Source organism: Arthrobacter sp. TmT3-37 (assembly GCF_054510835.1).
In genome coordinates, this window is the sequence record NZ_JBTNDU010000013.1 from 57,041 (window position 1) to 110,959 (window position 53,919).

Below are 53,919 nucleotides of genomic sequence, written 5' to 3' on the forward strand. Positions count from 1 at the left end.
GGCGGCGATGGCCGACGGCGTCCGGGTGGCCCTCGCCGCGGATATCGGCATCTCCACCACCGGTGTCGCGGGCCCCGCACCGCACGAGGGGAAGCCCGTCGGTACCGTGTTCACGGCGATCTCCACGCCCACCGGCACCGAGGCGTTCGGTCATTCCTTCTCCGGGGACCGCGCGAGCATCAGGAGTGCCTCCTGCGACGCGGTGCTCCGCGAGCTCCTCGAAGAACTGTCCAGGGGAACAAACGGGGGTCGGGGGTAGTTATAAACACTGCCGGCCGTTGATAGGGTTGGCGACTCAGGCTCAAGCAGATCGGGCAGGTCATCATCACGCGGCATCCGCGATTCCGGCGGTGCCGCATTCATGAGGGAGCAAGCGATACAGATGGTAAAGCAGCCCGTATCCGTAAACGGCGTCGTCCGTTGGCGCGATGTGGGGTTGGCAGAGGATGCACAACGCAAGCCCAAGGAGCGCAAGATGGTAGTTCTCCGCCATGAAATCGGCGACGTCCTCCGTGACGTCCGCCAGCGCCAGGGCCGCACCCTGCGCGAGGTGTCGCACAGTGCGAGGGTCTCCCTCGGATACCTCAGCGAGGTCGAGCGTGGACAGAAGGAAGCATCCTCCGAACTCCTCTCATCAATCTGCAGTGCACTCGAGGTGCCGCTCTCCTCGATGCTGCGGGAAGTCAGCGACCGCCTGGCAGAAGCAGAAGGCGTCTCGATCCCGGACACCATCCCCCAGGAGTTCTCCCGGGAGTTCGGCGAGGACCTGTCCGACGAACTGAACGACGATTTCCGTCGGGGACTCGCGGCGACGAACCGTTAGGACCCCCACGACAAGGAAGGCCCGTCCCTGCAGGGACGGGCCTTCCTGCCGTCTGCTACCAGTTGTCCTTGGTGTACGTATTGTTCAGCTGTGCGATCAGGGTCCCGAGCCGGGTGAGGTCCTCGACGTCCCAGTCCTCCATCAGCTGGTGGAATGCCTGCTTGCGAGCGGTCTGGGCCGCGACGAGCTGGCTCGTCCCCGCGTCCGTCAGCGAGATCGCCTGGGCCCGCCCATCGAGGGGGTCGGCTTCCTTCTGGACCAGTCCGAGCTGTTCCAGCATGGCGATCTGGCGGCTGACGGAGGGCTTGCCCACCCCGACGCTCGCTGCGATGTCCGTGAGGCGCATGGAGCCTTCGCGCTGGAGGATCACCAGCAGTCCGTACGCCGCGGGCTCCATGTCGGGGTGCACGCGGCGGGCGACCTTGTAGGAATTCGACCGCGCGCGGCGCCACAGCATGCTGAGCTGTTGTTCGAGGGCCTCGATGGCCGCGTCGGTGTCGGCATCTTCCCCGGGGTAGGCTGCAAGGCCCGGGCCGGGATCGGTGGTGCTCGGCTTCGCGTTCATGGGCCCATTGTAGGGTTCCGCCGTGGCGGAGACACCTCCACAGGACGGTCCGTACTGCACGGGTACACGAGAGCGAGGCACTGCAGATGCGATTGAGTGATTTCTGGCGGTTGATGGACGACGAGTTCGGCGAGCGGTATTCGAGGACCCTCGCCCGGGACCTGGTGGTCGACCGGCTGGGCGACAGGACCGCCGCGGAGGCACTGGGCGCCGGGGTGGATCCCAAAGTGGTCTGGGAGGCCGTGTGCCGGGCGCAGGACGTACCGCGCGAGCGGTGGCTGGGGCGCGACATCAAGCCGCGATGACCCTCGGAGGCCGGAGGGACAACACGCTCGCGGTCCCGCGGATAATCGAATATCTGTTCGGACCGGACTATGATGGTGGAGGAGGCGGCGCGCTCCTGTGCACATAGCGGCGGCCCACCTCAAACTGTCGGCGCAGGCCAATACAGTCGAGAAGAACACGTAAACAGGCCAGTTGGCCATGAACAACCGAGGTGAAGAATGGCCGCTCCAGACCGCGAGAAAGCCCTAGAAGCTGCTCTCGCCCAGATCGACAAGCAGTACGGCAAGGGTTCCATCATGCGTCTCGGTGACGAGACCAGGGCGCCCATCGAGACCATCTCCACGAGTTCCATCGCGCTGGATGCAGCACTCGGCATCGGCGGCCTCCCGCGTGGTCGGGTCGTCGAGATCTATGGTCCCGAATCCTCCGGCAAGACCACCGTGGCGCTGCACGCCGTTGCCAGCGCACAGCGCAACGGGGGCATCGCGGCATTCATCGATGCCGAGCACGCGTTGGATCCCGAGTACGCCAAGAAGCTCGGCGTGGACACCGACGCCCTGCTCGTGTCGCAGCCGGACACCGGTGAGCAGGCCCTCGAGATCATGGACATGCTGGTGGGCTCCGGCTCCATCGACATCGTCGTGATCGACTCCGTCGCCGCACTCGTGCCGCGCGCCGAGATCGAGGGTGAGATGGGCGACAGCCACGTCGGCCTGCAGGCCCGTCTGATGAGCCAGGCGCTCCGGAAGATCACGGGCCGCCTGAGCCAGACCAAGACCACGGCGATTTTCATCAACCAGCTGCGCGAGAAGATCGGTGTCTTCTTCGGAAGCCCGGAGACCACCACGGGTGGAAAGGCGCTGAAGTTCTACGCGTCGGTCCGCATCGACGTGCGTCGTATCGAGACGCTGAAGGAAGGCGTCAACCCGGTGGGTAACCGGACGCGCGCCAAGATCGTCAAGAACAAGATGGCCCCGCCCTTCAAGCAGGCGGAGTTCGACATCCTGTACGGCCACGGCATCTCCCGTGAGGGCGGCCTGATCGACGTCGGCGTGGAGAACGGACTGGTCAAGAAGTCCGGTGCCTGGTTCACGTACGACGGAGACCAGTTGGGGCAGGGCAAGGAGAACGCCCGGAAGTTCCTCATCGACAATCCTGATCTGGCGGACGAGCTGGAGCAGAAGATCAGGGTCAAGCTCGGAATCGGAGTGCAGCCGGAGGAGCCCGATGCTCCGAAGCTGAAGGCCGTCAGCGGCGAGTAGGCACGTGTCCTCGGAGGAAGGATCCGAGCCGGTCGGATGGGGTGTCTCGTTCGACCGGTTCGGTTCTGACAGCTCCGTCGATGCTGTCGACGGCGACGCGCTCCCGCGACGGTCGCCGTCCAGGGGACAGGGCCTGACCCGGACCACGTCGTCCTCGTTCGGCGCGCGGGCGGCAGGCGGAGCCGGACGGGGTGCGCCCCGATCAGGGGTCCGCGGAAGAACGTCCCCCCGGTCCTCCGCCGATGATCCGTTCGGTCCTGTGGTCGGGTCCTCCGCCGACGGCGATGCTCCCGCGGACGGTTCCGCTGACCGCGCGGGACGAAGCCAGGGTCGCTCCCGTCGGAGGAACACGGCGCGCGGGTCGGGTGCCGCTGCCGCCCCCACCCCGGACACCGGGGGCGAGGGTGGATCTCCGCCGCCCAGGACCGACGAGGAGTGGACGTCGCAGGCTCGCTCGATCCTGCTGCGCCAGCTCGCACTCGGACCGCGGAGCCGGCACCAGCTCCAGCAGAAGCTCGCCGAACGCGTGGTGCCGCCCGCGATCGCCACCGCACTCCTCGACCGCTTCGAGGAGGTGCAGCTGATCGACGACGCCGAGTTCGCGCGGATGTGGGTGCGGACCCGCACCGCGGCCAAGGCGTTGTCCCGCTATTCGCTCCGGCGCGAACTCGCGGACAAGGGCATCGAGCCCGACCTGGCGGAGGAAGCGCTGCAGCAGGTCACCGACGAGGACGAGCACCTGCAGGCCCGGGACGTCGTCCGCCGCAAGCTCCGGAGTAGCGCCGACCTCTCGGACCGTGCCGTGCGGGACAAGGAGGTACGCCGTCTCGTCGGTGTTCTCGCGCGCAAGGGATACAACCCCGGTGCCGCGTTCTCCATCGTCAAGGAGGTCCTGGCGGACGCCGGCACGCCGGACTGAGCCCGCGCGGACGATTGTCGGGGCCCCCGCGGGCAGCCGTACGCTTAAGGGCGTGAGCATGACACTTCCCGTCCCCCTCGGCGACACCGATCCCCAGTCCGGCGACCAGCCGGACCGCCCCGCGGCCGACCCGCGCACCTACGAAGTGCGCACCTTCGGTTGCCAGATGAACGTGCACGACTCGGAGCGTATCTCGGGACTCCTCGAGGACGCCGGGCTCGCCCGGGTCGAGGGCGGGCAGGCGGACGTCGTCGTCTTCAACACCTGCGCCGTCCGTGAGAACGCGGACAACAAGCTGTACGGCAACCTGGGCATCCTGAAGGCCGTCAAGGAATCCCGCCCCGGGATGCAGATCGCCGTCGGCGGGTGTCTCGCCCAGAAGGACAGGGACACCATCCTGAAGAAGGCCCCCTGGGTCGACGCCGTGTTCGGGACCCACAACATCGGCGCCCTGCCCGCCCTGCTGCAGCGCGCACGGCACAACCAGGACGCGCAGCTGGAGATCCTCGAGTCGCTCGACGTCTTCCCGTCCACCCTGCCCACCCGGCGGGAATCGGTCTACGCCGGGTGGGTGTCCATCTCGGTCGGGTGCAACAACACCTGCACCTTCTGCATCGTCCCCTCGCTGCGCGGCAAGGAACGTGACCGCCGACCCGGTGAGATCCTCGCCGAGATCGAGGCCCTCGTCGCCGACGGCGCCGTCGAGGTCACGCTGCTCGGCCAGAACGTCAATTCGTACGGCGTCGAGTTCGGGGACCGAGGCGCCTTCGCCAAGCTGCTCCGCGCCTGCGGCTCCATCGAGGGCCTCGAGCGCGTCCGCTTCACGAGTCCCCATCCAGCGGCGTTCACCGACGACGTGATCGACGCGATGGCCGAGACGCCCAACGTGATGCCGCAACTGCACATGCCCCTGCAGTCCGGGTCCGACCGCGTCCTGAAGGCCATGCGCCGTTCCTACCGCTCCACCCGCTTCCTGGGCATCCTCGACCGCGTGCGCGAGCGCATGCCGCAGGCGGCCATCTCCACGGACATCATCGTCGGATTCCCCGGCGAGACGGAGGAGGACTTCCAGGCCACCCTCGATGTCGTCGAGCAGTCGCGCTTCGCCACCGCCTTCACCTTCCAGTACTCGAAGCGCCCGGGGACCCCCGCCGCGGACCTGCCGGAGCAGCTTCCCAAGGCGGTGGTGCAGGAGCGCTTCGAGCGCCTCACCGCCCTCCAGGACCGTATCGCGCGCGAGGAGAACGCGCGCCAGGTCGGCACGCTCGTCGAGGTGCTCGTCACCGACCAGCAGGGGCGCAAGGGCGGCGAGACCCACCGGCTCACCGGTCGGGCGCGCGACCAGCGCCTCGTCCACTTCTCGGTCCCCGAGGGCGCCGCCGCGCCACGGCCGGGCGACTTCGTCACGCTGCCCGTCACCGAGGCGGCGTCGTTCCACCTGCTGTCCGACCCGACGTCCGATCAGTACTCGCTCCGGCGTTCTCGCGCCGGCGATGCGTGGGACAGGAGCCAGGCCGACTCCTGTGGCGTGCCCGCCGGCCCGGACGGCGCTCCCCGGTCCGTCTCCCTCGGCATGCCGTCCCTGCCCGTGCGGGGGAGCGGCCGTTGACCGTTCCGGTCGTCGCCGTCGTCGGTCCCACCGGCTCGGGCAAGTCCGACCTCGGCGTCGACCTGGCGCACCGGCTCGACGGCGAGGTCGTCAACGCGGACGCCCTGCAGTTCTACCGGGGCATGGACATCGGCACCGCGAAGCTGCCCCTGCCGGACCGGAGGGGCATCGAGCACCACCTGCTGGACGTCCTCGACGTGACCGAGGAAGCCAGCGTGGCCGCGTACCAGGAGGAGGTCCGGCGCGTCATCGCGGACATCCGCAGCCGGGGCCGCGTCCCCATCCTGGTGGGCGGTTCCGGACTGTACCTCCGCGCGGCCCTCGACCGGCTGGAGTTCCCGCCCACCGACGCGGCCGTGCGCACCCGGCTCGAGGCGGTGCTGGCGGCCGGGGGCAGTGCGGCCTTCCGGGAGCGACTGCGCGCGGTCGATCCCGCATCCGCGGAACGGATCGACGACGACCGTCGGCTCATCCGGGCCCTCGAGGTGTTCGAGGTCAGTGGACGGCCCTTCAGCGCCTTCATGCCGCGGCGCGAGTACCACCAGCCCGCCGTGCAGATCGGGCTGGCGGTGGACCGCGCGATCCTGCGCGAGCGGCTCGCCGACCGCGTGCACGCCATGGTGCGGGCCGGCCTCGCGCACGAGGTGGAACGCCTTGCCGCCTCCGGGCTGCGGGAGGGGCGGACGGCGTCGCGGGCGCTCGGCTACGGGCAGTTCCTGCGCGTCCTCGACGGGTCGATGACGGAGGCGGACGCCGTCGAGGACACCATCGCGGCCACGCGCCGCTTCGCCCGGCGGCAGCTGACCTGGTTCCGCGGTGACCCGCGGGTGTCCTGGCTGGACCGGCAGGAGCCCGGACTCCTCGAGCGGGCCGTCGGGATCGTCCGTGCACCGGGGGACATATCCTAGGACGGTGACCGGATTCCCCGCTGATGCCCCTGCCCCCGCTGCCCGGCCTACGTCTGGCCTGTCCTTCACCAAGGGACACGGCACGGGCAACGACTTCGTCCTGACGCTCGATCCCGAGGGCACCGGACCTGCCGATCCGGCGTTCGTCGCGGGCCTCTGCGACCGGCACCGGGGCATCGGTGCCGACGGGTACATCCGCGCCGTGCGATCGGCAGTGCTCCCGGAGGGACGCGCCCTCCTGCAGACGGAGCCCGACGCCGAATGGTTCATGGACTACCGCAACGGCGACGGCTCCCTGTCGGAGATGTGCGGCAACGGCGTGCGTGTCTTCGCGCACTTCCTCCTCGCCAAGGGTGTCGCCGACCTGCCCGACGGCGGCGAACTCGCCATCGGGACCCGCGCGGGCGTCAAGCGCGTGACACGGTCGGGGGACGGCTACGCGGTCGACATGGGGCCGTGGGAGTTCATCTTCCCGGACGCGGCCGTCGCGCGCGGCATGGACTCCCTCGTCGACATCGGCGGGCTCGACGTCGAACGCCCGGCGCTGTCCATCAGCATGGGCAACCCGCACACCGTCGTCGCACTCGCCGATCGGGCCGACCTCGAGCGCACCGAGCTGTACCACGCCCCGGCCGTGCAGCCCCTACCACCGGCCGGGACGAACGTGGAGCTCGTGGTCCCCGCGGATCCGCTGGTCGGTGAGGACGGCGTCGGGCGACTCACCATGCGCGTGCACGAGCGCGGCGTGGGGGAAACGCAGTCGTGCGGCACCGGCGCGTGCGCAGCGGCGGCCGCCACCCGGTACTGGGCCGGCGAAGGTGCCCCGGCCCGGTGGCTCGTGGCCGTTCCGGGCGGGGTGGTGGGGGTGACGTTCTTCGACGGGCCCGAGGGCCGCGAGCACGTCCAGCTCAGCGGACCGGCCGAACTGGTCGCCGACGGCATGCTGTTGCCCGCCGGCTGAGGGCGGGAGCGGCGGGAGCGGCGGAAGGGCCGGGAGTCGTCAGGCGGGCCGGTGGACCTCCAGGATGCGGAACGACTTGGAGGTCTCGGCGCGGCGGACGGTGAAGCCCTCGGGCAACTCGTCGCCGAGCCAGCGCTGCAGCGAGTCCGCACCGAGGTTCTTCTGCACCACGAGCCATGCCCGCCCGCCCGGGGCCAGGCGTGGCAGCCAGCGCAGGAGCAGGGCATGCAGTTCCTGCTTGCCGATCCGGATGGGTGGATTGGACCAGATGGTGTCGAAGCGCAGATCGGCGTCGACGTGGTCCGGCGTCGTGGCCACCACATTGGAGAGCCCCAACCGTTCGGCGTTCTCGGCCGTCAGCGCGACGCAGCGCTCGTTCACGTCCACCGCATGCACCGTCGCCGCAGGAGCCTTCAGGGCCATGGTGAGGGCGATCGGACCCCAGCCGCTGCCGATGTCCAGCAGGTGCTGTCCCTCGGGCTCGGGGACGGTGTCGAGGAGGATCGCCGTCCCCTTGTCCACGCCGTCGGGGCTGAACAGGCCCGACGACGTCACCAGGTCGCGGCGGGCGCCGGCGAGGACGACGGACAGGGGGCGGCGGACGTCGGGTCCGGCCGGTTGCGCGCTGAAATAGTGCTGTGACTCCATGCAGGAAAGCCTAGTGCCCCGGTCCGCGGCACCCTCCGGGCAGTTTTCGCGCTGGGAGAATTCGTTGGAAGGCGTCCCTCCGGCGGCCGTAGAATTGGACGACATCCACCTAGGGAGACCATGACCGAGAATCACGGACATTCCACCGGAGCCAACATGGGCCGGGAGGAGATCCAAGCCGTCATCGACCGGATCCTCGCCAGCGACGAAGCTGCCACGGCGAAGGCGACGAACGGACCTCAGAAGACGGGCGACACCGCACCGCCCGTGGAGAAGACCTGGCGGTCGCGCGCGCTCGCGCTGTCGAAGGACGAAGTGCCCTCCGACGCGGACGGGGACCAGGAGGACCTGGCCGAGCGCCGCGCGCTCCGCCGTGTCGCGGGACTGTCCACCGAACTCGAGGACGTCACCGAGGTCGAGTACCGGCAGCTGAGGCTGGAGCGGGTCGTGCTCGCCGGTCTGTGGAGCGAGGGCACGGCGCAGGATGCCGAGAACTCGCTGCAGGAACTGGCCGCCCTCGCGGAGACCGCAGGGTCCGAGGTGCTCGACGGGATCGTGCAGCGCCGGCTCAAGCCGGACCCCGGCACGTTCCTCGGGTCGGGCAAGGCCCAGGAGCTGAAGGACATCGTGCAGGCGACCGGTGCCGACACCGTGATCGTCGACAGCGAACTGTCGCCGTCGCAGCGCCGTGGGCTCGAGGACATCGTGAAGGTCAAGGTCATCGACCGGACCGCGCTGATCCTGGACATCTTCGCGCAGCATGCCAAGTCCCGCGAGGGCAAGGCCCAGGTGGAACTCGCGCAACTCGAATACCTGCTGCCGCGCCTGCGTGGCTGGGGCGAGTCGATGTCCCGCCAGGCGGGCGGCCAGGTCGGCAGCGCGAGCGCCGGCATGGGCTCCCGCGGACCCGGTGAGACGAAGATCGAACTCGACCGCCGGAAGATCCGCACGCGCATGGCCAAGCTGCGCCGGGAGATCGCGGAGATGAAGCCCGCGCGCGAGACGAAGCGGTCCAACCGCCGTCGCAACCAGGTCCCCTCCGTCGCGATCGCCGGGTACACCAACGCCGGGAAGTCGTCGCTGCTGAACCGGCTGACCGACGCCGGCGTGCTCGTCGAGAATGCGCTGTTCGCGACCCTGGATCCCACGATCCGCAGGGCGGAGACGCCGGACGGCATCGGTTACACGCTGGCCGACACGGTCGGTTTCGTCCGGTCGCTCCCCACGCAGCTGATCGAGGCGTTCCGCTCGACCCTCGAGGAGGTCGCCGACGCCGACCTGATCCTGCACGTCGTGGACGCCTCGCATCCGGATCCGGAAGGCCAGATCGCCGCCGTCCGCGCGGTGCTGACCGAGGTCGACGCCCGCAAGGTGCCCGAGATCATCGTCCTCAACAAGGCCGACGCGGCCGACCCCTTCGTCATCGAACGGCTGCGGCAGCGCGAGCAGCGCTCGGTCGTCGTCTCGGCCCGGACGGGCGCCGGGCTCACCGAGCTCCGTCAGCTGATCAGCACGAACATCCCGCGTCCGGGCGTCAAGCTCGACCTGCTGGTGCCCTACGCGCACGGCGAGGTCGTCAGCCGCCTCCATGAGGAGGACGTCGAGATCCTCGGGATGGAGCACGCCGACGAGGGCACGCGCCTCGAGGTGATGGTCCGGGAGGGCCTGGCAGCCGAGCTGGAGCCGTACGTCCGGCATGAGTGAGAGCGTGCGGTCCGGTGCTGCGGTCGCGGCGCCGGACGCAGCGCACCACTCCGCCGAGGCCCGGCAGGCCCTGGAACTGCTCGACGCCGCCGTCGCGGCGATGGGCGGTGAGATGCGCGCCGGCCAGCACGAGATGGTGCGGCAGGTGAGCGAGGCCATCCGCTCCGGCGACCACCTCCTCGTGCAGGCCGGCACCGGGACGGGCAAGTCCCTGGCCTACCTCGTGCCTCTCCTCGCGCATGCCCTGGAGAGCGACCGTCCGTCGGTCGTCTCGACGGCGACGCTCGCCCTGCAGGCGCAGATCGTGGGGCGGGACCTCCCGCGCCTGTTGGACGCGGTGCGGCCCGCGCTCGCACGCCCGGTCGACGTCGCGCTCCTCAAGGGCCGCTCGAACTACGTCTGCCTGCACAAGACCGGCGGGGGATTTCCCGAGGAGGACGCCCCGGACGCCCTGTTCAGCCTGGGCGAGGACGCTGCCCCCCATCCTTCCCCTGCCGGCGGTGGAGCCCCCGCATCGGCCCTCGGGAGGGACGTGGTGCGTCTCCGCGAGTGGGCGGAGGAGACGACGACGGGTGACCGCGACGACCTCGTGCCCGGCGTGAGCGACCGCGCGTGGCGCCAGGTCTCCGTCTCCAGCATGGAGTGCCTCGGCGCTGCCCGCTGTCCTGTCGCCCAGGAGTGCTTCAGCGAGAAGGCCCGGGCCGCCGCGGCCGACGCCGACATCATCATCACCAACCACGCCATGCTCGCGATCAGCGCCTTCGAGGGCATCGCCGTGCTCCCCGAATACGACGTCGTGGTGATCGACGAGGCCCATGAACTCCACGACCGGGTGACGGGCGCCGTGTCCGGACAGCTGTCCGCCTCGATGGTGATGGCCGCGGCGGCCGCCCTGCGGCGCCACGCCTCCATCAGCACCGGCGCCCTCGACACCGCGGCCGCAGCGTTCGAGGCCTCCGCCGAGCTCATCCCGTCCGGCCTGCTGCCCGGCGGCCTGCCGGACGATCTCGAACAGTCGCTGGCGCAGGTCCGCGACGCGGCGCGGGCCGCCCTGTCCGACACGAAGACGGACGGCAAATCGAAGGCCGACGCCGACGGTGGCCGGCAGGTCGCCCGCTCGAGGACGACGCTGGTCTTCGAGCTGGCCGAGCGCATCCTCGCGGCACCGGATCTCAACGAAGTGGTCTGGGCATCCCGCCCGAGCACCTTCACACCGGGTGCGGGCTATGCGCAGCCCGACGAGAGTGCACCGGCGACCCTGAACGTCGCCCCGCTCTCGGTGGCGGGACGGCTGCGGGAAGGCCTCTTCGAGGACCACACCGTGATCCTGACGTCGGCGACGCTCGCCATCGGCTCGGAGTTCGGTCCGGTGGCGGGGTCGTTGGGCCTCAGTGGTCCCGGTGCGCCCGCTTGGACCGGCGTGGACGTCGGGAGCCCCTTCGACTATCCGCGCCAGGGCGTCCTCTACGTGGCGAAGGACCTGCCCAAACCCGAGCGGGGCACGTCGGACGCCCAGCTGGACGAGCTGCTGGTCCTGCTCAGGGCCTCACGCGGGGGCGCTCTCGGCCTCTTCTCGTCCAAACGGGCCGCCGAGGAGGCGGCCGAGGCGCTCCGACCGAAGGTCGACTTCGAGATCCTGTGCCAGGGGGAGTCCTCCCTCAGCGCACTGGTCACGCAGTTCGCCGACGAGCCCGACACCTGCCTGTTCGGGACCATGTCGCTGTGGCAGGGTGTCGATGTCCCAGGGGCGTCGTGCCGGCTGGTGGTGATCGACCGCATCCCGTTCCCCCGACCCGACGATCCCCTGATGACGGCCCGGACGAGGGCCGTCGCGCGGAACGGTGGCAACGGATTCATGAGTGTCTCCGCCACCCACGCGGCCGTGCGGCTCGCCCAGGGAGCGGGTCGCCTCATCCGGGCGGCGGGAGACAGGGGAGTGGTGGCAGTGCTGGACAGCCGCCTCGCCACCGCACGGTACGGCGGGTTCCTCCGGGCGGCCCTGCCGCCCTTCTGGGCGACCACCGACCGCGCCACGGTCACGGGCATCCTCGAACGCCTCTCGGGCCGCTGACGCCCGTCCCGCCGTATCCGCAGGCCTCCTGGAGGGCGCCCGGTAGGTTCGCCTGCGACGTCGGCGCCGGGAGGGACTCCGAAGCGCTCGGCGGCGTCGCCGACGACGCGCCGGAGCGCCTCCTAGAGGGCGCGCATCACCGAGACGACCTTGCCCATGATGCTGGCGTGGTCGCCCAGGATCGGCTCGTAGCGCGTGTTCTGCGGCAGGAGCCACGTGTGCCCGTCACGCTGGCGGAAGGTCTTCACGGTGGCCTCGTCGTCGAGCAGCGCCGCGACGATGTCGCCGTTCTGGGCGCTCTGCTGCCGCCGCACCACGACCCAGTCGCCGTCGCAGATCGCGGCATCCACCATCGAGTCCCCGGAGACCCTGAGCATGAAGAGGTCCCCGTGCCCGACGAGCTGGCGCGGCAGGGGCATGACGTCCTCCACGACCTGATCGGCGAGGATGGGCCCGCCTGCCGCGATGCGGCCGACGAGCGGCACGAGGGCGGTGTCGACGGCGATCTGGTGCTCGCCCGCAGGCTTGCGGTCCGTCGGGGAGGCGCCGGCGGACACCGGCTCCGACGCGAGCGTCAGGGGCAGCAGCACCTCCATGGCGCGAGGACGCTTCGGGTCCCGTCGCAGGTAGCCGAGCCGTTCCAGCTGGGAGAGCTGGTGCGTCACGCTCGACAGACTGGCCAGCCCGACAGTGTCGCCGATCTCCCGCATGGAGGGCGGGTAGCCCTTGTCGGCGATCGAGCGCTGGATGGTCTCGAGGATGGTCAGCTGGCGCGCCGTCAGCCCCTTCGACACGGAACGGCCCCTCGGGCGTCCCCGCCCGGCCGAGAGGGGCACGGCATCGGTGGGGACGTCGGCGATGTTCGATTCCTGCCGCGCTGCCGGTGTTGGTTCCACCACTGGTGTGCCTTTCGCCTGGGACTGCGCATCCCGTCGTGTCCGCCGTGCGGCTCCCGCGCAGTGGGAGCCGTTTCTGTCAGTGGCGGATGGTTGTCTTGGGACCATCACCGGCAGGCCTGCGGCTCAGGAGCAGGACACGCCGGTGATAGACCGTGCTGTTCACGCTAGGCCAGTCCGGGGCGGTTTTCAAACATATGTTCGAGCGAGTCTCGACAAGCATCGTCCGTAGATGCTAGAAATAAGCGCAGCTGAATTAGAACGTGTGTTCGAAACACGCTGCGTTTCCACACGGAACATTCGAAGGGAAAGAGGTAGGCCGATGACAGAGGCACCAGCACCGCAGGGCAGTACGGCGTTGGCACTGGCACCCGCCCGGCCGGGGGTCCACCTCCGGCTCGTCGCGGCTCCTTCGACTCCCGCGCCGGCTTCCACGTCGGCTTCCACGTCGGCGGGGGAGCACCAGCACTCGCCGCGGGAACCGGAGCGCCCGCTGACCCTCACCCGGCGGGGGCGGTTGCTCCTCGTTGGCCTGCCGATCGCGCTGGGCGTCGCCGCCCTGATCCTCCTCGGGGCCTTCCTGACCTCGCAGGCCCAGGCCGGGGAATCGGCTCCCGTCTCCTCGTCCGTCGTCGACGTCAACGTGGCCGCGGGCGAGACCCTGTGGGACCTCGCCGTGCGGTACGCCCCCGATCGCGACCCGCGCGACGTCGTCACGGAGATGGTAGAGCTCAACAATCTCCGCTCGTCCGTCGTCCAGGCCGGCCAGAGTATCTCCATACCGGCCGAGGGCTAGCCCCCGGTCCCGCATCGGTTCCCGCCCTGCCGGGCAGGGCCGGTCCAGGCACCTGACGCGCAGCATTCGCTGCGAGGGCCGCCATCGCTTAAACTTGAACGGTGCCCTCCTCCGTCGATGCCCTGGCAAACCTCCCCCTGCGCGATGACCTCGTCGGGCTGCACCCCTACGGTGCACCGCAGCTCGATGTGCCGATCCTGCTGAACGTCAACGAGAACACCCACGGTGTACCGGCGGACGTGCATGCAGCCATCGTCCAGGCCGTCGCCGAAGCCACCACGGGCCTGAACCGGTACCCGGACCGCGAGTTCACCGAGCTGCGGAAGAACCTCGCCGACTACATCGGGCACGGGCTGACGCCCGAGCATCTCTGGGCGGCCAACGGGTCGAACGAGGTCCTGCAGCAGGTCCTCCAGGCCTTCGGCGGGCCGGGACGCACGGCGATCGGCTTCCCGCCGACGTACTCGATGTACCCGCTGCTCGCCAGCGGGACGGGAACCCGCTACATCACCGCCGAGCGCGGGTCCGCCTATTCGATGACGCCGGACGCGACAGCCCGCGCCATCCGGTCCTCGGGTGCGAACGTCGTCTTCCTGTGCTCTCCCAACAACCCCACCGGCACGGCACTGGGGCTCGACGTCGTCGAGGCCGCGTACGAGGCCGGCGAGGACGCGCGGGCCATCATCATCGTGGACGAGGCGTACGGCGAGTTCGCCCAGCAGGGGACACCGAGCGCGCTCACGCTGCTCCCCGGCCGACCGCGCCTGCTGGTCTCGCGCACCATGAGCAAGGCCTTCGCCCTGGCGGGGGCGCGGCTGGGGTACCTCGCCGCCGCCCCGGAGGTCACCGACGCCCTCCGGCTGGTCCGCCTTCCGTACCACCTGTCGGCCATCACGCAGGCGGCGGCCAACGCCGCACTCACCCACGCAGAGACGCTGCTGTCCAATGTCGAGGCCATCAAGGTGCAGCGCGACCGCATCGTGCGGGAACTCGAGGACCTCGGGCTCTCGCCGGCTCCGTCGGACGCCAATTTCGTCCTCTTCTCGGGCCTCGAGGATCCCCACCGGGTCTGGGAGGGCCTGCGGGACGCAGGCGTGCTCATCCGCGACGTCGGCATTCCCGGCTCCCTGCGCGTCACCGCCGGAACAGAGCGGGAGACCACGGTGTTCCTCACAGCGTTGAAGAAGCTGCTGTAGCCGGTACCGCGGCGCCCCGCCCGGCCCGGTCCTCCTAGACTTGAAGGGTTCGGAGCGCCGCATCCTCCCGGCCCCGCGCCACCAGCCCTCCCGACCACTGCCGATCAGCGCCCGGCCGACCGCCGGCGCACAGAAGGAATGCAATGACAGTTGATGCCGCCAGCGGCCGTACGGCCCGCATCGAGCGCGTCACGAGTGAGTCCAGCGTGCTCGTGGAACTCGACCTCGACGGCACGGGCGTGTCCTCGATCGACACCACCGTGCCGTTCTACGACCACATGCTCACCGCCCTGTCGAAGCACTCCCTGATCGACCTCACCATCAGGTCCTCCGGTGACACCCACATCGACGTCCACCACACGGTCGAGGACACGGCGATCGCGATCGGCGAGGGCCTCCGTCAGGCCCTGGGCACGAAGGCGGGCATCCGCCGTTTCGGCGAGGCCACGGTGCCGCTGGACGAGGCCCTCGCCAACGCCGTCGTCGACATCTCCGGACGGCCCTTCCTGGTGCACGGGGGAGAACCCGCCGGGCAGGAGTACCACCTCATCGGCGGGCACTTCACCGGATCCCTCACGCGCCACGTCCTCGAAGCGATCGCGCTGCACGCCCAGATCTGCCTCCACGTGACCGTCCTCGCGGGCCGCGATCCGCACCACATCGTCGAGGCCCAGTTCAAGGCCCTGGCCCGGGCGCTGCGTGCAGCCGTCGAACCCGACCCCCGCGTCGAGGGCATCCCGTCCACGAAGGGGGCGCTATGACCGCGCGCACCGTCACCGTGCTCGACTACGGGTCGGGCAATGTCCGCTCCGTCGTCCGCGCCCTCGAGCACGTCGGCGCCGAGGTGGTGCTGAGCGCCGAGCCGGACGACGTCCTGAACGCGTCCGGACTGCTCGTGCCGGGCGTCGGCGCGTTCGCGGCCGTGATGAAGGGACTCAAGGATGTCGACGCCCTGCGGATGATCGGCCGCCGCGTCGCGGGCGGGCGTCCCGTCCTCGGCATCTGCGTGGGCCTCCAGGTGCTCTTCGACGAAGGAGTCGAACACGGTGTGCGGACGCCGGGCATGGGCGAATGGCCGGGGACCGTGGAACGGCTGAAGGCGGACGTCGTGCCGCACATGGGCTGGAACACGGTGGACGCACCGGAGGACACCGTCCTGTTCGACGGCATCGCCGACGAGCGGTTCTACTTCGTGCACTCGTACGGCGTCCAGGACTGGTCCTTCGACGTCAACCAGCCCGCCATGAGGCCGCCGCAGGTCACCTGGTCCGACCACGGCGGGCGCTTCATCGCGGCCGTCGAGAACGGGCCCCTCAGCGCCACGCAGTTCCACCCGGAGAAGTCCGGTGACGCGGGCGCCCAGCTCCTGCGCAACTGGATCGAGAGCCTGCGGTGAGCCGGTGCTGAGCCTCGTGCTCATGGGAGCCGCCGGCGTCCTCATCGGAGGTGCCTACTCCCTCCGGAGCCAGGAGTTCCCGCGCTGGGTGTGGATCGCCTTCCTGGTGCTGGCGGGGCTCTCGCTGCTCGCCGCCTACCTGTTCACCCTGCCCGGCGACTAGCCGCAGCACCCTGTCCAGACCGACCGTCCCGACCCAGCGGCCCGCGCCGCGCGTACGAAAGCAGCCAAGCAGACGATGAGCCCCTTCTCCGAATCACCCACGCTCGAACTCCTCCCCGCCGTCGACGTCGCGGACGGCCAGGCCGTCCGCCTGGTGCAGGGCGAGGCGGGCAGCGAGACCAGCTACGGGGACCCGCTCGACGCGGCGCTCGCCTGGCAGGAGGACGGCGCCGAGTGGGTGCACCTCGTGGACCTGGACGCGGCCTTCGGGCGCGGCTCGAACCGGGAGCTGCTCGAGCGTGTCGTGAAGCACCTGGACATCAAGGTGGAGCTCTCGGGGGGCATCCGCGACGACGAATCGCTGGACGCCGCACTGGAACTGGGTGCCACGCGTGTAAACCTCGGCACGGCCGCGCTCGAGAACCCCGAGTGGACCGAGCTGGCCATCGCCCGCTACGGGGACGCCGTCGCCGTCGGCCTGGACGTCCGCGGCACCACGCTGGCCGCCCGCGGCTGGACGCAGGAGGGCGGAGACCTGTGGGAGGTCCTGCAGCGCCTCGAGGATGCCGGGTGCGCGCGGTACGTCGTGACCGACGTGACGAAGGACGGGACCCTCAGGGGCCCCAACATCGAACTCCTCAGGGAGGTCCTCGCGAAGACGACACGTCCCGTCGTCGCCTCGGGCGGTATCTCCAGCCTCGACGACATCGCAGCCCTCCGCGAGCTCGTGCCGCAGGGACTCGAGGGCGCGATCGTGGGCAAGGCCCTCTACGCCGGAGCCTTCACCCTGCCCCAGGCCCTGGACGTGGCAGGGCTGCCCGCCGCGGACGCGTGACCGGCAGGCAGCTGCCCGCGCACATCGCCGCCGCGCTGGCCGGCAACACCGCCGACTCCGCGGGACGGCCGTGGGCCGGGCGGGACCTGTCGGGACCCGACAATCCGCTGCACGCGTTCGACGACGACGACGGCGCGGCCGACGCGCGGCTCGCCGCCGCGGTGGCCGGACTCCTGGAGACGTCCGACCGGCCGGGACGGGGTGAACGGGCCGTCTTCGCCGCACTGACGACGGCACGGGTGTTCATCCCCATCGTGGCCCAGCTCGGCGCGGAAGGGGACGCCGCCTCCGGCCTCCGGGCCGACAAGGAAGCGGACATGGCGCTCGTCACGCTCACCGCGCCGGACGGGCGGAAGGCCCTGCCGGTGTTCTCCTCCAGCCGGGCGCTGGAACGGTGGCACCCGGACGCCCGGCCCGTGGCCGCCTACGCGGCGCGGGCCGCCCTCGCCGCCGCGGCAGAGCAGGCCGAACTGCTGGTGCTCGACCCGGGTGCCGACGTGACTTTCGTCCTCCGGCGTCCTGCGGTCTGGGCACTCGCCCGGCAGACCGGCTGGACCCCGTCCTACGAGGACCAGGAGCTGGCCGCACTCGTCGAGGGGGCGGCGCGCGTGCAGGAGGATGTCCTGTCCGTGCGGCTCAGGCCCGGTGGAGGCGTCCTCACGCGGGCTGCCGACGGTAGCATTGCGTCCGGTGGGGGACCGGGTCCCGAATTGCGCATGGACCTCCAGCTCCGCGCGGGACTGACTCCGCAGGGGGTACGGGACGTCGTGTCGTCCTTCCGTACGAGGCTCCTCGCACTCACCGAATTCGTGGATCGCGTCGACTCGCTCGACATCAAACTCACCCGCTGACGGAGCCGTCGGCGGAGAAGGACAGCTCGTGAACTTCGCCGTATACCGGGACCTGCTGCGCATCCGGTCCGTCCGGACCCTGCTGATCGTCGGGATGATCGCCCGCTTCCCGCACTCCGCGGCAGGGGTCCTGCTGACGCTGCACGTGGTGCAGACCCTGGACCGCGGCTACGCCGAGGCCGGGGCCGTCGCGGCCGTCGTGACCATCGGGATAGCCGTCGGCGCCCCGTGGCGCGGACGGCGGATCGACAGCGCGGGGCTGCGCCGGGCGCTCGTCCCGTCCATCGTCGCGGAAGCGGCCATCTGGTCCGTCGCCCCGCACCTGCCCTACCACTGGCTGCTGGTCGCCGCGCTGGTCGGAGGCCTGTTCACCCTTCCGGCGTTCTCGGTCATCCGCCAGGCGCTGGGCGTCCTCGTGGACGGCGACCGGCGGCGCACGGCGTTCACGCTCGACGCGATCTCGACCGAAGTCATCTTCATGGCCGGGCCGGCGGTGGGTGTCGTCCTGGCGACGCAAATCTCCACCGTGCTCGGCCTGACGCTCGTCGGACTCGCCACGGCCTCCGCCGGGCTGTTCCTGATGTGGTTCAACCCGCCGACGCGCTCGGAGCAACTCCCTGATGCCGTCACCGTGTCGGCAGCGGCGCCGGCCGGGATCGGCGAGGCCGCAGCGGACCTCATCGGCTCCCACGACGCCGTGCACCAGGGGGAACGGCGTCCGTCGCTGCTCCGCCGGGGAGTTCGGCGCGCCTTCCCCTGGCTGACGGTTCCGCTGGTGGTGGTCATGGTCATCGCGGCGGGAGCGGGACTCGTGCTGTCCGGCTCGGAGGTCGGCATCGTCGCTGCACTCGAGCACGCCGGCAACGAGGGGCAGCTCGGCCTCGTCTTCGTGGCGTGGTGTGCTGCGTCCGTGGTGGGCGGTCTCCTCTACGGGGCGCTGCACCGGCCCGTCCCGCCGTCGCTCCTCCTGCTCGGCATGGCGCTGCTGACGCTGCCGATGGCTTTCGCCGACAGCACCCTGTCCCTGGCCCTGCTGTCGATCCCCGCGGGCCTGCTCTGCGCTCCGGTGCTCTCGGCGGCGTCGGAGAAGGTCGCCGATCTCGTCCCCGAGGACCGGAGGGGCGAGGCGATGGGCTGGTACGGCTCGGCGCTGACCTCGGGTGTCGCGCTCGGCGCTCCCGTGGCCGGTGTGCTGATCGACGCCACGGGACCCTGGGGCGGCTTCACCGCGGTGGGCGTCGTCTCGGCGCTCATCGGTGCGGCGGGCTTCGCCGCACGGAACCTCGGGCAGCGACCGGCGACGGCGGAGTCGCCCCAGGCGGCCGGTCGCTCGCGCTGACGTCCGCCGCCGCGCCGGTCCGTTGCGCCCCCGGCAGGGGAGCTGCGGTCCCGCGGCCCCGGCCGTCCCGCCTGGTCTCCCGGGTCGCGTCGGGCCGCGCGCACGTCTGAAACGCGAACGAACCGCACCGGCCGGTGCGGCTCGTTCAGGATCATCCCCGGAACGGCCGGGGGATCAGTTGACGGGGCCCGTGTACTTCTCGCCGGGACCCTGCCCCGGCGGGTCGGGGATGATCGACGCCTCGCGGAAGGCGAGCTGCAGGGAACGCAGGCCGTCGCGCAGCGGTCCGGCGTGCTGTGAGCCGATCTCCGGTGCCGCCGCCGTGACGAAGCCGGCCAGGGCCGTGATGAGCTTGCGCGCCTCGTCGAGGTCCTTCAGCTGCTCGGCGTTCTCCTCGTGGCCGAGGCCGCACTTCACGGCGGCCGCACTCATGAGGTGTACCGCCGACGTCACGATGACCTCCACGGCCGCCACCTCGGAGATGTCCCGCATCTGCCGGCGGACGTCCTGCTCCGCATCGGAGGGGCCGGCGGCGTGTTCCTGCTCCTCCGCGAAGCTGCGGCGGGAGGCAGGTGGCGCCCCGGCATCGGAGGAGTGCTGCGGATTGTCGTGTGGGGTGTTCATACTGGTAAGCTTGGCATAGACCAACCGGTCGCAGGTACTCGTCGTGCTCCTCACAGGGCATGCGGGGAAGCGGTCGGGATGCAAGCGGAGTCCTCTCCCACCCGCGTTTGCCTGGTGCGACCTCCCGTCGCATTGCAGGTAGCCGGGTCACCTGGTCGGTCCTGCCGATGTGCGGGCGGGAAGCTCGCGCTTCCGCCGACCATCCAGAACCGGTTGACGAGGCCTTCGATTGCGCATGCAATGGGAGGCCTTCTTTCGTTCGCACGCGGTTCCGGTTTGAGAATCCACAGGAGTCACACATTAGCGAGCCAAGAATCAACGATCGTATCCGCGTTCCCGAGGTGCGGTTGGTCGGACCTGCCGGCGAACAGGTAGGAATCGTCCGTATCGAGGACGCGCTCCGACTTGCCGCCGAGTCCGACCTGGATCTTGTCGAGGTAGCACCGCAGGCGAAGCCTCCGGTGGCCAAGCTCATGGATTTTGGTAAGTACAAGTACGAAGCGGCCGTCAAGGCGCGCGAGGCGCGGAAGAACCAGACCAACACGGTCCTCAAGGAGATCCGGTTCCGCCTCAAGATCGACACGCACGACTACGAGACCAAGCGCGGACACGCGATGCGCTTCCTCGGAGCCGGTGACAAGGTCAAGGCCATGATCCAGTTCCGCGGCCGTGAGCAGCAGCGTCCCGAGATGGGCATCCGCCTGCTCCAGAAGTTCGCGGAGGATGTCGCCGAGGTCGGCGTCGTCGAGTCGTCGCCGCGCATCGACGGCCGCAACATGGTCATGGTCATCGGTCCCACGAAGAACAAGGCCGAAGCCAAGGCGGAGGCACGCCGGGAGACCCAGCGTGCGGAGGCCAAGGCTGCCAACGAAGCAGCGAAGACAGGTGGCGACACCAAGCGTGTCGATACCTCGCGTGCGAGCACGGCGCCCCTGACGCAGTCCCTCGCGGACCTGCTGCCCGAGGGCTACTCGATCACGAGCGAGCCCGAGGCCGCCGCTCCGGAGGCTCCCGTCCAGGAAGCCCCCGCATCGGCCGTTGCGCCGGCAGGTGCACCGGAGGCCGCCCCGGCTGCTGCGCCTTCGGCCGCGCCGACGGCTGCTGCGGCACCGAAGGCCGCTCCGGTCCGGACGTCGTCGGCCCCGCGGTCGACGTCGCGTCCCGCCGAGCGGCCAGCGGCGTCGCGATCGGCGGCTCCTGCGCCGAGGCCCGCTGCAGCAGCACCGGCCCCTCGGCCCGAGGCAGCTCCTGCGCCCAAGCCGGCCGCAGCGGCACCGAAGCCGTCAGTGGCTGCCAAGCCGTCGGCCATGCCGAAGCCGGGAGCGCCGAAGCCGTCGGCGACCCCCAAGCCTGCCGGCAGGACGGCGCCCCAGAGCCCGACCAGCCGTCCCAAGCCCGGAAGCACGGACTAGGTCCGCCCTGTCCCTCCGGACACGTTCGACAACCAGAGGCACCTGACGGGTGCCGACCTCCGGGTGCACCCGCCCCGGCTATCAGAAGGAGATCGGTTCCCATGCCGAAGATGAAGACCCACAGTGGCGCCAAGAAGCGCTTCAAGCTGACCGGCAGCGGCAAGCTCAAGCGCCAGCAGGCCAACCGCCGCCACTACCTCGAGCACAAGTCCTCGACCGTGACGCGCCGCCTCGCGAGCGACCAGATCGTCTCGAAGGCCGACACCAAGGTCATCAAGAAGATGCTGGGCGTCTAACCACCAATCCATCCCTCGGGAAAGCGTACGCACCGATCAGTGCGGCGCTGCGGCTGCGGCCGTGACCGAAGAAGAACAAAAGGAGTACGCACGTGGCACGTGTGAAGCGGGCAGTCAATGCCCACAAGAAGCGTCGGGTCATCCTCGAGCGCGCCAAGGGTTACCGTGGACAGCGTTCGCGCCTGTACCGCAAGGCGAAGGAGCAGCTGCTCCACTCGTTCGTCTACAGCTACGGTGACCGCCGCAAGCGCAAGGGCGACTTCCGTCGCCTCTGGATCCAGCGCATCAACGCTGCATCCCGCGCCAACGGCCTGACCTACAACCGCCTGATCCAGGGCCTCAAGGCCGCCGAGATCCAGGTCGACCGCCGGATGCTCGCGGACCTCGCCGTCACCGACGGCGCTGCTTTCGCGGCGCTCGTCCAGATCGCCAAGAACGCCCTGCCGGCCGACACGTCGGCTCCGCTCAAGGCTTCGGCCTAGGTCCATCGGATGCTGCGGGCCGCACGGCCCGCACTCCGGTACACGATGACTGCAGACGGACGCCCCCAGGCGCCACTGATGACCAACACCCAGGCTGACCGGGTGAAGGAGGTGGCACGCCTGGCCGGGCGTCCGTCGCGTCTCCGGCGCCGCGAGTTCCTGGCCGAGGGCCCGCAGGCCGTCCGCGAAGCGCTGCGGCTGCATCTCGAAAGGCGCGACGACGACGGGGGCGGCGTGGTCGTCGAGGCGTACGCGACGGTGGAGGCCCTCGAGCGGCACCCCGATGTCGCCGAACTGTTCGGCCGGGACGGGGCGCCGTCCCTCCGGCGCACGACCCCCGATGTGCTCGCAGCGATGGCCTCGACCGTGACCCCGCAGGGCTTCGTCGCGGTCTGCCGATTCGTCGACACGCCCCTCGAGGACGTGCTCGCGACGAAGCCCCGCCTCGTCGCCGTGCTGGTGGAGGTCCGCGATCCCGGGAACGCGGGCACCATCATCCGGGCGGCGGACTCCGCGGGAGCGGACGCCGTGATCCTGACGGGCGCCAGCGTCGACCCGTACAACCCCAAGACGGTGAGATCCACCGTTGGCTCCCTGTTCCACCTTCCCCTCGTCATCGGGGCGGAGCTCGATGGACTGACCGACCGGCTCCGCGAGGCGGGGATGACGGTGCTGGCAGCGGACGGCTACGGTGCCGTGAGTCTGGACGACCTGCAGGACGCCAGCGCGGCGCGGCGGTTCGGGGCAGGATCCGAGGGATCAACGTCGTCCGACCACCGAACGGTCGGTCGCGCACCGGCCGTCGGCGGGTCCGTCCGCCTGGAGGACGCGGGGGCGTGGCTCTTCGGCAACGAGGCGCAGGGGCTTCCCGCCGAGGTGACCGCCGCCGCCGACGCGCGCATCGCCGTGCCGATCTACGGGAGCGCCGAGTCCCTCAACGTGGGCACGGCTGCGACGGTGTGTCTGTACGCCTCAGCCCGCGCGCAGCGGTCCTCCTGATCGTTCCCTGCCGGACCGTTCGGCGCCGGTCCGGCCGCCACGGCGCGTCCCGTCGGCGTCGTCGCTGCGGCGGTCCATCCGGCCGCTGACGAGCGCCACGGCGAGGCCGAGGACCGCGAGGGCGGCGCCCACCAGGGCCGGCGCCGTGAAACCCCATCCCGCGGCGATCACCGCACCGCCCACGGCCGCGCCCAGTGCGTTGGCGATGTTCAGGGCCGAGTGGTTCATCGAGGACGCGAGGGAGGGTGCCCCGGGTGAGACGTCGAGCAGGCGGGCCTGCAGGGGAGGGATGAGCGTCGAGCCGCTCGCCCCCACCAGGAAGACGAAGAGGCACGCCGTCCAGGGCTCCGATGCCGCGAGCGGGAACAGCACGAGCACCGCCGTGATCGCGATCATGACGCCGTAGATGCTGCCCATGATCGACCTGTCCGCGAGGCGTCCGCCCGCGATGTTCCCGACGACCATGCCCACACCGTAGAGCGCGACGACGACGGGCAGGAGCGACGCCTCCACGCCCGCGACCTCCGTCATGATGGGCGAGATGTACGAGTAGACGGCGAAGAACCCGCCGAAGCCCACGATCCCGATCAGCAGCGTCATCCAGAGCTGCGGGCGGCGCAGCGCGCCCAGCTCGGCGCGGATGCTCGCACCGGCCCGGACCGGGACCATCGGCACGAAGGCGCGGATCAGGGCGAGGGTCGCGACGCCGATCAGTCCCACGAGCAGGAACATGGACCGCCAGCCGGCTTGCTGGCCCAGCCAGGTGGCGAACGGGACGCCGACGACGTTCGCGATGCTGAGTCCGAGCATCACCATCGAGATCGCACGCCCGCGGTGCGCCGGATCCGCCAGGGAGGCTGCGATCACGGCAGCCACCCCGAAGTAGGCCCCGTGCGGCAGGCCGGACAGGAACCGGGAGGCCAGCATCCAGCCGAAGCCCGACGCGAAGAAGGACGAGAGGTTGGCGAGCGTGAGAACCAGCATGAGCGCCAGCGCGACGGAGCGCTGGGGCTTCTTGGCCCCGAGCGTCGCGAGGACGGGTGCCCCCACCACGACCCCGAGCGCATAGGCGGAGATGACGTGCCCGCCCTGCGCATAGTCCACACCGAGGTCGGCCCGCATCTCCTCGAGCAGACCCATGATCGTGAACTCGGTGGTGCCGATGGCGAAGCCGCCGACGGCGAGGGCACCGATGGCCAGCGCGAAGCGACGGCCGGTGGGGCGCGGGAGCGTGGGCGCGGGAGCGGCGGAGGTACTCATCTGTTGTCCTAGCGGCGGGGATCGGAGGTCGGGAGGGATCGGTCGCCGGGCTCCCTCGCGGACGGGGAGCGGAACGTGCGCCGACAGGACGCCGTCGTCGCTCCCAGCCTAGGCGATGACCCCATGACGGCCCGAAATGCAACCGCCGATGGAGGACGTCCGTCATTTGTGCGGCGATCGCCGACCGTCCTACCGTTGACGGACGACATCTTGGTTGAGCAGCGGCCTGTCGATCCTTCTGCTCAGGAGTTCACCATGGCTACCCCTGTCCGATCCGCACCGCAGCGGGCACAGGCAACGATCACACACGCGCCCGGGGCGGAGTCGTGAGGACCGTCGGCGTGGAGGAGGAGTTCCTCCTCGTGGACGCTGAGACGGGGTCTCCCGTATCGCTGGGCCAGGAGGCCTTCGGCCAGTGCCTGGACGACCGCCTCACCTGTGAGATCAAGCAGGAACAGATCGAGACGGGGACCCGACCACACGCCGACGTCAACGACCTCGCCATGGACATCGCCCGGTGTCGGGCCCTCGCCGACGAGACCGCCCGGAGGGTCGGTGCGCGGGTGGCGGCCCTCGCGACGTCGCCCCAGCCCGCCCACCCGATCGCCACTCCCGGCACCAGGTACGAGGAGATGCAGGACCGGTTCGCGCTGACCGCGAGCGAGCAGCTGACGTGCGGCTGCCATGTCCATGTCAGCGTCGAGGACGACGACGAGGGGGTTGCGGTGCTGGACCGCATCCGCGCCTGGCTCCCGGTGCTGCTCGCGCTGTCGGGCAACTCGCCCTTCTGGAACGGCACGGACACCGGGTACGCGAGCTACCGGTCGCAGGCCTGGAGCCGCTGGCCGATGACGGGCCCGTGCGACGTCTTCGGTACGGCCGAGCGCTACCACGAGACGGTGGCCGGGCTGCTCGACACGGCCGTGCCGGTGGACCTGGGACAGATCTACTTCGACGCCCGGCTGAGCCACCACCACCCCACCGTGGAGGTACGGGTCAGCGACGTGTGCCTGTACTCGGACGATGCCGTGCTTCTGGCACTCCTGACCCGCGGGCTCGTCGAGACCGCGGCGCGGGAGTGGCGTGCCGGCATGCCGCCGATGCCCGTACCGACGGCCACCCTCCGGATGGCGTCCTGGCGGGCGGGGCGGTTCGGCATGGACGGCAAGCTGCTGCACCCCGTCGAGGGGAAGCCGCAGGAGGCCGGCTTCGTCGCGTCCGCGCTCCTGCGCCACGTCAGGCCTGCACTGCTGGACCAGGGCGACGCCGAGATCGCCGAGTCCCTGCTGCGCCAGCTCCTCGCCCGCGGAACCGGTGCGAGGCGGCAACGCGCGGCCCTGATGCGGGGGGGGGGGCGAGCTCGGCGACGTCGTCTCGGAAGCCGTCCGCGTCACCAACCTGGCACGCGGCGGGATCGCCGACCACCACGAGGCGGCGCCACGGCCCGCGCAGCGGACCCTGGCGAGGTTCGCCGGCTGGGGCCGCGCTGCCACGCAGTGATCTGCGACGGGGCGGCCACGGAGCCCCGAGGACTGGAACTTCTCACCACCTACTGACAGGATCGAACGATGGGCTGGACACCTCATTCATACGAATTGCCACAGAGCGAGCACCTCCGGGAGGACATCAATCTTCCGCAGGAGCCTGAGGCCGAGAGCGCGGCCGAATTCTCGGAGGACACCTACACCTCCACCGAGCTCAACGCCGGCCAGCAGGTACCGGGGCTGAGCCCGCACGGCGAGTACCGTCGCGGCGACAACCCGGAACACCAGACAGCGCCGACGGGGGACGGGCTCGCGGCCGCCGAGGAGAGCTGACCGCCGCTCCGTCGTCGTCCCGTCACCGGCACGCCCCGCCCGACGGGGTGACGGCGGGCACCCGTCCCGTGGCTAGACTCGGCGGGTGACGAAAGCATCGGACAGCCTCCGCCAGATCGTCGGCGCGGCCGTCGTCGACTCCCTCGGGAACCCGACCCGCCTCCTCGTGGCCCGGCGCACGGCCCCGCCGCAGTTCGCCGGTATGTGGGAGTTCCCCGGAGGCAAGGTCGAGGCCGGGGAGTCGTGCGAGGCGGCGCTGCGACGCGAGCTCGAGGAGGAACTCGGGATCCGGGCACGCCTGGGCGCCGAGATCCGCGGACCCGGTCCGCAGGGGTGGCCGCTCAACGAGAGCGCCGCCATGCGGGTCTGGTTCGCGGAAGCGACCGCCGGCGATCCCGAGCCCCTGCAGGATCATGACGAGGTGCGCTGGGTGCCCCTGCACCCGGACGCAGAACTCGATGCCCTGCCATGGATCCCGGCTGACCGGCCGATCCTCGTCGCCCTGCGCGCGGCAGCGGCGGGTCGCGACGACGTCGTGGACCGGGCGTACTCCTAGAACAGGGACGCCTGGACCGGGCGGGCAGCGCGCGTGACCGCTCCGGTACCGGCGGGGGGCGCCGTCGTGTGCTCCGGCCCTCCCGCGGGGGAGAGGTTCCGGAAGAAACCGGCCCCGGCCGCGAGCCCGTGCTTGCTCCGGAAGAGGCGGATCCTGCCCGAGAGCCAGTCCCGGTACTCCCGGGAGGCGTAGCTCCCGCCTCGATAGAGCTCCTGGTATTTCGGGACGAGGTGCGGATGGTGGGCTGCGAGCCACTGCAGGAACCACTCGCGGGAGCCGGGACGCAGATGCAGGGGGCCGGCGGTCACACCCGTGGCTCCGGCTGCTGCGAGTTCGCCGAACAACCGGTCGAGCGACTCGTCGCCGTCGGTCAGCCAGGGCAGGATCGGCATGGCCATCACGCCGCACGGCAGACCGGCCTCGCGGAGTCGGGAGATGAGGGCGAGCCGGGCCCTCGGGGCGGGCGTGCCGGGCTCGATGGCTTCGGCGAGGACCGGGTCCACCAGCGCGAGCGAGATGCCCATGCCGACGGACACCGACCGGGCAGCGGAGATCAGCAGTGGGATGTCGCGGGCCAGGAGGGTGCCCTTCGTCAGGATGGAGAACGGTGTCCCCGAGTCGGCCAGCGCCGAGATGATGCCGGGCATCAGCCTGTACCGTCCCTCCGCTCTCTGGTAGGGATCGGTGTTCGTCCCCAGGGCGACATGCTCGCGGACCCAGGACGGGCGGGCCAGCTCCCGGGCGAGCACCTCCGCGGCGTTGATCTTCACCACGAGCTGGGCATCGAAGTCGAGCCCCGTGTCGAGGTCGAGGTAGCTGTGCGTCTTGCGGGCGAAGCAGTACACGCAGGCGTGCGAGCAGCCTCGGAACGGGTTGATGGTCCAGGAGAACGGCATCGACGAGGTGGGCGGCACCCTGTTGAGGACGGACTTCGCGGTGACCTCGTGGAACGTGAGCCCCGCGAACTCCGGCGTACGGACGGTCCGCACCAGGCCGGCCATCGGTACCAGGGCGGGCTCGGCGGCACCGCTGTCGTCCGTGATCTTCTGGCCTTCCCATCGCATGACGTCCATTAGAACATGTGTACTAATACGCTGTCGTGGTGGGACGGCGGTCGTCTAGGCTGTCAGCATGATCCTGCTGACAGGTTTCGAACCCTTCGGGGGAGAAGCGACCAATCCGTCCTGGCTCGCCGCCCGGCGGGCCGCAGCCCTCCTCACCGCCGAGGGACAGCAGGCCGTCGCCGTCGAGGTCCCGTGCGTCTTCGGGCGGAGCATCGAGGTGCTCGAGGCCGCTCTCGAGCGGTACCGTCCGGGCATCGTCCTGGGCGTCGGGCAGGCCGGCGGTCGGGAGCGCGTCTCGATCGAGCGCGTGGCGATCAACGTGGACGACGCGCGCATCCCCGACAACGCCGGGTGCCGGCCCATCGACGAGCCCGTGGTGCCCGGGGGGCCGGCGGCGTACTTCTCCTCCCTGCCCATCAAGGCGTGCCGCGAGGCCGTGGCGGCGCTGGGCGTACCGGTGGAGGTCTCGCAGACGGCGGGCACCTACGTCTGCAACCACATCTTCTACGGCCTGATGTCGCTCCTCGCGGACCACCCGGGGGTCCGCGGCGGTTTCGTCCACGTCCCGTACTCGACGGAGCAGGGCGGGGCCCATCGGCAGGCAGGCCTCCCCATCGAGGACATGGCCGCGGCCCTCGTGGCCATCGCGACGACGGCGGCCGGCACGACGGCGGACGCCCGGATCACCGCGGGCGCGGAGCACTGATGCGGGACCGGCCGTCGGGACGTGCCGCACCCAGGACGGCCCGGCGCCCCCGCAGGGACAGGATGTTCCGAACGACGCCTGCGAGCGGCCGGAGCGGTCGCTCGCGGTAGCCGCCGTCGACCAGTCCGGCGTTCCGCTCGAACAGGTTGCGCGACGCCGGGTCGCCGGTCCGCAGCAGCGAGTACGCCGCCGCCAGCAGATAGGCCGGGAGGAAGGGGAGCCCGAGGCAGGCGGCGTACTGCCGGGTGTGGCGGGCCTCGTGCTCCAGGAGCCGGGCGAAACCCGCGGGAGCGCCGTCGGGCACCCGCCCCCTGAGCAGCACCACGCTGCCCACCGTGAAGGCACGCGCCCTCGGCAGGCGGCGGCGGTACCCCTCCGCGAGCAGGATCCCGTGAGGGCCCGGTGAGACCCGGCAACCCGACAGGGCCGCGACCGCGAGCCCGCACGGCGTCGACAGGTTGATCCAGTTGAGGAACGGTACGAGTCCCGGCGTCATGCCGTCATCGTACGGCGCACCGCGCCGCCCGGCAGCAGGTCCGGCGGCAGGTCCGGCGGCCGGTGCGGTTGTGGTGCCGCCGAGCCCGTCGCCTAGACTTGACACGCCGGTGCGCCCCGCTGCGACCCGGCGTTTTCCTGTCCACGGCCCGGACTGTCCGCAGACCGCCCGCCGCACACTGAGAGTGCAAGGTAAGCAAACCCCATGTCCGAAACCCCAGAGCACGCCGGGCCAGACGGCCCGGGCGCCCCCGTCCCCGATCCGCTGGACGCCGCGTCGGTCGCCGCCGCGGTCGACGCCGCGCTCGCCGACATCGCAGCCGCAGCCGACCTCGATGCGCTCAAGGGGGCCCGGATCGCGCACACCGGCGAGAAGTCGCCGCTGAGCCTCGCGAACCGGGGGATCGGCGCCCTGCCGAAGGAACAGAAGTCCGCGGCCGGCAAGAACATCGGGCCCGCCCGCGGCCGGATCAACTCCGCCCTGGCGTCCCGTACGACGGAGCTCGAAGCGGAGCGCGATGCCCGGATCCTCGTCGAGGAGGCCGTGGACGTCACCGCCGCCCCCCGCCGTCGTCGGCCCGGGGCACGCCACCCCCTGTCCACGCTGCAGGAACGCGTCAGCGACGTCTTCGTGGGCATGGGCTGGGAGATCGCAGAAGGCCCCGAACTGGAGTCCGAGTGGTTCAACTTCGACGCGCTGAACTTCAAGCCGGACCACCCGGCCCGCGAGATGCAGGACACCTTCTTCGTGGAGCCGCCCGAGGCGCACCTCGTGCTGCGCACGCACACCTCGCCCGTCCAGGTGCGCTCCATGCTCGAGCGCGAGCTGCCCATCTACGTCCTGTGCCCGGGCAAGGTGTTCCGCACCGACGAGCTCGACGCCACCCACACCCCCGTCTTCCACCAGTTCGAGGGACTCGCGATCGACAAGGGCCTCACCATGGCCGATCTCGTGGGCACGCTGGAGCACTTCACGCGCCAGCTCTTCGGCGACGAGGCGAAGGTACGCCTGCGCCCCAACTACTTCCCGTTCACCGAACCCAGTGCAGAGCTCGACATCTGGCATCCCGGCGCCAAGGGCGGCCCGCGCTGGATCGAATGGGGCGGCTGCGGCATGGTTCATCCGAACGTGCTCCGCGCCACCGGGATCGACCCGGACGTGTACTCCGGGTTCGCCTTCGGCATGGGGATCGAACGGGCCCTCATGTTCCGCAACGAGGTCAGCGACATGCGGGACATGATCGAGGGCGATGTACGTTTCAGCGAACACTTCGGGATGGAGATCTAGGTGAGAATCCCACTGTCCTGGCTGCGCGAGTACGCAGCCGTGCCCGCGGATGCGACCGCGGAAGACGTGATGGCCGAGCTCGTGAAGGTCGGCCTCGAGGAAGAGGACGTCCATCGTCCCACCGACGAGCTGACCGGTCCCATCGTGGTCGGCCAGGTGCTCAGCCTCGTCAAGGAACCGCAGTCCAACGGCAAGACCATCAACTGGTGCACCGTGCGCGTGGTGCCCGAGGGCGCCGAGCAGACGCTCACGGGCGACGGTATCGACCCCTCGGGCGTGCAGGGCATCGTCTGCGGTGCCCACAACTTCGTCGAGGGCGACAAGGTGGTCGTCACCCTGCCCGGAGCGGTTCTTCCCGGCGACTTCCGCATCAGCCCCCGCAAGACCTACGGACACGTGTCCGCCGGCATGATCGCGTCGGTGCGCGAACTCGGCATCGGCGAGGACCACGACGGCATCCTGGTGCTCTCCACCCTGGGGCTCGACCCCGAGGTGGGCACGGACGCCATGGAACTCCTCGGCCTGTACGACGAGGCCGCCGAGATCAACGTGACCCCCGACCGCGGGTACTGCTTCTCCATCCGGGGCGTCGCACGCGAATACGCGCACGCCACCGGGACGGAGTTCACGGACCCGGCAGCCGCCGTCGTCGTCCCCACCGCGGCGGGCGCCGGCTACCCGGTGCGCCTCGAGGACTCGGCCCCCATCTACGGCAGGCAGGGCTGCGACCGCTTCGTCGCCCGGACCGTCCGCGGCGTCGACCCGTCGCGTCCCACCCCGCCGTGGCTGTCCGCGCGCCTCCGCCTCGCCGGGATACGCTCCATCTCCCTCGTGGTCGACATCTCGAACTACGTGATGCTCGAACTCGGCCAGCCGCTGCACTTCTACGACCTCGACAAGCTCTCGGGCGACATCGTGGTCCGCCGTGCCGTCGCAGGGGAGACGCTGCGGACCCTCGACGACCGGGAGCGTACGCTCGACGCCGAGGACCTGCTGATCACCGACGCGACCGGCCCCATCGGGATCGCCGGCGTCATGGGCGGCGCGGCGACCGAGGTCTCGGGGGACACCCGCAACGTCCTCATCGAGTCCGCCCACTTCGAGGAGGTCGGTATCGGCCGGTCCCGGCGCCGCCACCGGCTGCCCTCGGAGGCGTCCAAGCGCTTCGAGCGCGGCGTGGACTGGAACGTGGCGGACGTCGCCGCGCAGCGCGCCGTCGAACTCCTCCTCGAGCTCGCGGGCGGCACGGTCGACGACACCGCGACGGACGCCGGCCAGGCGCCGGAGCCGCGCGTCGTCGAGCTGGCGGCCGACTTCCCGGCCCGCCTGATCGGACGGCCGTTCACGGACGAGCAGATCCGGGGGACGCTCACCGACCTCGGCGCGGCCGTGGCGGACGCCGACGGCGGATACCGGGTCACGGTGCCGAGCTGGCGCACCGACCTCGAGACCCGCGAGGACCTCACCGAGGAGATCATCCGGCTCGTCGGCTACGACACGATCCCGTCCACCCTGCCCGTCGCGCCTCCGGGACGCGGCCTGACCCGCCTGCAGCAGCAGCGCCGCCGGCTCCTGAACGCGCTCGCCGCGGCAGGACTGACGGAGGTGCTGTCCTACCCGTTCGTCAGCGGGCACGCCAACGCGGTCTTCGGCACGCCGGACGAGGGAGCTGCCGTCGCCTCGGTCAAGCTCGCGAACCCGCTCAGCGCGGAGCTCGGATACCTGCGCCGGTCGATCCTCCCCGGTCTGGTGGAGCTCGCGAAGCGCAACTCCTCGCGCGGCTTCCGTGACCTGGCCCTGTTCGAGACGGGCGCCGTCTTCCTGCCGGGGGACGTGCTCGGCACACCATCCATCCCGCCGCTCGGTGCCAGGCCCGACGACGAGGTCCTGGACGCCCTGTACGCCGGTATCCCGGACCAGCCGCAGACCATCGCTGCACTGTTCACGGGCCACGAGGCGGCGCCGTCGGCAGGCGTGGTCCCGCGCGCCTGGGACTGGGCCGACGCAGTGGACGTCGTCCGGCTGATGGCACAGGTCGCCGGGGTCGACGTCGTCGTGCGGCAGGGGAGCCACCAGGCGTTCCATCCGGGACGCACCGCGGAGTTCTCGCTGCGCAGCGGAGAGGTGCTGGGCTACGCGGGTGAGCTCCACCCGAAGCTGATCGCCGCGCAGGACCTGCCGGCGCGCACCGTGGCGCTGGAGGTCGACGCGGACCTGCTGCTCGACGCCGCAGCGGACGTCATCGTCGCGCGGCCGCTGTCCACCTACCCGCCGGCCACGCAGGACGTGGCCCTCGTGGTCGACGCCGGGGTGGTCGCGGGCGACGTGCTCGAGACGCTCCGTGAAGGCGCAGGGGAGCTCCTCGAGGACGTCAGCCTGTTCGACGTGTACACCGGACAGGGCATCGGTGAGGGACGGAAGTCGCTGGCGTTCGCCCTGCGCTTCCGCGCCCCGGACCGCACCCTGACGGCGGACGAGGCCAGCGCGGCACGCGATGCCGCAGTCGCGCTGGCAGGAGAGCGGTTCGGCGCCGTCCAGCGCTGAGCGACGGCAGCTCCGGGCCCGCCCGGAGCTGCCGTCGTCGCCCCCGTACGGAGCGCGTGCCCGCAGAGGGCCGCTCCGGAGGAACGCCGGCACCTCTGAACGACGCCTTCCGGCCCATGTACGGGCGGGAGGAATCGATCTACGATTGACGCAGCAACCACGGCGTTGCAACGGTGCTCACCGGGCCGGTTCCCTGCACACAGGCCTCAGATCCACGCGGGAGCTGTGCCGTTTCGGCAGTGGCACGGCCCTGCCCGCTTATCCACCTGGTCCGGCCTGCGCGGGGAGCCGCTCCAGGACCGCAGCAGTCCTTGTCGGAAGCCCTCCCCATGGCCGGCACATCCTCCCGTCCAGCCCGCACCCTCACTCTCTGCCTGCCCGCCCTGTGGCTGCTCGCGGCGTGCACCCCGCCACCGGCCCAACCCGATGTGCCCGTTGATCCTCCTCCGAGCCGTCACGCTTCTTGGGACGGATCCCGATCGTCCGCCCGGACAGGGGCCGCTGAGCCGCAGCGGTGGCCCGGTTCGCCGCGCCCGGGGGCGGAACCGTCGGGGACCGGGCGGACGGCCGACGGCGGGAGATGCCCGCAGGCAGGCACTTCCTGCCTGCTCCCGATGGCACCGGCAATCCCCGCTCGCGTGCCGCCTCGCAGCCGCGTGCCGCAGCCCGGGGCTGCCGGGCCCATGCATTCCTACCTCCTCGGGGTGCTCCGCGACCTCGATACGCAGTGGAGCGCCTGGTTCGACGACAACGGGCTGGGAGAGCCAGTGGTCTACTACACCCTCATCCCGCCGGGGAGAACCCATTCCTCACACTGCAGGGATCCGCACACCTCGCACCGCATCACGGTGGAGCACGACCACCCCAACGCCTACTACTGCCCGGTGGATCCCTACGACCCCGACGACCCGGCGAACCCCCGTCACGCCGGAGACTCGGACAACGGCATGATCATTCTTCCGGTGACCACCCTCCAGCACCTGTGGAGCGCGGGATCCACCACCGGAAGCGCCGGGGAGTTCGCCGTGGCACTGGTGCTCGCCCACGAATTCGGGCACCACGTGCAGCATGAACTCGCGCTCCACTGGTTCGAGGCATCCTCCAACCCGGTTCCGGTGTTCACGGGAGCCAATCGCGAACTGATCGCCGACTGCCTCGCCGGCACGTGGCTCTCCACCCGGTACCTGCCCGAGGCCCTGGGCTCGGCCGCGGTCCACGGGGCGTTCGCGGCCGTCGCGGCGATGGGGGTCGCGCAGTCGGCCACCGGCTACGGGTCGGGCCAGGAACGGCGCGACGCCTTTCTCCTCGGCGCCGCGGGAGGCAGACCCGGGGACTGCATCGCGGCCTACTGGGGATGAGCCGTACATCGCCCGCTTCCCGGCGGCCCGGGACGGCTCAGGGCAGGAGCAGCACCTTGCCCGTGGTGCGCCTGGCCTGGAGGTCCTCGTGGGCCCGTGCCGCGTCGGCGAGGGCGTAGCGCGCGCCGACGCGGACATCGAGCTGCCCTGCGGCCACGGCACCGAACAGTTCCTCGGACCGCCAGCGCCGCTCCTCGGGTGTCAGCAGGTAGTGCGCCAGCGTGGGACGGGTGAGGAAGATCGAGCCACCGCTGTTGAGGCGTTGCGGATCGACCGGCGGCACCGGCCCGGACGCCGCGCCGTAGAGGACGAGCGTTCCGCGGATCCGGAGCGAGCGCAGGGACTCGTCGAAGGTCGCCCTGCCCACCCCGTCGTACACCACGTCCACCCCGGTGCCGTCGGTGAGGTCACGGACCGCGCCGGCGAAGTCCTCGTACCGCAGGACCTCGTCGGCCCCCGCACCGCGGGCCAGCTCCTCCTTCTCCGGCGTCGACACCGTCGTGATCACGCGCGCGCCCTTCGCCTTGAGCAGCTGGATCAGCAGGAGGCCCACGCCGCCGGCGCCCGCGTGCGCGAGGACCGTCTGGCCGGGCTGCACGGCGAACGTCGAGTTGATCAGGTAGTGGGCGGTCATGCCCTGCAGGGGGAGGGCGGCAGCCGTCTCGAGGTCCACGCCGTCGGGCACAGGGAGCGCCTTGTCGGCGTCGACGACGGCGAACTCCCCGTAGGTCCCCTTGCCCTCGGCGAAGGCGACCCGGTCGCCCGTTTCGAAGCCCCGGACGTCCGCACCCACCGCCTCCACCGTCCCGGCCGCTTCGGCTCCCGGCGTGAAGGGATACTGCATCGGATAGGCGCCGCTGCGCTGGTACGTCTCGATGAAGTTCACGCCGGCCGCAGCGACCTTCACCAGGAGCTGCCCGGGTCCGGCATCGGGCCTGTCCACGGTCGCGAGTGTGAGGACGTCCGGACCGCCGGGTTCGGAGACGACGATGGCAGAGGGCATGATGCTGGTCCTTTCGGTGGCGTGTCCTCATGCTATTCCCGCCGCCCCGAATTCGATATGCATGATTATGTGCCGGCATGCATACCCTTGCTGTACGCTGGGCTCATGACGTTCACCGCAGCCGTGTCCGGCGCCAGTGGCTACGCCGGAGGAGAGCTCCTGCGCCTCCTCGCCAACCACCCGGGGATCGAGATCGGCGCGATCACGGCCCACAGTAACGCGGGAGCGCGCCTCGGCGAGCTGCAACCCCACCTTCATTCCCTGGCCGACCGGGTGCTGCAGGAGACCTCGCCCGAGGTGCTCGCGGGGCACGACGTCGTCTTCCTGGCCCTCCCGCACGGCGCCAGTGCGGAGATCGCCGCGCAGCTGTCACCGGAGACCCTCGTGATCGACGCAGGGGCCGACCACCGCCTGCAGGATCCCGCCGCGTGGGAGAAGTTCTACGGATCGGCCCATGCCGGGACCTGGCCGTACGGCCTCCCGGAGCTCCCGGGTTCCCGTGCGGATCTTGCGGGGGCCCGGCGCATCGCCGTCCCCGGGTGTTATCCGACCAGCGCGCTCCTCGCGCTCACCCCCGGCTTCGCCGCGGGACTCCTCGAGCCCGACGACGTCGTGATCGTCTCCGCCTCCGGCACCTCCGGCGCGGGCAAGGCCGCCAAACCGAACCTCATCGGCTCCGAGGTGATGGGCGGGATGAGCCCGTACGGCGTCGGTGGCGGCCACCGCCACACCCCGGAGATCGAGCAGGGCCTCAGCCTCGCCGCCGGCGAGCGCGTCTCGCTGTCCTTCACGCCGACCCTCGCCCCCATGGCCAGGGGCATCCTGACGACCGCGACCGCGAAGGTGCGCGCGGGTGTCGACCATGCCCGGCTCCGGGACGCGTGGGAGTCCGCGTACGCCGAGGAACCCTTCGTCCGCGTCCTCCCCGAGGGCCAGTGGCCCTCGACGAAGTCCGTGCTGGGCTCGAACTACGTGAACCTGCAGCTCGCCTTCGACGAGCATGCGGGCCGCGTGGTCGTCAGCAGCGTCATCGACAACCTCACCAAAGGGACCGCCGGCGGAGCCGTGCAGTCCATGAACATCGCCCTCGGACTCGACGAGACCGCGGGCCTGACCATCCAGGGGATCGCACCGTGAGCATCACCTACCCGGGCGGGTTCCGTGCCGCAGGCGTGGCCGCCGGCCTCAAGAGCACCGGCAAACCTGACGTCGCGCTCGTCGCCAACGACGGTCCGCTGCACAACGCCGCAGCCGTCTTCACCACCAACCGGGTCGCCGCCGCGCCCGTGCTGTGGTCCCGCCAGGTCGTCTCGGACGGACGCGTGGACGCCGTCGTCCTCAACTCCGGCGGCGCCAACGCCTGCACCGGCCCGGAGGGATTCCAGAACACGCATCGCACGGCCGAGGCCACGGCGGAACTCCTCGGCGTCTCTGCGACGGACGTCTTCGTCTGTTCCACGGGCCTGATCGGCGAGCAGCTCCCCATGGACCGGCTCCTCGCGGGCGTGACCGGCGCGGCCGGGTCCCTCGGCAGGGGAGGCGGCCCGACCGCGGCCGAGGCGATCATGACCACAGACACCGTTCCGAAGGAGGCCCGCTACCCGGCGACCGCCGACTCGGCGAGCGAGGGCTACGCGATCGGCGGCATGGCCAAGGGAGCCGGCATGCTCGCCCCCGGCCTCGCCACGATGCTCGTGGTGCTGACCACGGACGCGGCGCTGGATCCCGCGGCCCTCGACGCAGCGCTGCGCGAGGCCACGCGGGTCAGCTTCGACCGTACGGACGCCGACGGCTGCATGTCGACCAACGACACCGTCGTGCTCCTCGCCTCCGGCGCGGCGGGCGTGGCCCCCGACCAGGCGCAGTTCACCGCGGCCCTGACGGACGTCTGCCTCGACCTCGCCGCGCAGCTCATCAACGACGCCGAGGGCGCCAGCCACACCATCGCCGTGCGGACCGTCAACGCGGCCTCCGAGCGCGACGCCGAGACGGTCGGCCGCGCCGTCGCCCGGTCCAACCTCTTCAAGGCCGCCATCTTCGGCAACGACCCCAACTGGGGACGCGTGCTCGCCGCAGTCGGCACGACGGACGCCGCATTCGAACCGGACCGGCTGAACGTCTCGATGAACGGCGTGCAGATCTGCCGGAACGGCGGCATCGGTGACTCCCGCGACCTCGTGGACCTCACCGGGCGCGACGTCACCGTGGAGATCGACCTCGCTGCCGGCTCCGCGTCCGCCACGATCTGGACCAACGACCTCACGCACGAGTACGTGCACGAGAACTCCGCCTACTCGAGCTGACGGGAGACGCCATGACCGACACGACGAACGACACGACGACAGGCACGACACCCGGCACCACACCCGGCACGACCCCGTCGGCATCGACCCTGAGGGCCCAGGACAAGGCCGCCACCCTGATGGAGGCCCTGCCCTGGATCCAGCGCTTCGCGGGCACCACGATGGTCATCAAGTACGGCGGCAACGCCATGGTCGACGACGAGATGCGCCGCGCCTTCGCCGAGGACATCGTGTTCCTGCACCACGTCGGCATCCGTCCCGTCGTGGTGCACGGCGGCGGCCCGCAGATCAACGCGATGCTCGGACGCCTCGGCATCGAGTCCGAGTTCAAGGGGGGACTGCGCGTCACGACCCCCGAGGCCATGGACGTGGTCCGGATGGTCCTCACCGGCCAGGTGGGCCGGGAGCTCGTGGGCCTCATCAACTCCCACGGCCCCTACGCCGTCGGGCTCTCCGGCGAGGACGGCGGGCTCCTCCGCGCCGTCCGCACCGGCACCGTCGTCGACGGCGAGCAGGTGGACCTGGGCCTCGTCGGCGAGGTGACCGCCGTCCACCCCGGCGCCATCCTGGACATCCTGCAGGCCGGCCGCATCCCCGTGATCTCCACGGTCGCCCCGGAGTACGACGCCGACGGCGACGCCACCCAGCAGGTCCTGAACGTCAACGCCGACTCCGCGGCCGCCGCCCTGGCCGCCGCACTCGGGGCGTCGAAGCTCGTCATCCTCACGGACGTCGAGGGCCTGTACGCCGCATGGCCGGACCGCTCGTCGCTCATCTCCTCCCTCTCCGCGGCGCAGCTCCGCGAACTCCTGCCGAGCCTCCAGTCCGGCATGATCCCGAAGATGGCGGCATGCCTGCAGGCCGTCGAGGCCGGCGTGGAACGGGCCCACATCGTCGACGGACGCCTGGCCCACTCCATGCTGCTGGAGACGTTCACCACCGCCGGCATCGGCACGCAGGTCGTGCCCGACGTCGTGCCCGGCGTCGTGCCCACGGGTACCAGATCCACAGGTCCAGCACCCACCGGTCCAGCAGGAGCACAGGCATGAACGAGACCGCCATCGCGACCCATGGACGGCACGCGGCAGCGCCGGCAGCCGATGGCGCCGTCGACGTGCTCACGGGCGGTGACTCCGGCGCGGAGTGGCTCGCGCGCTACAACGGAGCGCTCCTGGGTGTCTTCGGGACGCCGCAGCGCGTCCTCGTCCGCGGGTCGGGCTGCTACGTGTGGGACGCGGACGGTACCCGGTACCTCGACCTGCTCGGCGGGATCGCGGTGAACGCCCTCGGCCACGCGCACCCCTTCGTCACCTCCGTCGTCTCGAGCCAGCTCGCCACCCTCGGCCACATCTCGAACTTCTTCACGAGCCCCACGCAGGTGGCGCTCGCCGAGAAGCTGCTCGCACTGGCACAGGCACCCGCCGGCTCGCGCGTGTTCTTCACCAATTCCGGCACGGAGGCACTCGAGGCCGCCGTCAAGCTCGCCCGCAGGAACAGCACCACCGGGAGGCGCCGCATCCTCGCGCTCGACGGCGCCTTCCACGGGCGCACCATGGGTGCCCTCGCCCTCACGTCCAAGAAGGCCTACCGGGAGCCGTTCGAGCCCCTGCCGGCCGGCGTCGAGCACATCCCCTTCAACGACACCGACGCCCTCCGCGAGGCCATGGACGGCTCCGTGGCCGCACTGGTCCTCGAGCCCATCCAGGGTGAGGCCGGCGTCCGTCCGCTCTCACCGGAATACCTCCGCACCGCCCGCGAACTGACCCGCGAGCACGGTGCCCTCCTGATCCTCGACGAGGTCCAGTCCGGTATCGCGCGGACCGGCCACTGGTTCGCGCACCAGGCGGTCGACGGCGTGGTCCCGGACGCCATGACCCTCGCCAAGGGCCTCGGCGGGGGCTTCCCGGTCGGAGCCCTCGTCACCTTCGGCGAGGACGTCTCGGGGCTGATCGGTGCAGGCCAGCACGGCACCACCTTCGGCGGGAATCCCGTGGCCACGGCCGCCGGCCTCGCCACCCTGCACGCGCTGGAATCCATGGGTGCCCTGCAGCACGCCTCCGACGTCGGCGCGTACCTCCGTGCCGGCCTCACCGCCGTCGACGGCGTCGCAGCCGTCCGCGGCGAGGGCCTGCTGATCGGATTCGACCTCGACGGAGAGCACGCTCCCGCTGCGGTCCAGGCCGCGCTCGCCGCGGGGTTCATCATCAACGCGACCGGTCCGTCGACCCTCCGCCTCGCGCCCCCGCTCATCCTCACCACCGAGCAGGCGGCGACGTTCCTCGACGCCCTGCCCGCCATCCTCCGCACCGCCCAGACCCCAGCCCGGGAGGCATCAGCATGACGCGTCACTTCCTCGTCGACACCGACCTCTCGCCGGCGGAGCAGGCGGAGGTCCTCGACCTCGCCGCGGAACTCAAGGCGGCCCCCTACGCGCACGCCCCCTTCGCGGGAGAGGGCGCCGGACGCAGGACGGTCGCGGTGATCTTCGACAAGACCTCCACGCGCACCCGGGTCTCCTTCGCCGCCGGGATCGCCGACCTCGGCGGCGTGCCGCTCATCATCGGCGCGGGCGACTCGCAACTCGGGCACAAGGAGACCATCACCGACACGGCGAAGGTGCTCGAGCGGATGGTCGCGACGATCGTCTGGCGCACCTACGCCCAGGCCGGACTCGAGGAGATGGCCGCGGCGTCGAGCGTCCCCGTCATCAACGCCCTGTCCGACGACTACCACCCGTGCCAGCTGCTCGCGGACCTCCTCACCATCCGCGAACACAAGGGCGCCCTCGCCGGGCTGACCATGACCTACCTGGGGGACAGCGCCAACAACATGGCGAACTCCTACCTGCTCGCAGGCGCCACCGCGGGGATGCACGTGCGGGTCGCCGGGCCGGAGGGCTACCTGCCCGGACCCGCGGTCGTGGCCGCCGCCGAGGCGCGGGCCGCCGAGACCGGCGGGTCCGTCCTCGTCACCACCGACGCCGCCGTCGCCCTCGCCGGTGCGGACGTCGTCGCCACCGACACCTGGGTCTCGATGGGCCAGGAGGACGAGAAGGCCGCCCGGCAGGAGCTGTTCCGGTCGTACGCCGTGGACGCGGCGGCCATGGCGCAGGCGGCGCCCGACGCCGTCGTGCTCCACTGCCTGCCCGCGTACCGCGGCTACGAGATCGCCGCCGAGGTCATCGACGGCCCGCAGTCCCTCGTGTGGGACGAGGCGGAGAACCGGCTGCATGCGCAGAAGGCGCTCATGACGTGGCTCGTGGCCCGATCCACCGGGCAGGGCCCGGAGCGGACGCCATGACCGTCCAGCGCGATCCCGTGCGTCCCACCACGAAGACGGCGCGGCACGCACGCATCACGGATCTCCTCACGGCGCAGTCCGTGCGCTCCCAGGTGGAGCTCGCCGCGCTCCTCGCCGCGGACGGTGTGCAGGTGAACCAGGGCACGCTGTCGCGGGACCTCGTGGAGCTCGGCGTCGTGCGCGTCCGGGGAGCCGATGGCGCGCTCGTCTACGCCGTGCCCGTGGAGGGCGGCGGCCGCCACGCCCAGAGCGGCGTCTCGCAGGAGATCCTCGACGCACGGCTCGCGAAGCTGTGCAACGAACTGCTGGTGACGGCCGAGTCCTCGGGCAACATCGTCATCCTCCGGACGCCGCCGGGAGCCGCGAACTTCCTCGCCCTGGCCATCGACCACTCCGTGATGCCGTCCATCCTGGGCACCATCGCGGGGGACGACACCGTGATGCTCGTGAGCCGGGAACCCGACGGCGGCGCCGCCGTCGCCGAACGCTTCCTCGGACTCGCACAGGAACCGCAGGGACCCGCCGAGCAGTCCTGACGCCCGCGCCGATAGGCTGGCACCAGTGCGCCCCGCACCACCCTCAGACCACCCGAACCACCTCGTGACACCAGCTACGAACAGACGACCCACGGGCGCCCCGCCCGGACAATCGAAGGAGCACATCCCGTGACCGAACGCATCGTCCTCGCCTACTCCGGCGGACTCGACACCTCCGTCGCCATCGGCTGGATCGCCGAAGCCACCGGGGCCGAGGTGATCGCCGTGGCCGTCGACGTCGGACAGGGCGGCGAATCACTCGAGACCATCCGCCAGCGCGCCCTCGGCTGCGGTGCAGTGGAAGCCTACGTGGCGGACGCCCGCGACGAATTCGCCACCGACTACTGCATGCCCGCCCTCAAGGCGAACGCCCTCTACATGGACGCGTACCCGCTCGTCTCGGCGCTGTCCCGTCCCGTCATCGTCAAGCACCTCGTCGCAGCCGCCCGCCAGTTCGGCGCCACGACCGTCTCCCACGGCTGCACCGGCAAGGGCAACGACCAGGTCCGCTTCGAGGTCGGCATCCAGACCCTCGGCCCGGACCTGAAGTGCATCGCACCCGTCCGGGACCTCGCCCTCACGCGTGACAAGGCCATCGCCTTCGCCGAGGAGAAGGGCCTGCCGATCGAGACCACCAAGAAGAACCCGTTCTCCATCGACCAGAACGTCTGGGGTCGGGCCGTCGAGACCGGCTTCCTGGAGGACATCTGGAACGCGCCGACCAAGGACGTCTACGACTACACCGAGTCGCCCGAGTTCCCGCCCGCCGCGGACGAGGTCACCATCTCCTTCAAGGAGGGCATCCCCGTCGCGATCGACGGCAACGCCGTCACCCCGCTGCAGGCCATCGAGGAGCTCAACCGCCGTGCGGGCGCCCAGGGCATCGGCCGCATCGACATCGTGGAGGACCGCCTCGTCGGCATCAAGAGCCGCGAGATCTACGAGGCGCCCGGCGCGATGGCCCTCATCGCCGCACACCGCGAACTCGAGAACGTGACGATCGAGCGCGAGCAGGCCCGCTTCAAGAAGACGGTCGACCAGCGCTGGACCGAACTGGTGTACGACGGCCAGTGGTTCTCCCCGCTCAAGCGCTCGCTCGACACGTTCGTCGACGACACGCAGAAGTACGTGACCGGGGACATCCGCATGGACCTCCACGGTGGCCGTGCAACGGTCACGGGCCGCCGTTCCGACGTCGCCCTCTACGACTTCAACCTCGCGACCTACGACTCCGGCGACACGTTCGACCAGTCGATGGCCCGCGGCTTCATCGACATCTTCGGCCTCTCGTCCAAGGTCGCATCGAGCCGGGACCAGCGGGCAGGCGCCTGATGGTCCCACAGCACGACGGCGGCCCACGAGCGCAGGGGTCCCCGGCCGAGCGAAGCGAGGGTGGGGGGCGCCCGGTGGGCCCACGAGCGCAGGGGTCCCCGGCCGAGCGAAGCGAGGGTGGGGGGCGCCCGGGGACGAACGAGGGTTCGCTGTGGGGCGGCCGGTTCGCCGGCGGCCCCGCCGACGCCCTCGCCGCGCTGAGCAAGTCGACCCACTTCGACTGGCGGCTGGCGACGTACGACATCGAGGGCTCCCGCGCGCACGCGCGCGTCCTGAACAGGGCCGGACTGCTCGACGACGCCGAACTGGCCGGCATGATCGATGCCCTGGACCGCCTCGACGCCGACGTGCGATCGGGCGCCTATGTCCCGGCCGAGAGCGACGAGGACGTGCACGGGTCGCTCGAGCGCGGCCTCATCGAGCGTGCGGGGCCGGCCCTCGGCGGCAAGCTGCGCGCCGGCCGCTCCCGCAACGACCAGGTGGCGACGCTGGGACGGATGTACCTGCGGGACCACGCCCGCATCATCGCCCGCGGCGTCCTCGCCACGATCGGCGCGCTCGTCGACCAGGCGGAGGCGCACCTCGAGGCGCCGATGCCCGGGCGGACGCACCTGCAGCACGCCCAGCCGGTCCTGCTGAGCCACCACCTGCTCGCCCATGCGTGGGCACTGCTGCGCGACGTGCAGCGGCTGCAGGACTGGGACCGCCGTGCGGGGGTCTCGCCCTACGGCTCGGGAGCGCTCGCGGGTTCGTCGCTGGGTCTCGATCCCGAGGCGGTGGCAGCGGACCTCGGGTTCTTCTCGGCGACGCACAACTCCATCGACGGCACGGCCTCACGCGACGTGTACGCCGAGTTCGCCTGGGTGACCGCGATGATCGGCGTCGACCTCTCCCGCGTGAGCGAGGAGATCATCCTCTGGGCCACGAAGGAGTTCTCCTTCGTCACCTTGGACGACGCCTTCTCCACCGGATCCTCGATCATGCCGCAGAAGAAGAACCCCGACGTCGCCGAACTCGCGCGCGGCAAGGCGGGCCGGCTGATCGGTGACCTGACGGGCCTGCTCGCGACGCTCAAGGGCCTGCCGCTGGCCTACAACCGCGATCTGCAGGAGGACAAGGAGCCCGTCTTCGACGCCGTCGACACCCTCGAGGTGCTGCTGCCGGCCGTTTCCGGGATGATCGCGACGCTGGTGTTCAACACCGCCCGCATGGCGGAGCTCGCACCCCAGGGTTTCGCCCTGGCGACCGACATCGCCGAGTGGCTCGTGCGTCAGGGCGTACCGTTCCGGGAGGCTCACGAGCTGTCCGGTGCTGCCGTCCGCGTCGCCGAGCAGCGCGGGGTCGAGCTGTGGGACCTGACGGACGAGGAATTCGCGGGCATCTCCGACCACCTGACGCCTGCCGTGCGCGAGGTGCTGACGGTCGAGGGATCACTGGCGAGCCGTGACGCCCAGGGCGGCACGGCTCCGACCGCCGTTCGGCGCCAGCTCGCAGCGCTGCGGACCGGACTCGAGGGCGTCGAGGGGTACCTCGCCGCCTGACCGCATGCCGGACGGCGCGGCTGCCCGACGGAGCCGCGCCGCCCGGCGGAGTACCGATCGCCGCTACCCCTGCCGGTGGCAGCCGCCGCTACGGTGGTCGGGATCAGCCGCCGCTACGCCTGCCGCGAAGGGCTTTGACACCCGCCAGGGCCCGGCGCACTGTGTGAGGATGCAGCCCACCGCACCGCGTGCCACCCTGCGGGAGTTCTTCCCCTATCTGAGGGGACACGTGCGTGTGCTCCTCCTCGTCGCCGTCGTCTCCCTCGTCTCCACCGGCCTGTCGATCGCGCAGCCGCTGATGGTCCAGCAGCTCGTCAACGCCGTCTCCGCGAGCCGCCCGGCCACCGTGTTCGTCTGGTTCCTGGTCGCCATCACGCTGGGTGGCGCCGTGTTCGGGGCCGCGCAGTCCTACCTCCTGCAGCGGACGGCGGAGTCGGTGGTGCTCGGCGTGCGGCGGTCCCTGGTCGGGCAACTCCTGGCGCTGCCCATCCGGGAGTTCGACAGGAGGCGCGTCGGGGACCTCATGTCCCGGGTGGGGTCCGACACGACCCTGATGCGCAGCGTCATCACCTCGGGTCTCTTCGAGATCGTGTCGTCCATCCTGATGTTCTGCGCCGCCGTGGTCCTGATGGTGCTGATCGACCCGCTGCTGTTCGGGATCACGCTGTCCGCCGTCCTCCTCGGCGCGGGCGGGGTACTGTTCCTCGGCCGCCTCATCCGCCGGCGGAGCCGGGACGTGCAGGATGCCGTGGGATCGATGACGGCGGCGGTGGAGCGCGGCCTCTCGGGCATCAGGACCATCAAGGCCTCCGTCGCCGAGGATCGCGAGGCCGCCGTGATCGACGTCGAGGCGTCGCGGGCCTATCGCGCCGGCATCGCCATGGCCCGCCTGCAGGCCGCCGTCCAGCCCATCATGTCGATCTGCATCCAGGGCGCCTTCATCGTGGTTCTCGCCGTCGGCGGGATCCGCGTGGCTGCGGGAGAGCTGCGGCTCGGCGACCTGATCGCGTTCATCCTCTACCTGTTCCTCCTCGTGATGCCGATCGGGTCGGCGATGAGCGCCTTCGTCCAGATCCAGTCGGGCCTCGCCGCGCTGGACCGCATCCAGGAGATCGCCCGGCTCGACCCGGAGCGGGCGGACGAGGCCCGCCCCTTCCCGGCGACGGGCGAAGCATCGATCCGGGAGCCGGCGCCGGAGACGGCGGCGGCGCTCCGGGACGCGTCGGCGGGACCCTTCCGCACGATCCGGGCAGCCGGTCCACGCGCAGGTTCGATCGAGCTGCGCGATGTCACCTTCCGCTACGCGTCGGACGCTGAGGACGGCGGCGCGACGGCGGCCCGTTCCCCGGACGGGACCGACTCGCCGATCCCTCAGGGCCGCCCGGACGCGGAGGAGCCTCCGGGCGAGGGCCGACCCGTGCTCGACGGCGTCAGTTTCACCGTCCCCGCCGGGAGCAGGACGGCGCTCGTCGGTCCCTCCGGTGCCGGGAAATCCACGGTGCTGGCGCTGCTGGAGAGGTTCTACGAGCCCACGGGCGGCAGCATCACCTACGACGGCACAGCACTGTCGGAGATGCCGCGCTCCGAGCTCCGCTCACGGATCGGCCTCGTCGAGCAGGAGGCGCCGGTCCTCAGCGGGACGCTGGCCGACAATCTCCGGCTCGCCGCCCCTGACGCCACGGACGTCCAGCTCCGCCGCGTCCTGTCCGCCGTCGGCCTCGATGCGCTCGGGGACCGAACCGCCGACGGGCTGCACCTCAACCTGGGGGAGGACGGCATCCGGCTCTCCGGCGGGCAACGGCAGCGCCTCGCCTGGGCACGCGTGATCCTCGCGGACCGTCCGGTCCTGCTGATGGACGAGCCGACCTCCGCCGTGGATTCCCGGACGGAGCAGTTGCTCCAGCAGACGCTGGGGGAGGCCTCGCGTGATCGCACCGTCGTCGTCGTCGCGCACCGCCTGTCGACCGTGGCGGACTTCGACCAGATCGTGGTGCTGGACCAGGGCCGGGTCACGGCCGTCGGGACGCACGAAGAACTGCTGGAGGAGAGTGATCTCTACCGCGACATGGCTTCCCGCCAGCGACTGGTGGCGGCCTGACCGGGTGCGGTCGGTGCTGGTGCCGTGCTTCCTGCTGTGCCGGCTCTCCCTGCTCAGAAGGCGGTCGAACGCCCTGCCTCGCGGTCGAGCAGCCGCTGCTTCACCGGCAGTCCCCAGCGGAAGCCGCCCAGGGACCCGTCGGTGCGGATGATCCTGTGGCACGGCACGAAGAGGGCGGCGGCGTTCTTCGCGCAGGCGCCAGCAGCGGCACGGACGGCGGTGGGATTGCCCGCCCGCTCGGCGTACTGGAGGTAGGTGACGGGCGCCCCCGGCTCCACCGTGCGCAGGATCTCCCACGCGTGTGCCCGGAAGGGTCCCGAGACCTGCCGCACGCGCACCGCGGTGATCGCGTCGAAATCGCCGTCGTAGTACCGGGACACGGCGTCGAGGATGGGCTGCACGGCGGACGCCGCCGGGTCGAAACTCGCGGCCCTGATGCTCGGATGGATCTGCCCGGTCAGGTCGGTCGCCAGCTCCGTCCAGCCGGAGGAGAGGACGGAGCCTTCCGCCTCGATGACGGTGAACGGGCCGTCGGGGGTGTCGACCGTGGTGGTGGTCGCTCCGCGGAGGAGCGGAGGTGCGGCGAGCGTGGTGGTCATGGCTGTGTGTCCGTTCGATCGATGGGAACAGGGTACGCGGTCGCCGGGACGACGGGGGTCGGCGGCCCGACGACGGCGGTGTCGTCCGGCGCCCCGGCGGCACGCCAGAGGTGCAGCATCGCGTAGGAGCGCCACGGCCGCACCTCGGCCAGGGCCTCGCCCAGGACCGGAGGGGACGGGAGATCATCGGCATCCGGAGGGCGCCGCGCGTCGGCAGGTACTGCGCGGTGGTCGGTCCGTCCGACGAGCCGCGACCAGCCGCTGCGGACCGCGGCATCGGAGGGCAGGGAGACGTCCGGGTGGCCGAGGACGCGCATCGTGACGTAGTCCGCCGTCCACGGCCCGACGCCGTCGAAACGCAGGAGGTCCGCGCGCAGTGCGTCGGGATCGGATCCCACGCCGAGTTCCAGGGTGCCCGAGGCCAGCGCCCGTCCCACCGCCCGCAGGGTGCTCCTGCGGCGGCGCGGCCCGCGGAGGAGCGGTTCGGGCATGTCGGCGAGCTCGTCGGCGGTCGGGAACATCCTGTCCAGGTCCGTACCCGGGGCCTCGACCACCGGGCCGGCAACGGCGAGGCGGCCGAGTGCCCTCGCCGCGGCAGCGACGGTGACCTGCTGGCCGACGATCGCACGGATCAAGGTCTCCCCGGCATCGAGCGATCCGGGAAGGCGCATGCCGGGTGTGGCAGCGACCAGGGCGGTGAGGTACCGGCTGCGGGCGAGCGCAGCATCGATCGCCACCGGATCGGCGTCGAGGTCGAACAGGCGACGGATGCGGCTCAGGAGCGCCGGCAGGTCCCGCAGCCCCGCGACGGACACCGTCACCGGCAGCACCGCCTGTCCCTCACCGCGCGCCTCGACGGCGCCTGCCCTGAACCAGGCCGGTCCGGCGGGCAGGCGGAGCAGCCGCTCGTAGGTCCGGTCCGTGCCTCGCTCCACGCCGTCGATCGCACGCGCGGCGAGGAAACGGAAGATCCCGTTGTCGTACGGCAGCCTCACGGGAAGGGACAGCGACAGCCGGAGGGGTCCGCCGACCTCGACCGCGCCGCCGTCCGCGCCGCCGTCCGCGCCGCCGGACCGCTGCCGGGAGGCTTCCCGCACCTGACGCGGGGTGAGGTCGAAGACCTGCTGCACCGTGTCGTTGAACTGCCGGATACTGCCGAACCCGGCGGCGAAGGCGACATCGGCGAAGCGCAGCGGCGAACCCGTGAGCAGGGCACGCGCCGTCTGGGCGCGGTGCGCCCGGGCCAGGGCGAGCGCGCCTGCACCGAGTTCGTCCTTCAGGATGCGGTTGAGGTGCCTGGGGGAGTACCCGAGGCGGGCAGCGAGGCCGGGAACGCCTGTCCGATCCACCTCGCCGTCGGCGATGAGACGCATCGCCCTCGCCGCTGCGTCGCTGCGGAGGTTCCATTCCGGATCGCCGGGAACCGCCTCGGGGAGGCATCGCTTGCAGGCGCGGTACCCGGCGTCGTGGGCGGCGGCAGACGTCCGGTAGAAGGTGACATTGGACGGCTTGGGGGTCCGCGCCGGGCATGAGGGGCGGCAGTAGATGCCCGTGCTCGACACGGCGGTCACGAACTGCCCGTCGAAGCGCACGTCACGCCCATCGATTGCCCGGTACTGCTGCCAGAAGTCCATGCCGCCATCCTGCCACCGGCCGCAGGCTCGAACTAGCGGGATTCGGACATGGCCGCGGGCCTCCTCGGTCGGGGCTTTGCTACCGTCGACGGGTGATCGAGGACAGCGGAACACGCGAGGACATCCGGACCAGGCTCGGTGGCAGCGCGCTCGACGTCGCCCCCTGGCTCCTGGGCGCACACCTCACCCACCAGGACGACGACGGCGGCGTCACGGTACGCATCTCCGAGGTGGAGGCCTACCTCGGCCCCGACGATCCGGGCTCCCATGCGTTCCGGGGACGGACCGCCCGGAACGCGACCATGTTCGGGCCAGCCGGTCACCTGTACGTCTACTTCACCTACGGCATGCACTACTGCGCCAACATCGTGTGCGGCAGCGACGGACGGGCCACGGGTCTGCTGCTGCGCGCCGGCGAGATCGTCGAGGGGGCGGACCTCGCGCGCGCCCGACGCAACCAGCCGGCGTCGGACCTCGATCTCGCCCGCGGCCCGGCGCGCCTCGCGCAGGCGCTCGGAGTGGATCGCCGGTTCGACGGCGCCGACGTCCTCGCAGATCCCTTCCGGCTCGTCCTGCCCGGCGAGCCGCCCGCGGCGATCAGCCGGGGGCCGCGCGTCGGCGTGAGCGGTGTCGCCGGCACCGGGGAGTACCCGTGGCGCTTCTGGCTCCCGCAGGACCCGACCGTCTCCCGGTACCGTCCGGGCAGACCGCCCGCAGCCCGTAAGGTTGATCCGTGACGATGAGCGGAGCGGACGCCGGGGAAACCCCGGCCCGGGCACCAGGTACAGCGGGACTCGCAGCCGACGCGAGGGAAGCCATCGACCGCCTGAGTGCCGTCGTTCCCGACTTCCCGTCCCCGGGCATCCTGTTCCGCGACCTCACTCCCGTCTTCTCCGACGCACGGGCCTTCCGTACCGTCGTTGATGCGGTGTCGGCGCCGTTCACCGGGTCGTTCGACGCCGTGGCAGGAGTCGAGGCCCGTGGCTTCCTCCTCGCGGCCGCCGTCGCCTATGCGACCGGCACGGGTGTCGTCACCGTCCGGAAGGCGGGCAAGCTCCCGCGCGCGGTGTACCGGGAATCCTACGATCTCGAATACGGCCAGGCAGCACTCGAGATCCACCAGTCGGACCTGCCCGCCGGTGCGCGCGTCCTGGTGCTCGACGACGTCCTCGCCACGGGCGGAACACTCGTCGCGGCCTGCGCGTTGCTCGAAAAGGCCGGCGCCGTCGTCGTGGGGTGCGGTGTCGTCCTCGAGCTCGGGGACCTGGACGGGCGGATCAGCCTGGCGGGACGGACCGTCCACGCGCTGGAAACCGTGTGACGCCCACCGCGCTAGAATTGACGGTCCGCCTTTGAAGAAGGAAGTGCCCGATGCACGAGACATCCCAGGCCAACGCCGAGCTGGACTACGAGCGCGTCTACGTCGACGGGCTGTACCGCCGTCTCGATGAACTCCGCGCCGAGAAGGCCCAGCAGCTCGCCGAGGTCCGGCGCACCCAGGCGGCGGGTTCCCACCAGAACCGGTCGGAGCGCGACGCGTTCGCCACCATGTACGAGGATCGCCTGGCCCAGCTGAACGCCGTCGACGATCGGCTGGTCTTCGGTCGACTCGACCTCGACAGCGGCGACAAGCGCTACATCGGGCGCATCGGTCTCTCCGACGAGGAGCTCCGCCAGCTGATGGTCGACTGGCGCGCGCCGGAGGCGGGCACCTTCTACCAGGCCACGGCCTTCGAGCGCATGGGCGTCCGACGCCGGCGCCACCTGATCCTGTCCCGGAGGGACGTCGTCGCCATCGAGGACGACGTCCTCGATGTGGACCTGCTGGGCGACGACGATTCGCTGCAGGGGGAGGGAGCCCTGCTCGCGGCACTCAACTCGCGGCGCACGGGGCAGATGTCCGACATCGTCGGGACCATCCAGGCGGAGCAGGACCGCATCATCCGCGCCCCCCTCCCCGGTGTCACCGTCGTCCAGGGCGGCCCGGGTACCGGCAAGACGGCTGTCGCGCTGCACCGGGCCGCGTACCTCCTCTACACGCACCGGGAACGGCTGAAGTCGGCGGGCGTGCTGCTGGTCGGGCCCACCGACGCCTTCATGAAGTACATCGAGCGGGTCCTCCCGTCCCTCGGCGAGACCGGGGTCGTCATGGCCGGGATCGGGACCCTGATGCCGGGCGTGACGACGGTGCAGGAGACCAGCGAGGAAGCCGCCGCCATCAAGGGCCGGCTCGAGATGGCACAGGTCATCAGGACCGCCGTCGCCAACCGCGAACGGGTGCCCGCCGAGAACAAGCGCCTCAACGTCGAAGGCACCATGCTGACGCTCACGCCCCGCCAGGTCTCCCGGGCACGTGAGCGCGCGCGCGCGACGGGGAAGCCGCACAACGAGGCCCGCGTCACCTTCGTCAAGATCCTCCTGCGGGAGCTCACCGAGCAGTTGCTGGACAAGCTCGAGGAGTCGTCGGGTGGTGGGAACAACGCCGACCGTTCCTACCTGGCCGAGGACGTCCGGAGCGCACGCGACGTGCGGATCGCCCTGAACCTCGCCTGGATGCCCCTGACGCCGCAGAAGCTCGTCTCGGAGTTGTTCGCGCGCCCGGAACTGCTGCGTGCGGCAGCGCCGGGCCTGAGCGACGACGAACTGGCCGCGTTGGCCCGACCGGCCGACGCTCCGTGGACCGAGGCGGACGTACCCCTGCTCGACGAGGCGGCCGAACTGCTCGGCGACCTCGATCCCTCCGCCGGGCGTGACAGCGCGGCCCGCGAGCAGGAGCAGAAGCGCGATCTCGCCAACGCCGAGCGCGCCCTCGAGAACGTCAACGCCTCGCTCGAGGATGCCGGGGTGGACGGTGTGCTGACGGCGGCAGAACTCGCGCAGCACAACGCCGTGTCCGCGAGCCGGCTGTCCGCCGCCGACCGCGCCTCCGGGGACCGCACGTGGGCCTACGGGCACATCGTGGTAGACGAGGCACAGGAGCTGTCCCCGATGCAGTGGCGACTGCTCATGCGGCGTTGCCCGTTGAAGTCCTTCACCATCGTCGGCGACATCGCCCAGACCAGTTCCGCCGCGGGATCACGGTCCTGGCAGCAGGCGCTCGAGCCGTTCGTGGGCGACCGCTGGCAGCTCGAGGAGCTGACGGTCAACTACCGCACCCCCTCCCAGATCGCCGAGGCAGCCGTGCGGATGGCCAACGCGGCGGGCCTGGTCGTGTCGGCTCCCAAAGCCGTGCGGGAGGGGAGGTTCGCACCCGTGCTCGATACGGTGCAGGACCTCCTGCCCGCCCTGGTGCGCGCCCTGCCGGAGGAACTCGCGGCGATCGACGGCGGTCTGCTCGCCGTCATCGCACCGGAGGACCTCCTGGCCGACGCCCGTGCGGCGCTGGCACCCGGGTACGGCGACCGCGTGGGGTCCGGTGCGGGTGGTCCGGGCCAGGACATCGTCGTCATCGGTCCCCGCGAGTCGAAGGGACTCGAGTTCGACGGCGTGGTCATCCTCGAGCCCCAGGAGATGCTCGACTCCGCTACGGCGAGGGTCGGAGACCTGTACGTGGCGATGACACGCCCCACCCAGCGCCTGCGCGTCATGTCCACCGGCCGAATTCCCGCTGGTATTGCCGGCTGATAATTTGTAGGGGTGTCCCAGCAAACAGATACCCCGGTCAGTGGCCTCGAGGGCCAGCGCAACGATCCGTCCTTCGCGAGCATCTACGACGAGCTCGTGTGGCGTGGGCTGGTCTATGTGTCCACCGACGAGGGTGAACTGAGGGAACTGCTGGCAGGACCGCCCATCACGTTCTACTGCGGGTTCGACCCGACGGCCCCGAGCCTGCACCTGGGCAACCTCGTCCAGCTCCTGACCATGCGACGGCTCCAGCTCGCCGGGCACCGGCCCCTGGGCCTCGTCGGGGGCTCCACGGGCCTCGTCGGCGATCCGCGGCCGACGGCGGAGCGGACGATGAACACGAAGGAGACCGTCGCCGAGTGGGTCGGCTCCCTGCAGGGGCAGGTGCAGAAGTTCCTCGACTTCGACGGCGGCAACGCCGCCCGGATGGTGAACAACCTGGACTGGACCGGTCCGATGAGCGTCATCGACTTCCTGCGCGATGTGGGCAAGTACTTCCGCGTGGGCACGATGATCAAGAAGGAGACCGTGGCCAAGCGGCTGAACTCCGACGAGGGCATCAGCTACACCGAGTTCAGCTACCAGATCCTGCAGGGCATGGACTACCTGCAGCTGTTCCGTGAGTACGGATGCGTCCTTCAGACCGGTGGCTCCGACCAGTGGGGGAACCTGACCAGCGGCACCGACCTGGTGCGCAAGGTCGAGGGTAAGGGCGTCCATGCGATCGGTACCCCGCTGATCACCAATTCGGACGGTACGAAGTTCGGCAAGAGCGAGGGCAATGCCATCTGGCTGGACGCCGCGATGACGAGCCCGTATGCGATGTTCCAGTTCTGGCTCAACACCTCGGACGCCGACGTCGCCGAGCGCCTGCGGATCTTCACCTTCCGTACCCGCGCCGAGATCGAGGAGCTGGAGCGGGCGACGGCGGAGCGTGCGCACGAGCGGGCGGCGCAGCGAGCGCTGGCGTACGACGTGACCTCGCTGGTGCACGGGGTCGAGGCGACCGAGAAGGTCATCGCCGCGTCCGCGGCGCTCTTCGGCCAGGGCGATCTGGGTGGGCTCGACCTCGCCACGCTGCAGGCTGCGACGGCGGAGCTCGAGTCCGTCTCCGTCGCGAAGGACGGACTCGGGATCATCGACCTCCTGGTCGCGTCGGGGCTGTCCGCGAGCAACTCCGCGGCCCGCCGGACCGTCGCCGAGGGTGGCGCGTACGTCAACAACACGAAGGCCACGGACGCCGACCACAGGTTCGGCGACGAGGACCTGCTGCACGGTCGGTACCTTCTTCTCCGCCGCGGCAAGCGGAACCTCGCGATGATCGACGTCGTCCGATAGGTCCTCCTCGTCCTGCCTTTCGTGCCGGCATCCCCATCCGGGGGTGAGGGCACGTCTGTTCCCGGGGCGCCGTATCGGTGGGGCGCGGGTGGATTTGCCGGTGGGGCGGGATGGTCGTATAGTTGTGGAGTTGCCCCGGTGAGGGTGACCATCCCCTTCAAATCATGTGGTGGGTTCGTGCGCTCTTGAGCGGTAGCGGATTTACCTTTTATTTGTGGTGGTTTGGCTCTTGTTGTTGTTTCTTTGGTCGGGCATTACGCCATGACGGGGGATTTGACAAGGGAAAAAGAAATGAAATAAGCTGTGAATGTAACGGCGAGGGAAAACAAGCCCGGAAGCGTGGAAACGCTGGGGTTCGTGAGTAATCGTTTGTTCCTGTTGTTTGAGAACTCAATAGTGTGCCAAGTTTGTTGATACCGATTGTTTTTTGATTGGTTGAATTTGCTGGTTGCCGCACCCCGTGTGGTGGCTGGTTTTTTTGGCT

52 protein-coding genes (1 of these 52 running past the window's edge) are annotated in these 53,919 nt (G+C 70.9%); 42 read left to right on the plus strand and 10 right to left on the minus strand.

Translation table 11 applies throughout. The features are described from left to right. Positions 1-259, plus strand: the 3' portion of a protein-coding gene (locus tag ACX80U_RS14650) for a nicotinamide-nucleotide amidohydrolase family protein (protein ID WP_133082222.1). It extends 239 nt beyond the left edge of the window; the window shows 259 of its 498 coding nt (coding positions 240-498); its start codon lies beyond the left edge, outside the window; its stop codon occupies positions 257-259. A gap of 123 nt (positions 260-382) precedes the next feature. Continuing rightward, the gene (locus ACX80U_RS14655; protein WP_133082223.1) at positions 383-823 is read left to right on the plus strand and encodes a helix-turn-helix domain-containing protein; all 441 of its coding nucleotides are present in this window, start codon (positions 383-385) and stop codon (positions 821-823) included. Between the two features lie 55 nt (positions 824-878). Here the strand turns inward: ACX80U_RS14655 and ACX80U_RS14660 are convergent, their stop codons facing one another. Then, positions 879-1,388, minus strand: a complete 510-nt coding sequence (locus tag ACX80U_RS14660) for a MarR family winged helix-turn-helix transcriptional regulator (RefSeq protein ID WP_244186183.1) — start codon at positions 1,386-1,388, stop codon at positions 879-881. A gap of 86 nt (positions 1,389-1,474) precedes the next feature. Here ACX80U_RS14660 and ACX80U_RS14665 point away from each other — a divergent pair, with 86 nt between their 5' ends. From ACX80U_RS14665 to dapF, 6 genes are all read left to right on the plus strand, one after another. Next, complete coding sequence (locus ACX80U_RS14665; RefSeq protein WP_133082224.1) at positions 1,475-1,693, plus strand: DUF3046 domain-containing protein; 219 nt, start codon at positions 1,475-1,477, stop codon at positions 1,691-1,693. Positions 1,694-1,891: 198 nt separating this feature from the next. Continuing rightward, positions 1,892-2,935: a recombinase RecA gene (recA, locus tag ACX80U_RS14670; protein WP_133082225.1), complete on the plus strand. Its 1,044-nt coding sequence runs from the start codon at positions 1,892-1,894 to the stop codon at positions 2,933-2,935. A gap of 4 nt (positions 2,936-2,939) precedes the next feature. Next, a complete protein-coding gene (locus ACX80U_RS14675; protein ID WP_459268959.1) occupies positions 2,940-3,854 on the plus strand; it encodes a regulatory protein RecX in 915 nt (304 codons plus the stop codon). A 58-nt stretch (positions 3,855-3,912) separates the two neighbouring features. After that, positions 3,913-5,463: a tRNA (N6-isopentenyl adenosine(37)-C2)-methylthiotransferase MiaB gene (miaB, locus tag ACX80U_RS14680; protein WP_459268993.1), complete on the plus strand. Its 1,551-nt coding sequence runs from the start codon at positions 3,913-3,915 to the stop codon at positions 5,461-5,463. Further along, positions 5,460-6,371, plus strand: a complete 912-nt coding sequence (gene miaA, locus ACX80U_RS14685; protein ID WP_459268960.1) for a tRNA (adenosine(37)-N6)-dimethylallyltransferase MiaA — start codon at positions 5,460-5,462, stop codon at positions 6,369-6,371. The genes miaB and miaA overlap by 4 nt, the downstream gene beginning before the upstream one ends. A 4-nt stretch (positions 6,372-6,375) precedes the next feature. Then, positions 6,376-7,332: a diaminopimelate epimerase gene (gene dapF / locus ACX80U_RS14690; RefSeq protein ID WP_459268961.1), complete on the plus strand. Its 957-nt coding sequence runs from the start codon at positions 6,376-6,378 to the stop codon at positions 7,330-7,332. Positions 7,333-7,371: 39 nt separating this feature from the next. Here dapF and ACX80U_RS14695 read toward each other — a convergent pair whose 3' ends face one another. Then, positions 7,372-7,980 carry a class I SAM-dependent methyltransferase gene (locus ACX80U_RS14695; RefSeq protein ID WP_459268962.1) on the minus strand — a complete coding sequence of 203 codons (609 nt, stop codon included), beginning with the start codon at positions 7,978-7,980 and terminating at the stop codon, positions 7,372-7,374. Between the two features lie 120 nt (positions 7,981-8,100). On the opposite strand from ACX80U_RS14695, the gene hflX reads away from it, so the two are divergent. Both hflX and ACX80U_RS14705 read left to right on the plus strand, forming a co-directional pair. Next, positions 8,101-9,684: a GTPase HflX gene (gene hflX / locus ACX80U_RS14700; RefSeq protein ID WP_208740825.1), complete on the plus strand. Its 1,584-nt coding sequence runs from the start codon at positions 8,101-8,103 to the stop codon at positions 9,682-9,684. Further along, the gene (locus ACX80U_RS14705) at positions 9,677-11,755 is read left to right on the plus strand and encodes an ATP-dependent DNA helicase (RefSeq protein WP_459268963.1); all 2,079 of its coding nucleotides are present in this window, start codon (positions 9,677-9,679) and stop codon (positions 11,753-11,755) included. Before hflX ends, ACX80U_RS14705 begins: the two co-directional genes overlap by 8 nt. 122 nt (positions 11,756-11,877) lie before the next feature. Here the strand turns inward: ACX80U_RS14705 and lexA are convergent, their stop codons facing one another. Continuing rightward, positions 11,878-12,591 carry a transcriptional repressor LexA gene (gene lexA / locus ACX80U_RS14710; protein ID WP_133082299.1) on the minus strand — a complete coding sequence of 238 codons (714 nt, stop codon included), beginning with the start codon at positions 12,589-12,591 and terminating at the stop codon, positions 11,878-11,880. Between the two features lie 382 nt (positions 12,592-12,973). Here lexA and ACX80U_RS14715 point away from each other — a divergent pair, with 382 nt between their 5' ends. From ACX80U_RS14715 to ACX80U_RS14750, 8 genes are all read left to right on the plus strand, one after another. Continuing rightward, complete coding sequence (locus ACX80U_RS14715) at positions 12,974-13,447, plus strand: LysM peptidoglycan-binding domain-containing protein (protein WP_459268964.1); 474 nt, start codon at positions 12,974-12,976, stop codon at positions 13,445-13,447. Positions 13,448-13,548: 101 nt separating this feature from the next. Next, positions 13,549-14,643: a histidinol-phosphate transaminase gene (locus ACX80U_RS14720; protein ID WP_459268965.1), complete on the plus strand. Its 1,095-nt coding sequence runs from the start codon at positions 13,549-13,551 to the stop codon at positions 14,641-14,643. A 143-nt stretch (positions 14,644-14,786) separates the two neighbouring features. Then, positions 14,787-15,404 (plus strand): imidazoleglycerol-phosphate dehydratase HisB, encoded by a 618-nt coding sequence (gene hisB / locus ACX80U_RS14725; RefSeq protein WP_459268966.1) that lies wholly within the window; start codon positions 14,787-14,789, stop codon positions 15,402-15,404. Then, on the plus strand, positions 15,401-16,039 hold the full coding sequence (hisH, locus tag ACX80U_RS14730) for an imidazole glycerol phosphate synthase subunit HisH (RefSeq protein ID WP_459268967.1): 639 nt from the start codon (positions 15,401-15,403) through the stop codon (positions 16,037-16,039). The genes hisB and hisH overlap by 4 nt, the downstream gene beginning before the upstream one ends. 4 nt (positions 16,040-16,043) lie before the next feature. Beyond that, on the plus strand, positions 16,044-16,202 hold the full coding sequence (locus ACX80U_RS14735; RefSeq protein WP_208740834.1) for a hypothetical protein: 159 nt from the start codon (positions 16,044-16,046) through the stop codon (positions 16,200-16,202). A 75-nt stretch (positions 16,203-16,277) separates the two neighbouring features. Continuing rightward, a complete protein-coding gene (gene priA, locus ACX80U_RS14740) occupies positions 16,278-17,036 on the plus strand; it encodes a bifunctional 1-(5-phosphoribosyl)-5-((5-phosphoribosylamino)methylideneamino)imidazole-4-carboxamide isomerase/phosphoribosylanthranilate isomerase PriA (protein WP_133082236.1) in 759 nt (252 codons plus the stop codon). Then, complete coding sequence (locus ACX80U_RS14745) at positions 17,033-17,887, plus strand: SseB family protein (RefSeq protein WP_459268968.1); 855 nt, start codon at positions 17,033-17,035, stop codon at positions 17,885-17,887. Before priA ends, ACX80U_RS14745 begins: the two co-directional genes overlap by 4 nt. Before the next feature lie 28 nt (positions 17,888-17,915). Further along, complete coding sequence (locus ACX80U_RS14750; protein ID WP_459268969.1) at positions 17,916-19,226, plus strand: MFS transporter; 1,311 nt, start codon at positions 17,916-17,918, stop codon at positions 19,224-19,226. 174 nt (positions 19,227-19,400) lie between these two features. Here ACX80U_RS14750 and ACX80U_RS14755 read toward each other — a convergent pair whose 3' ends face one another. Continuing rightward, a complete protein-coding gene (locus ACX80U_RS14755) occupies positions 19,401-19,850 on the minus strand; it encodes a DUF1844 domain-containing protein (RefSeq protein WP_208740837.1) in 450 nt (149 codons plus the stop codon). A 341-nt stretch (positions 19,851-20,191) separates the two neighbouring features. Here ACX80U_RS14755 and infC point away from each other — a divergent pair, with 341 nt between their 5' ends. The 4 genes from infC (at position 20,192) to ACX80U_RS14775 (ending at position 23,039) form a co-directional block, all read left to right on the plus strand. Next, a complete protein-coding gene (gene infC, locus ACX80U_RS14760) occupies positions 20,192-21,262 on the plus strand; it encodes a translation initiation factor IF-3 (protein WP_244186187.1) in 1,071 nt (356 codons plus the stop codon). Between the two features lie 101 nt (positions 21,263-21,363). Next, positions 21,364-21,558, plus strand: a complete 195-nt coding sequence (gene rpmI / locus ACX80U_RS14765) for a 50S ribosomal protein L35 (protein WP_133082241.1) — start codon at positions 21,364-21,366, stop codon at positions 21,556-21,558. A 92-nt stretch (positions 21,559-21,650) separates the two neighbouring features. After that, on the plus strand, positions 21,651-22,040 hold the full coding sequence (gene rplT, locus ACX80U_RS14770) for a 50S ribosomal protein L20 (protein WP_055772447.1): 390 nt from the start codon (positions 21,651-21,653) through the stop codon (positions 22,038-22,040). A gap of 45 nt (positions 22,041-22,085) precedes the next feature. Continuing rightward, complete coding sequence (locus tag ACX80U_RS14775; protein WP_133082242.1) at positions 22,086-23,039, plus strand: TrmH family RNA methyltransferase; 954 nt, start codon at positions 22,086-22,088, stop codon at positions 23,037-23,039. On the opposite strand, the gene ACX80U_RS14780 is transcribed toward ACX80U_RS14775, so the two are convergent. Continuing rightward, positions 23,013-24,299 carry an MFS transporter gene (locus tag ACX80U_RS14780; protein ID WP_459268970.1) on the minus strand — a complete coding sequence of 429 codons (1,287 nt, stop codon included), beginning with the start codon at positions 24,297-24,299 and terminating at the stop codon, positions 23,013-23,015. The genes ACX80U_RS14775 and ACX80U_RS14780 overlap by 27 nt on opposite strands. Before the next feature lie 341 nt (positions 24,300-24,640). Between ACX80U_RS14780 and ACX80U_RS14785 the strand changes: the two genes are divergently transcribed. The 3 genes from ACX80U_RS14785 to ACX80U_RS14795 all read left to right on the plus strand — a co-directional run bounded on the left by ACX80U_RS14785 (position 24,641) and on the right by ACX80U_RS14795 (position 26,672). After that, positions 24,641-25,855, plus strand: coding sequence for a glutamate--cysteine ligase (locus tag ACX80U_RS14785; RefSeq protein ID WP_459268971.1), 1,215 nt, complete (start codon positions 24,641-24,643; stop codon positions 25,853-25,855). A gap of 12 nt (positions 25,856-25,867) precedes the next feature. Further along, on the plus strand, positions 25,868-26,116 hold the full coding sequence (locus ACX80U_RS14790) for a hypothetical protein (RefSeq protein WP_459268972.1): 249 nt from the start codon (positions 25,868-25,870) through the stop codon (positions 26,114-26,116). Positions 26,117-26,201: 85 nt separating this feature from the next. Continuing rightward, entirely contained in the window at positions 26,202-26,672 is a 471-nt protein-coding gene (locus ACX80U_RS14795; protein WP_459268973.1) for a (deoxy)nucleoside triphosphate pyrophosphohydrolase, read from the plus strand. Here the strand turns inward: ACX80U_RS14795 and ACX80U_RS14800 are convergent. After that, positions 26,669-27,736, minus strand: coding sequence for an Rv2578c family radical SAM protein (locus ACX80U_RS14800; RefSeq protein ID WP_459268994.1), 1,068 nt, complete (start codon positions 27,734-27,736; stop codon positions 26,669-26,671). The two genes, ACX80U_RS14795 and ACX80U_RS14800, sit on opposite strands and share 4 nt — an antisense overlap. A 67-nt stretch (positions 27,737-27,803) precedes the next feature. On the opposite strand from ACX80U_RS14800, the gene pcp reads away from it, so the two are divergent. After that, entirely contained in the window at positions 27,804-28,442 is a 639-nt protein-coding gene (pcp, locus tag ACX80U_RS14805) for a pyroglutamyl-peptidase I (RefSeq protein ID WP_459268974.1), read from the plus strand. On the opposite strand, the gene ACX80U_RS14810 is transcribed toward pcp, so the two are convergent. Beyond that, positions 28,420-28,938 carry an eCIS core domain-containing protein gene (locus ACX80U_RS14810; RefSeq protein ID WP_459268975.1) on the minus strand — a complete coding sequence of 173 codons (519 nt, stop codon included), beginning with the start codon at positions 28,936-28,938 and terminating at the stop codon, positions 28,420-28,422. The genes pcp and ACX80U_RS14810 overlap by 23 nt on opposite strands. 204 nt (positions 28,939-29,142) lie before the next feature. Here ACX80U_RS14810 and pheS point away from each other — a divergent pair, with 204 nt between their 5' ends. From pheS to ACX80U_RS14825, 3 genes are all read left to right on the plus strand, one after another. After that, entirely contained in the window at positions 29,143-30,225 is a 1,083-nt protein-coding gene (gene pheS / locus ACX80U_RS14815; protein WP_459268976.1) for a phenylalanine--tRNA ligase subunit alpha, read from the plus strand. Next, positions 30,226-32,769, plus strand: coding sequence for a phenylalanine--tRNA ligase subunit beta (pheT, locus tag ACX80U_RS14820; protein ID WP_459268977.1), 2,544 nt, complete (start codon positions 30,226-30,228; stop codon positions 32,767-32,769). 683 nt (positions 32,770-33,452) lie between these two features. Next, positions 33,453-34,127, plus strand: coding sequence for a neutral zinc metallopeptidase (locus ACX80U_RS14825; protein WP_459268978.1), 675 nt, complete (start codon positions 33,453-33,455; stop codon positions 34,125-34,127). Between the two features lie 37 nt (positions 34,128-34,164). On the opposite strand, the gene ACX80U_RS14830 is transcribed toward ACX80U_RS14825, so the two are convergent. Beyond that, positions 34,165-35,130: a quinone oxidoreductase family protein gene (locus tag ACX80U_RS14830; protein ID WP_459268979.1), complete on the minus strand. Its 966-nt coding sequence runs from the start codon at positions 35,128-35,130 to the stop codon at positions 34,165-34,167. Positions 35,131-35,235: 105 nt separating this feature from the next. Between ACX80U_RS14830 and argC the strand changes: the two genes are divergently transcribed. The 9 genes from argC (at position 35,236) to ACX80U_RS14875 (ending at position 46,240) form a co-directional block, all read left to right on the plus strand. Then, positions 35,236-36,267, plus strand: a complete 1,032-nt coding sequence (gene argC, locus ACX80U_RS14835; protein WP_133082252.1) for an N-acetyl-gamma-glutamyl-phosphate reductase — start codon at positions 35,236-35,238, stop codon at positions 36,265-36,267. Next, the gene (gene argJ / locus ACX80U_RS14840) at positions 36,264-37,433 is read left to right on the plus strand and encodes a bifunctional glutamate N-acetyltransferase/amino-acid acetyltransferase ArgJ (protein WP_459268980.1); all 1,170 of its coding nucleotides are present in this window, start codon (positions 36,264-36,266) and stop codon (positions 37,431-37,433) included. Before argC ends, argJ begins: the two co-directional genes overlap by 4 nt. A gap of 119 nt (positions 37,434-37,552) precedes the next feature. Beyond that, complete coding sequence (gene argB, locus ACX80U_RS14845) at positions 37,553-38,482, plus strand: acetylglutamate kinase (protein ID WP_459268995.1); 930 nt, start codon at positions 37,553-37,555, stop codon at positions 38,480-38,482. Next, positions 38,479-39,774, plus strand: a complete 1,296-nt coding sequence (locus tag ACX80U_RS14850) for an acetylornithine transaminase (protein WP_459268981.1) — start codon at positions 38,479-38,481, stop codon at positions 39,772-39,774. The genes argB and ACX80U_RS14850 overlap by 4 nt, the downstream gene beginning before the upstream one ends. Further along, positions 39,771-40,733 (plus strand): ornithine carbamoyltransferase, encoded by a 963-nt coding sequence (argF, locus tag ACX80U_RS14855; RefSeq protein WP_459268982.1) that lies wholly within the window; start codon positions 39,771-39,773, stop codon positions 40,731-40,733. The genes ACX80U_RS14850 and argF overlap by 4 nt, the downstream gene beginning before the upstream one ends. Then, on the plus strand, positions 40,730-41,269 hold the full coding sequence (locus ACX80U_RS14860; protein WP_133082257.1) for an arginine repressor: 540 nt from the start codon (positions 40,730-40,732) through the stop codon (positions 41,267-41,269). The genes argF and ACX80U_RS14860 overlap by 4 nt, the downstream gene beginning before the upstream one ends. Before the next feature lie 129 nt (positions 41,270-41,398). Then, the gene (locus ACX80U_RS14865; RefSeq protein ID WP_459268983.1) at positions 41,399-42,601 is read left to right on the plus strand and encodes an argininosuccinate synthase; all 1,203 of its coding nucleotides are present in this window, start codon (positions 41,399-41,401) and stop codon (positions 42,599-42,601) included. Next, positions 42,601-44,142, plus strand: a complete 1,542-nt coding sequence (argH, locus tag ACX80U_RS14870; RefSeq protein ID WP_459268984.1) for an argininosuccinate lyase — start codon at positions 42,601-42,603, stop codon at positions 44,140-44,142. The genes ACX80U_RS14865 and argH overlap by 1 nt, the downstream gene beginning before the upstream one ends. Before the next feature lie 169 nt (positions 44,143-44,311). Then, positions 44,312-46,240: an ABC transporter ATP-binding protein gene (locus ACX80U_RS14875; RefSeq protein ID WP_459268985.1), complete on the plus strand. Its 1,929-nt coding sequence runs from the start codon at positions 44,312-44,314 to the stop codon at positions 46,238-46,240. Between the two features lie 53 nt (positions 46,241-46,293). Here the strand turns inward: ACX80U_RS14875 and ACX80U_RS14880 are convergent, their stop codons facing one another. Further along, on the minus strand, positions 46,294-46,839 hold the full coding sequence (locus ACX80U_RS14880; protein WP_459268986.1) for a methylated-DNA--[protein]-cysteine S-methyltransferase: 546 nt from the start codon (positions 46,837-46,839) through the stop codon (positions 46,294-46,296). After that, positions 46,836-48,473: a DNA-3-methyladenine glycosylase 2 family protein gene (locus tag ACX80U_RS14885; RefSeq protein ID WP_459268987.1), complete on the minus strand. Its 1,638-nt coding sequence runs from the start codon at positions 48,471-48,473 to the stop codon at positions 46,836-46,838. The genes ACX80U_RS14880 and ACX80U_RS14885 overlap by 4 nt, the downstream gene beginning before the upstream one ends. A 92-nt stretch (positions 48,474-48,565) precedes the next feature. Here ACX80U_RS14885 and ACX80U_RS14890 point away from each other — a divergent pair, with 92 nt between their 5' ends. Genes ACX80U_RS14890 through tyrS form a run of 4 tightly spaced genes read left to right on the plus strand, consistent with a single transcriptional unit; the run spans position 48,566 to position 53,435 of the window. Then, on the plus strand, positions 48,566-49,210 hold the full coding sequence (locus ACX80U_RS14890) for a DNA-3-methyladenine glycosylase (RefSeq protein WP_459268988.1): 645 nt from the start codon (positions 48,566-48,568) through the stop codon (positions 49,208-49,210). Positions 49,211-49,212: 2 nt separating this feature from the next. After that, complete coding sequence (locus ACX80U_RS14895) at positions 49,213-49,794, plus strand: adenine phosphoribosyltransferase (RefSeq protein ID WP_459268996.1); 582 nt, start codon at positions 49,213-49,215, stop codon at positions 49,792-49,794. Between the two features lie 50 nt (positions 49,795-49,844). Beyond that, entirely contained in the window at positions 49,845-52,097 is a 2,253-nt protein-coding gene (locus ACX80U_RS14900; protein ID WP_459268989.1) for a HelD family protein, read from the plus strand. 12 nt (positions 52,098-52,109) lie between these two features. Beyond that, positions 52,110-53,435 carry a tyrosine--tRNA ligase gene (gene tyrS, locus ACX80U_RS14905; RefSeq protein ID WP_133082265.1) on the plus strand — a complete coding sequence of 442 codons (1,326 nt, stop codon included), beginning with the start codon at positions 52,110-52,112 and terminating at the stop codon, positions 53,433-53,435. Positions 53,436-53,919: the final 484 nt, after the last annotated feature.

What these genes read in the sequence shown, in the direction of transcription:
- ACX80U_RS14755 (WP_208740837.1), bottom strand. Translation starts at nt 19,850, where the DNA reads ATGAACACCCCACACGACAATCCGCAGCACTCCTCCGATGCCGGGGCG.
- ACX80U_RS14850 (WP_459268981.1), top strand. Translation starts at nt 38,479, where the DNA reads ATGAACGAGACCGCCATCGCGACCCATGGACGGCACGCGGCAGCGCCG.
- ACX80U_RS14880 (WP_459268986.1), bottom strand. Translation starts at nt 46,839, where the DNA reads ATGACCACCACGCTCGCCGCACCTCCGCTCCTCCGCGGAGCGACCACC.
- argC (WP_133082252.1), top strand. Translation starts at nt 35,236, where the DNA reads ATGACGTTCACCGCAGCCGTGTCCGGCGCCAGTGGCTACGCCGGAGGA.
- pheS (WP_459268976.1), top strand. Translation starts at nt 29,143, where the DNA reads ATGTCCGAAACCCCAGAGCACGCCGGGCCAGACGGCCCGGGCGCCCCC.
- hisH (WP_459268967.1), top strand. Translation starts at nt 15,401, where the DNA reads ATGACCGCGCGCACCGTCACCGTGCTCGACTACGGGTCGGGCAATGTC.
- argF (WP_459268982.1), top strand. Translation starts at nt 39,771, where the DNA reads ATGACGCGTCACTTCCTCGTCGACACCGACCTCTCGCCGGCGGAGCAG.
- hflX (WP_208740825.1), top strand. Translation starts at nt 8,101, where the DNA reads ATGACCGAGAATCACGGACATTCCACCGGAGCCAACATGGGCCGGGAG.
- hisB (WP_459268966.1), top strand. Translation starts at nt 14,787, where the DNA reads ATGACAGTTGATGCCGCCAGCGGCCGTACGGCCCGCATCGAGCGCGTC.
- ACX80U_RS14660 (WP_244186183.1), bottom strand. Translation starts at nt 1,388, where the DNA reads ATGAACGCGAAGCCGAGCACCACCGATCCCGGCCCGGGCCTTGCAGCC.
- ACX80U_RS14900 (WP_459268989.1), top strand. Translation starts at nt 49,845, where the DNA reads ATGCACGAGACATCCCAGGCCAACGCCGAGCTGGACTACGAGCGCGTC.
- rpmI (WP_133082241.1), top strand. Translation starts at nt 21,364, where the DNA reads ATGCCGAAGATGAAGACCCACAGTGGCGCCAAGAAGCGCTTCAAGCTG.
- ACX80U_RS14830 (WP_459268979.1), bottom strand. Translation starts at nt 35,130, where the DNA reads ATGCCCTCTGCCATCGTCGTCTCCGAACCCGGCGGTCCGGACGTCCTC.
- argB (WP_459268995.1), top strand. Translation starts at nt 37,553, where the DNA reads ATGGAGGCCCTGCCCTGGATCCAGCGCTTCGCGGGCACCACGATGGTC.
- pcp (WP_459268974.1), top strand. Translation starts at nt 27,804, where the DNA reads ATGATCCTGCTGACAGGTTTCGAACCCTTCGGGGGAGAAGCGACCAAT.
- ACX80U_RS14800 (WP_459268994.1), bottom strand. Translation starts at nt 27,736, where the DNA reads ATGCGATGGGAAGGCCAGAAGATCACGGACGACAGCGGTGCCGCCGAG.
- ACX80U_RS14895 (WP_459268996.1), top strand. Translation starts at nt 49,213, where the DNA reads ATGAGCGGAGCGGACGCCGGGGAAACCCCGGCCCGGGCACCAGGTACA.
- miaB (WP_459268993.1), top strand. Translation starts at nt 3,913, where the DNA reads ATGACACTTCCCGTCCCCCTCGGCGACACCGATCCCCAGTCCGGCGAC.
- ACX80U_RS14715 (WP_459268964.1), top strand. Translation starts at nt 12,974, where the DNA reads ATGACAGAGGCACCAGCACCGCAGGGCAGTACGGCGTTGGCACTGGCA.
- ACX80U_RS14860 (WP_133082257.1), top strand. Translation starts at nt 40,730, where the DNA reads ATGACCGTCCAGCGCGATCCCGTGCGTCCCACCACGAAGACGGCGCGG.
- recA (WP_133082225.1), top strand. Translation starts at nt 1,892, where the DNA reads ATGGCCGCTCCAGACCGCGAGAAAGCCCTAGAAGCTGCTCTCGCCCAG.
- ACX80U_RS14810 (WP_459268975.1), bottom strand. Translation starts at nt 28,938, where the DNA reads ATGACGCCGGGACTCGTACCGTTCCTCAACTGGATCAACCTGTCGACG.
- ACX80U_RS14695 (WP_459268962.1), bottom strand. Translation starts at nt 7,980, where the DNA reads ATGGAGTCACAGCACTATTTCAGCGCGCAACCGGCCGGACCCGACGTC.
- ACX80U_RS14825 (WP_459268978.1), top strand. Translation starts at nt 33,453, where the DNA reads ATGCATTCCTACCTCCTCGGGGTGCTCCGCGACCTCGATACGCAGTGG.
- priA (WP_133082236.1), top strand. Translation starts at nt 16,278, where the DNA reads ATGAGCCCCTTCTCCGAATCACCCACGCTCGAACTCCTCCCCGCCGTC.
- ACX80U_RS14665 (WP_133082224.1), top strand. Translation starts at nt 1,475, where the DNA reads ATGCGATTGAGTGATTTCTGGCGGTTGATGGACGACGAGTTCGGCGAG.
- ACX80U_RS14705 (WP_459268963.1), top strand. Translation starts at nt 9,677, where the DNA reads ATGAGTGAGAGCGTGCGGTCCGGTGCTGCGGTCGCGGCGCCGGACGCA.
- ACX80U_RS14790 (WP_459268972.1), top strand. Translation starts at nt 25,868, where the DNA reads ATGGGCTGGACACCTCATTCATACGAATTGCCACAGAGCGAGCACCTC.
- ACX80U_RS14775 (WP_133082242.1), top strand. Translation starts at nt 22,086, where the DNA reads ATGACTGCAGACGGACGCCCCCAGGCGCCACTGATGACCAACACCCAG.
- ACX80U_RS14875 (WP_459268985.1), top strand. Translation starts at nt 44,312, where the DNA reads ATGCAGCCCACCGCACCGCGTGCCACCCTGCGGGAGTTCTTCCCCTAT.
- ACX80U_RS14780 (WP_459268970.1), bottom strand. Translation starts at nt 24,299, where the DNA reads ATGAGTACCTCCGCCGCTCCCGCGCCCACGCTCCCGCGCCCCACCGGC.
- argH (WP_459268984.1), top strand. Translation starts at nt 42,601, where the DNA reads ATGGTCCCACAGCACGACGGCGGCCCACGAGCGCAGGGGTCCCCGGCC.
- ACX80U_RS14885 (WP_459268987.1), bottom strand. Translation starts at nt 48,473, where the DNA reads ATGGACTTCTGGCAGCAGTACCGGGCAATCGATGGGCGTGACGTGCGC.
- ACX80U_RS14655 (WP_133082223.1), top strand. Translation starts at nt 383, where the DNA reads ATGGTAAAGCAGCCCGTATCCGTAAACGGCGTCGTCCGTTGGCGCGAT.